A 56,305-nucleotide genomic window follows, 5' to 3' on the forward strand; every position below is an offset into this window, starting at 1 on the left:
CTCACGATCGTACATTCAACCCTCCCTTTGTTTCTTGTAGAGACGTGTTCGCGTTACCTGCCCTTCCGACTCTTGTTCTTGGAGTTGCCAGATGTCTTCTCCGGCTTGTCAGTCGCCAATGCCTGAGCGGTCGCCTCGTCGATGATGAGGCCATTCAGGAAGCCGCTGCGCAGCACAGCGCGCAGGGCCGTGATCTTCGCCTCGCCGCCGCCGATGGCGACGATGCGGTGTTTCTTCAGATCGGCAGCGGCCATCGAGGTGGCCCGCGCCGAAAGATCGAGATCGAGCAGCTCGCCCTGGGCGTTGAAGAAATGCCCGAGCAGGTCGGCGCAGGCGCCGGCGCGCTTCAGCTCGACGACCTCGTCCGGCTTGATCATGCCGCTCGACACCAGGAAGCCGTCGGCATGGATCTGGCCGATGCCGACGAACAGCAGCGAAGCCTTCTGCGCGAGAGCAAACACGTCGGCAATGCCGAACTGCTGCATCAGCACGCGGCGGTCGGCGACGGAGTTGGCGAACACGGGCACCGGCAGCAGATAGGCTTCGGCGCCGGTGCGCTCGGCCAGGCGATGGATCACGTCGAACGGATTGGCGGCGAATTTGCGCGTCAGGCCACCGAGCAGCGACACGAACTGCACGTCGCGCGCCGGCGTCTGCGGCAGTTGCGCCACCACGGCCGCGAGCGTGCGGCCGTGGCCGACACCGATGATCTTGTCGTCGCCGCGCTCCAGCACCTGGCGCAGGAAGCTCGCGCCCTCCAGCGCCAGCGCCTTCAGCGGCAGGTCGCCCTCGCCGAGATCCGGCGCGACACGGCAGAAGTCGAGCCCGTAGCGTTCGGCCAGCGCGTTCTCAAGTGCGACGCATTCGGCGACGGGACCCTCGACGAAGACACGGATCATGCCCTCGCGGCTGGCGCGCGCGATCAGGCGATGCGCCTTCGTGCTCTGGATGTTGAGCCGATCGGCGACCTCCGACTGCGTCAGCCCGGCCGCGAAATACAGCCATGCGGCGCGCGTCGCCAGCGAAGCCTCGCCGTCCACCATCGACGCCCTGTCGGAAGCTGTCGTCACGCTTGAATGCCTGCTTGCAAATTTCTTCACACCTTGCAAAAAATTGCAGACGGCGATCCGGCCGTCAATCCCCCAAACGTGCTGCAGCGCGTCAGGGATGACGCGCCGGGCAAGCACAGGCATGCTCGCCGGCGCACAACGGGATGAGGTCGCATGACGGAGTTGTTTGTCGGCATCGACGTGGGCACGAGCGGTGTGCGCGCCTGCGCCGCCGACGCGAGCGGCGAGATCAAGGGCGCAGCCGCAGTTCCGCTCGCCGCGCCGCGCCAGGACGGCAACGCCGTCGACCAGGATCCCGAGCTGTGGTGGCAGGCGACGGTCGCAGCGCTCGACAAGCTCGGCAGGATCGTCGATCTCGGCGCCATCGCGCGCATCGCGGTCGACGGCACCTCGGGCACCTTGCTGCTGATCGACGCCGACGGACGGCCCCGCTCGCACGGACTGATGTACAACGATGCGCGCGCGGTCGACGAAGCCAGGCGGATCGCCGCGGTGGCGCCGCCCGAGAGCGGCGCGCATGGCACGAGCAGCCCGCTCGCCAAGCTGCTGCATCTGCTCGCCTCCACCAGCGGCGCGCGGCACGCCGTGCATCAGGCCGACTGGATCGCCGGACGCCTCGCCGGCCGCCACGGCGTCAGCGACGAGAACAACGCGCTGAAGCTCGGCTATGATCCCGTCAGGCGCGAATGGCCGCGCTGGATCGATCAGCTCGGCGTTCCCCGCGACGTGCTGCCGAGCATTCTGGTGCCGGGCACGCCATTCGCCGACATCGATCCGTCGACCGCGCGCGCGCTCGGTCTGTCGCCGTCGGCGCGCATCGTCGCCGGCACCACCGACGGCGTCGCCGCCTTCATCGCCACCGGCGCCGACACGCCAGGCGATGCGGTGACCTCGCTCGGCACCACGCTGGTGGTGAAGCTGGTCGCGACGCAGCCGATCTTCGCCGCCGATCAGGGTGTCTACTCGCACCGCCTCGGTGACAAATGGCTCGCCGGGGGTGCATCGAATTCCGGTGGCGCCGCGCTGCTCGCGCATTTCACCGCCGCCGACATGGACCGCATGACCCCGCTGCTGCGCCCGGACGAGCCCACCGGGCTCGACTACTATCCGCTGCCCAAACCCGGCGAGCGCTTCCCCATCGCCGACCCCGCCCTCGCACCAAAGATCACGCCGCGCCCGGCCGAGGATCACCGCTTCTTCCAGGCGCTGCTCGAAGGCATCGCAAGCGTCGAGGCGATGGCCTATCAGCGTCTCCAGGCGCTCGGCGCGCCGGCGCTGCGGCGCGTGATCAGCATCGGCGGTGGCGCCCGGAACGACGCCTGGACCGATATCCGCCGGCGCATCATTGGCGTGCCCGTCAGCGTCGCCGCGCAGACCGAAGCGAGCTACGGCACGGCGCTGCTGGCGCTGCAGGGACCGCCGCAATGACGGCGGCAGCGTGCGAGATCAGCGGCCTGTCCGCCATCGCCGAGCGGTTCGATCACGTCCTGCTCGATCAATGGGGCACGTTGCATGACGGCAGGACCGTGCTTCCGGCGGCTCACGACTGCGTCCTGCGGCTGCGCGAGGCCGGCAAGCAGATCCTGGTGCTGTCGAACTCCGGCAAGCGCGCGAGCGCCAATGCCGAGCGCCTCGCCCGGCTCGGCCTGCCGCGCTCGGCCTATGACGGCATTCTCACCTCGGGCGAGGTGACCTGGAGCGGACTACGCGACCGGACGCGCGCGCCGTTCACCGATTGCGGCAGCGCCTGCTTCCTGATCACCAGGGGCGGCGACTGCTCGCTGATCGACGGGCTCGATCTCGTCCTCGTGACGGATATGCGGGACGCCGACTTCATCCTGCTCGGCGGCCTCGATGACGACCTCGCCGAGCCGGACCTCTGGCGCGACCGATTCACCGGAGCAGCGGCACGGGGCGTGCCGATGATCTGTGCCAATCCCGACCTGATGATGTTCGGTGCAGCCGGCCTCGTGCCGGCACCCGGCACGCTGGCCCGCGCCTATGAGTGGCTCGGCGGCCCGGTGAGCTTCGTCGGCAAGCCGTATCAGCCGATCTTCGCGGCTGCGCTGGAGCAGCTCGGCGATCCGGATCCGCACCGCGTGCTGATGATCGGCGACTCGCTCGACCATGACGTCGCCGGCGCCCGCGCCGCAGGCCTGCAGAGCCTGCTGCTCGGCGATGGCGTGCATCGCACGACCTTGGCCGGCGCGCCCGACCTGGCTGCGGCAACGCGCAAGCTCGCAGCTTCGCCCGGCCGCATGCCGAACTGGACGATGCAGCACCTTTCTTGGTGAGAAGGAGATGCGAAATGCGCGAGCCAGCCGAGCTTCAGGAGTTGCGCCGGATGTCGGCGCGGGTCGGCCGCAACATCGAGCTGGTGCAAGGCGCCGGCGGCAACTCCTCGCTCAAGCAGGATGATGTGCTGTGGGTGAAGGCGTCCGGCACCTGGCTTGCCGATGCCGACGCGAAGGACATCTTCGTGCCTGTGCTCCTGCCGGCGGCGCGCGACGCGCTCGCCGCTGACGACGAGCGCATTCCGCTGGCCGCTCCCGGTCCCCTGCGCGCCTCGATCGAGACCGCGCTGCATGCGCTGCTGCCGCACCGGATCGTGCTGCACGTGCACGCCGTCAACACCATCGCCTGGGCGGCGCGGCGCGATGCGCGCGATGACTTTGCGGCGCGGCTGGACGGGCTCGCCTGGCGCCATCTCGATTACTTTCATCCCGGGCTGCCGCTGGCGCGCGCAGTGAGCGCCATCGTCGCGCGCGACCGCATCGACGTGCTGACCCTCGGCAATCACGGCCTCGTCGTCGGTGCCGAGAGCTGCGATCAGGCCGAGGCGCTGGTCCATGACGTCGAGCACCGGCTGGCGCTGCCGGTACGCCCGGCGCCTGCTGCCGACGCAGCGGCCTTGCGCCGTCTGTGCGCCGGCACCGCCTATCGCCTGCCGCAGGATGCTGGTAGCCACGGCATCGCCACCGATCCGTTCAACCGCGCCATCGCGACCGGCGGCTCATTGTATCCGGACCACGTCGTGTTTCTCGGCCCGGGCCTGCCGACGATCGAGAGCGCCAGCGACCTCGCCACGCTGCTCGCGCGCGCCGAAGCGAGCCGCCTGCCCGCGCCCGTCGCAGCGCTCGCGCCGGGTCTCGGTGCCATCATCCGCAGCGACGCTAGCCCGGGCGCCGAGGCCATGCTGAGCTGCCTCGCGCTCGTGACCAGCCGCCTGCCGCTATCGGCCGATATCGGCTATCTCTCCTCGCAGCACGAGCAGTTGCTGCTCAACTGGGACGCCGAACGTTACCGCCAGCAACTGACGGCAAGCCGCCAGTCGTCGAATTGAAGCGGCGAAGGATCACGCGATCATCGCTCGAGACCGGCGGGGACGACGCCCTCGCCACGATCCGTTCACGAAGCGCATCTCCGACCTGATCGATGACCTCGCGCCAATCGCGCCTTTCGCGCTGACGGAACAGGCGCATGCGCGGGTACCAGACGCTGTCGTCACGATCGAGCAGCCAGCGATAGTCCGGCGTGTACGACAGGAGCGTCCAGGTCGGACAGCCAAGCGCGCCGGCGAGATGAGCGACACTGGTATCGACCGTGATCACGAGATCCAGACATGAGATCAGCGCGGCGGTATCGGCGAAATCGGCAAGTAGACCCGACAGGTCCACGATCCCGCTCGCCTCCTGGAGCACGGCCTTGTCTTCGGCCTTCGGCTCCTTCTGCAGGCTGATGAACGCCGCATCCTCGCGGAGCAGGCTGGAAAACATGCGCAAGGGGATGGAACGATTGTGGTCGTCGAGGTGGTTGGGATTGCCTGACCAGACCAGGCTGATCCGCAATTTCTCCGGGATGCCAAGGCGCTCCTGCCAGAGTTGGATCCGATCGGGATCAGGCGCCGGCAAATAGGACACCGGCGCTGGAATCGTGGCCAGTGTCGTCCGAAAGGCAAGCGGCAGGCTCATGATCGGACACTGGACATCCACTCCCGCAAGTTCGCTGGCCTCCGCGACCGGAACACACTGCGAAATGCCTGGCATCTTCGACAACAGCGGAAGCAACGACTCTTGAACGGCGAGGATCACGCGCGCGCCCAGCGCTGCGACCATCGGGACGTAGCGGACGAACTGGATCATATCGCCCAGTCCTTCATCGGCGGCGATGATGATGGTTTGTCCCGCGAAGGCCGGATGGCCGTCCGGTCGTTCATGATTGGACGCCTCCGGCCGCCTATCTTGCCCGATTGAACTGGTAGGAGCCCTGGAGGAAGACGCCGTAGCGCTCCGTCGTATATCTCAGGACCTGATTGAACGAATCGACGGCATTGGTGCTGAGATGCCACCAGCGTCCACCGATGCCGATGCGGAAATTGTCGGTCAGCTGGTAGTTCAGCACGGTCTCGGCCTGGAAGCCGCTTCCTTGCCCTGAGGCGGGATCGCGCCCGAACGTGAAATAGTGCGTGTCGATCGCATTCTGCGTGGTCCAGACATAGGCGGCCTCCGCCTGCCAGCTCAGCCGGTCTGACAGCCGCGTGTCGAGGGAGACACCGGCCCGTCCGCTATGCCAGCGATCCTGCTCGGTCACCACCTTCACGCCCGGCCCCAGCGCAGGAGCGCAGATCGTCGGATTGCCGCCCACCTGGGTGCAGCCCCGCGCGTCCACCGTCTCCGTCCAATATTGATAGCCGACGAAGGCGCCGAGCCGGAAGCGTTCGGTCTCCAGCAGGTTGAAACCGACATCGAGATTTGCATATTGCAGCCCCCCGCCCACGCTGCTGACGGTCTTGGACGACGGATTGACGAACGGAGCGAAGTCCTCGTCGACGAGCGTGCCCGAGCTGATCTTGCCCGCCCCTATATAGCCCTTCAGAAACATGTTGGTGAACGGACCGTCGAGCGCATCGATCCTGAAGAACATCTCGCCGCTGTGCCCGGTCATGCCGCCATAGGCGAGCCGGGAGACCTGAAGCGTCGCAGCCTGATCGGCGAAATAGCGGTAGCGATTCTGCCCGGAGCTGAACCAGTAGCGCACACCGGTCTCCAGCATGTAGGACGGCAGGATCGACGCGCGCGATTGCAGCGGCATGTCGCCCGAGCCTGCCCCCTGCCCGCCCTGCAACGCTGCAGGCCTGGCCCAGGCGCAACTGACGATCGAGGCGTTGCACTTCGTGACACCGTCGGCGTTGAAATCGCGCCGCAACGTGACCGTCGCGAACAGGTCCTTGGTCGTCGTCTTGACGTTGGCGAGCGTGCTGTCGACGAACCGATAGCCGATCTCCGTTTCCAGGCTGATCTCCTTCGACCAGAGATAGCTGACCAGCAGCGACGGCAGAACCGTGTACTCCTTCAGGTCGGTCCGGGTCCCGGACCTGTACCCAGCCCGCAGCCGCGGGCTGATGGCGAGATCGGGCGTGATCGGATAGCGCGTGGCAAGATCGAGAACGTAGAACTTGGAGTCCGCCAGGCTCGCGTAGCGCAGCGCACCCATGAACAGATCGCCCGGCTTGATGATGCCGTTCCCGGTCAGCTGGGCCGACAGATAATATTCGAGGCCGCTCGCCGGCGTGCCGTCGACGCCGCCGGACGGCAGCGTGCCGGTGAGATTGGTCACCGTGGCATCGGCAGCAACCTGCCAAGTCTCATTCAATGGCCGCGAGTAGCTCACCATCGCCGACTGGAACGTCGGCGTACGGTCGATCGCGAGCTGCCTGATCTCGCCCGCGGTATTGAACTTCATCATGTCGTAGAGGGTGAGGAAGGGCTGCCCCTGCAGCGCATTCCAGGTCGAGAGAAATGGCACTCTTCGATAGTCGAAAGAGGCGTTGATGACCGACTTGTCCTCGAACGTATACGTTCCCGAGAACACGGCGGCGTTGAGCGCGCGGAAATGCGTGTCGTAGTCGATCAGGCCGAGCAGCGACTTGTTGGCGTCGAAATAGCGGAATTCGGCGCCGATGGCCTGGCGGTCGACGATGTTGCGGTCGTATTGCGTGATCAGGTAGACCGTGGTCTCGAGGCCACCCAGGATCTTGCCGAAGTCGATGCTTGCGCCATAGAGCGTCTTGCCATCCTTGAACGGTGCGTCGAAGCGGCTCCAGTTCGGCGAGCCCGCGAGCACGTTCAAGCGCAGCCCCGGGCTCTTCTGCCAGCTCAGCACCGCGCCGTCGAAGCGGCCGATCACGCCGCCGGTGTTGCGGGATTGCCGTCCGACGCGCAGCGTCACGTCGGCCTCCTTCAGCGTGTAATCGACCTGCGCGGTCGAGACGCCGTATTTGTCGTTCCCGGTATCGAACTGGCGCTCATGGGTGAACGCCAGCCTGAACTTGGTCCTGATGCGATCGTTATCGGCGGTGCCGAGAAAGTCGAAATTGGTCAGCAGCGTGTTCTGATGCACGCGGTGCGCGTCGGGATCCGCATTCGGATTCGGCGCAATCGCCCTGTCCTTGACGGCGCTGGTCGTGTCGTTGGTAATGAAGGTGGTCGAGAGGCTGCCCGACATCGACCAGCGGGTGTCGCCGTTCGGCCCTGCCGCCTTGGTCGGCATGCCTGCCCCCATGTCTCCGCCGTCGGGCGTGACGGAAGGCATGTCGCGCGGCCGCGCCGGCGCGCTGCTGGTTGCGGTGAGAAGCGCGGCGAGTCGCTGCCTCACCCGCTCGGCGCCCTCGCCAGTCGGATAGCGGCGCAGATAGTCTTCATACTCCGCCTGCGCGGCAGCGGTCTGGCCAGCCTTCTGCCGCGCCACGCCGAGCAGCTCCTGCGCCTCGGCGCTCGAGCCGTTCTCGGGGAGTTTCAGCACCTTCCTCAGGAGCTCGATCGCGGCGCTGAAATTGCCTTTCTTGATCGACGCGCGAGCCTCGTCCATCGACGCCTCCGCAAACCGGATGTCCGCGGCGGAGGCCTGCTGCATCGTGCGATTGTCGTTGCGGACCGACGCCGCCGCACCGGGGACCGCAACCGGTTTCGGCGCATCCGGGGCGGCTACGCTCGGCACCAGGGCCTTCACCTTGCACGCCGACACCGGACCCTTTCGGGCCACCACGATCGCCACCTGCTCGAAGCTGCCGGATTGGACGATCTGATAGGTGAACTCGCTGGCAAACTGGACGACGAGGATCGGTCCCCTGTTCTGATCGAGCGTCAGATAGACGTCCTGGAGGCCGGAGCCCTGGGCATTGTCGACACGCACGCCTTCGCGCCTGACCAGGCGCCGCGCCATGATGGTGTCCCGGTCGACCAATTGCAGCGAGACGCTGAGCTGGCTGCCTTGGTCGAGCGGGAAATGCCCGGTGTAGCGGACACGAACGTGAAAATTGACCCGCAGAAGGCTGCAGTTTCCGATCGTCGTGGCATTTGCATTGGCGACGAACTGATCGATGACCGGCTGGGCCGGTGCAACGCCAAAGACCCCGTCGAGCAGGATTGCGAGCAAGCCGGCCAGCAGACCGATCAGCCATCCCGCCGACCTCGCTGCCGCGGCTTGTCTGAAGCAGCCGCGCATCACCAGCCACCTCCATTGACCCGGTGCTGCCGCTGGCGGCGGGTGACGATGGTGGTCTGCGACTTGTCAGCATAGATATGGCATGCGCCTGTGCAGTCCTTGAGCTCGGCGACGGTGTAGTCCATCGGCGCCGGCTTCACGAGCTTGGCGTGCTGCTGCGGGCGGAAATCACTGGCGTGGCAGGCAGCGCAGTCGGGCTTGTAGGCCGCGAACTTGAACAGAACGGCCTGCGAGTTGCCGCTGTGGCAGGCGGTGCAGCCGATGGCCGCGCTATGGTTCGGATAGCTCGCCGACATATGCCGGTAATTGACCGAGCTCCAGCTCACCGTCCGGTGGCAGCTCTCGCAGGGGACGTTGGTCACGAAGTGCTTCGGCGACTTTCCGGTGGCGTTGGAGCCGTTGTGACAGCTGGCACATGGCGCCGTCAGGCTGGTGTGATCCATCCGCGCGCCCGAGAACGACACGGTGTTCTTGTGGCAGCTTTCGCATGGCGCGCTGGTGACCACGTGCTTCTGGGGCTTGCCGCCCGCGGCCATGCCGTTGTGGCAGCTCGCACAGGCCGCCATCGTGCCGGTGTGGCTGAAGCGGGCGCCGCTGAACGTCGCCGTGCTCTTGTGGCAGGTCTCGCACGGCGCATTCGTCGTGACGTGCTTCTGCGGCTTGCCCGTCGCGGCCATGCCGTTGTGGCAGCTCGCGCAGGCCGCCATCGTGCCGGTGTGGCTGAAGCGGGCGCCGCTGAACGTCGCCGTGCTCTTGTGGCAGGTCTCGCACGGCGCATTCGTCGTGACGTGCTTCTGCGGCTTGCCCGTCGCGGCCATGCCGTTGTGGCAGCTCGCGCAGGCCGCCATCGTGCCGGTGTGGCTGAAGCGGGCACCGCTGAACGTCGTCGTGCTCTTGTGGCACGTCTCACACGGCGCAGTGGTCGCGACATGCTTCGGCGGCTTGCCGGTCGCGGCCATGCCGTTGTGACAGCTCGCGCAGGCCGCCGTCGTTCCAGTATGGCTGAACCGGGCGCCGCTGAACGTCGTCGTGCTCTTGTGACAGGTCTCACACGGCGCAGCGGTTGCGACGTGCTTCGGCGGCTTGCCAGGCGCGGTCATTCCGTTATGGCAGGATGCGCATGGCCCTTGCGCCGTCATGTGATTGAATCTGGAACCGGCCTCCGTAGTGCTCGATCCGGCAAGCCCTGCCCTCGGATTGAACGTCGGCAGCAGCGACGGAAGCCGACCGGCATTCTTCGCTTCCGGCGAGTCGCTGCCCGTATCGGTTGGAGGCAAGAGCCTACCGCGGGGATCATTCGGCGAGAGCGGTGATGTCGCGGATGTCATTCGGGGCGGCGTCCCCGACGGCTGCGGCACGGACGCCGCCGCGCCGCCAGCTTTGGCCGAACTGTCGGGATTGGAGGAACCGGACGAACTGGCGGAGGCCCCTGCTTCGGATCCCGCTGTCGGGGCCGTCGACGTCGCAGCCGTGTTCGCCAGCGGCTTGCTGCTGAACAGGAGCGTCGAACTGGATGGCGCCGCAGGCTTGGCGGCAGCGCCGGCCTGAGATGCAGCCGGTGCAGCGTTCGTACCGGGTGCTGCATCGGGATTCGTTGCTGCCGTCATCGTCCGGTTGGCGGTCGAGGCCGGCGTCACCGCCTTGACGGCCGGGGCCTGAGCAGGAACCACCGACCGCGCCGTCGTGGAGCAGCCCGCTGCCGGCTTCTGCGGGTCGTCGTCCCAGGTGGAAAAGTTGGCGGCGGCGCGCACGTGGCAGCAGCCGCAATCCTGCGACTTCGCGCTATGATCCGGCCCCTGCGCACCCCTGCGGCCCTGGCTGCGATACGAGCCGTTGTGACAGCTGTCGCAGCGCGTGGCATGCACGGCAGCATGGCTCATGGTGTAGGTGGCGAAGCTCGCCGCGGTGTTGCTGTGGCAGTTCGAGCACTGCACGCCCGTCACCGGAATATGCGGCGGGGTGGTCAGGCCTTTCGCGCTCGAACCATTGTGGCAGGCTGAGCAATTGGTGTTGGCCGCGGAGTGGGTGAACGCCGCGCCGCCCCAGCTCACATATCCGCCGCTGGCGGCCTTGCTGTGACAACTCACGCAATCGGCTCCGCCGGTCGCGACGTGGTTCGGGAACGACGCGGTGCCGAGCGCACCCTTGGTGCCCTGGCCGGTGAAGCTGCCGTTGTGACAGCTGTCGCAGCGTGCCGTCGCCACCGCCGCGTGGTTCATGGTGTAGGTGGCGAAGCTCGCCGCGGTGTTGCTGTGGCAGTTCGAGCACTGCAGCGTCCCGGTCGGGATGTGCGGCGGCGTGGTCATCCCCTGCGCCGTCCTGCCGTTGTGACAGGTCGCGCAGTTGGTGTCGGTCGCGGCATGCTTGAAGGCCGCGCCGCCCCAGCTGGTGAAGCCGCCCGAGGCCGCCTTGGCGTGGCAACTGACGCAGTCGGCACCGCCGGTGGCGACGTGGTTCGGATACGATGCCGTGCCAAGCGCCCCCTTGGTGCCCTGGCCGGTGTAGTTGCCGTTGTGACAGCTATCGCAGCGTGCCGTCGCCACCGCCGCGTGGTTCATGGTGTAGGTGGCAAAGCTCGCCGCGGTGTTGGTGTGACAGTTGGAGCATTGCAGCGTCCCGGTCGGGATGTGCGGCGGCGTGGTCATGCCCTGCGCCGTCTTGCCGTTGTGACAGGTCGCGCAGTTGGTGTCGGTCGCGGCATGCTTGAAGGCCGCGCCGCCCCAGCTGGTGAAGCCGCCCGAGGCCGCCTTGGCGTGGCAGCTGACGCAGTCGGCGCCGCCGGTGGCGACGTGGTTCGGGTACGACGCCGTACCCATGGCTCCCTTGGTGCCCTGGCCGGTGTAGTTGCCGTTGTGACAGCTATCGCAGCGCGCGGTCGCCACCGCGGCGTGGTTCATGGTGTAGGTCGTGAAGCTCGCGGCGGTGTTGCTGTGGCAGTTGGAGCATTGCAGCGTGCCGGTCGGGATGTGCGGCGGCGTGGTCATGCCCTGCGCGGTCTTGCCGTTGTGGCAGGTCGCGCAGCTGGTGTCAGTCGCGGCATGCTTGAACGCCGCACCGCCCCAGCTGGTGAAGCCGCCGCTCGCCGCCTTGGCATGACAACTGACGCAGTCGGCTCCGCCGGTAGCGACGTGGTTCGGGTACGAAGCGGTGCCAAGCGCCCCCTTGATGCCTTGGCCGGTGTAGGAGCCGTTGTGGCAGCTATCGCAGCGCGCGGTCGCCACCGCGGCGTGGTTCATGGTGTAGGTGGCAAAGCTCGCCGCGGTGTTGCTGTGGCAGTTCGAGCACTGCAGCGTCCCGGTCGGGATATGTGGCGGCGTGGTCATGCCCAACGCCGTCTTGCCGTTGTGGCAGGTGGAGCAATTGGTGTCGGTGGCCTTGTGAGCAAACGCCGCGCCGCCCCAACTGGTGAAGCCGCCCGAGGCCGCCTTGGCATGGCAACTGACGCAGTCCGCCCCGCCGGTGGCGACGTGGTTCGGATATGACGCCGTGCCCAGCGCCCCCTTGGTGCCCTGGCCGGTGTAGTTGCCGTTGTGACAGCTGTCGCAGCGCGCCGTCGCCACCGCGGCGTGGTTCATGGTGTAGGTGGCAAAGCTCGCCGCGGTGTTGCTGTGGCAGTTCGAGCACTGCAGCGTCCCGGTCGGGATGTGTGGCGGCGTGGTCATGCCCAACGCCGTCTTGCCGTTGTGGCAGGTGGAGCAATTGGTGTCGGTGGCCTTGTGAGCAAACGCCGCGCCGCCCCAACTGGTGAAGCCGCCCGAGGCCGCCTTGGCATGGCAACTGACGCAGTCGGCGCCGCCGGTGGCGACATGGTTCGGATACGACGCGGTGCCGAGCGCCCCCTTGGTGCCCTGGCCGGTGTAGTTGCCGTTGTGGCAGCTGTCGCAGCGCGCGGTCGCCACCGCGGCGTGGTTCATGGTGTAGGTCGTGAAGCTCGCGGCGGTGTTGCTGTGGCAGTTCGAGCATTGCAGCGTCCCGGTCGGGATGTGCGGCGGCGTCGTCATGCCCTGCGCCGTCTTGCCGTTGTGGCAGGTGGAGCAATTGGTGTCGGTGGCCTTGTGAGCAAACGCCGCGCCGCCCCAACTGGTGAAGCCGCCCGAGGCCGCCTTGGCATGGCAACTGACGCAGTCCGCCCCGCCGGTGGCGACGTGGTTCGGATACGACGCGGTGCCGAGCGCCCCCTTGGTGCCCTGGCCGGTGTAGTTGCCGTTGTGACAGCTGTCGCAGCGCGCCGTCGCCACCGCCGCGTGGTTCATGGTGTAGGTGGCAAAGCTCGCCGCGGTGTTGCTGTGGCAGTTCGAGCACTGCAGCGTGCCGGTCGGAATGTGCGGCGGCGTGGTCATGCCCTGCGCCGTCTTGCCGTTGTGGCAGGTCGCGCAGTTGGTGTCGGTCGCGGCATGCTTGAACGCGGCGCCGCCCCAGCTGGTGAAGCCGCCCGAGGCCGCCTTGGCATGACAGCTGACGCAGTCGGCGCCGCCGGTGGCAACGTGGTTCGGATACGACGCCGTGCCCAGCGCCCCCTTGGTGCCCTGGCCGGTGTAGCTGCCATTGTGACAGCTGTCGCAGCGCGCGGTCGCCACCGCGGCGTGGTTCATGGTGTAGGTGGCAAAGCTCGCCGCGGTGTTGCTGTGGCAGTTCGAGCACTGCAGCGTGCCGGTCGGAATGTGCGGCGGCGTGGTCATCCCCATCGCCGTCTTGCCGTTGTGGCAGGTCGCGCAGTTGGTGTCGGTGGCGGCATGCTTGAAGGCCGCACCGCCCCAGCTGGTGAAGCCGCCCGAGGCCGCCTTGGCGTGACAGCTGACGCAGTCGGCGCCGCCGGTGGCGACGTGGTTCGGGTACGACGCGGTGCCGAGCGCCCCCTTGGTACCCTGGCCGGTGTAGCTGCCGTTGTGGCAGCTGTCACAGCGCGCCGTCGCCACCGCGGCGTGGTTCATGGTGTAGGTGGCAAAGCTCGCCGCGGTGTTGCTGTGGCAGTTCGAGCATTGCAGCGTCCCGGTCGGGATGTGCGGCGGCGTGGTCATGCCCTGCGCCGTCTTGCCGTTGTGACAGGTCGCGCAGTTGGTGTCGGTCGCGGCATGCTTGAAGGCCGCGCCGCCCCAGCTGGTGAAGCCGCCCGAGGCCGCCTTGGCGTGACAGCTGACGCAGTCGGCGCCGCCGGTGGCGACGTGGTTCGGATACGACGCGGTGCCGAGCGCCCCCTTGGTGCCCTGGCCGGTGAAGTTGCCGTTGTGACAGCTGTCGCAGCGCGCGGTCGCCACCGCGGCGTGGTTCATCGTGTAGGTGGCAAAGCTCGCCGCGGTGTTGCTGTGGCAGTTCGAGCACTGCAGCGTGCCGGTCGGAGTGTGCGGCGGCGTGGTCATGCCCTGCGCCGTCTTGCCGTTGTGGCAGGTCGCGCAGTTGGTGTCGGTCGCGGCATGCTTGAACGCGGCGCCGCCCCAGCTGGTGAAGCCGCCCGAGGCGGCCTTGGCATGACAACTGACGCAGTCCGCCCCGCCAGTGGCGACGTGGTTCGGGTACGACGCGGTGCCCAGCGCTCCCTTGGTGCCCTGCCCGGTGAAGCTGCCGTTGTGACAGCTGTCGCAGCGTGCCGTCGCCACCGCGGTGTGGTTCATGGTGTAGGTCGTGAAGCTCGCGGCGGTGTTGCTGTGGCAGTTGGAGCATTGCAGCGTGCCGGTCGGAATGTGCGGCGGCGTGGTCATGCCCTGCGCCGTCTTGCCGTTGTGGCAGGTCGCGCAGTTGGTGTCGGTGGCCTTGTGAGCAAACGCCGCGCCGCCCCAGCTGGTGAAGCCGCCGCTCGCCGCCTTGGCATGACAACTGACGCAGTCGGCTCCGCCGGTAGCGACGTGGTTCGGGTACGAAGCGGTGCCAAGCGCCCCCTTGATGCCTTGGCCGGTGTAGGAGCCGTTGTGGCAGCTATCGCAGCGCGCCGTCGCCACCGCGGCGTGGTTCATGGTGTAGGTGGCAAAGCTCGCCGCGGTGTTGCTGTGGCAGTTCGAGCATTGCAGCGTCCCGGTCGGGATGTGCGGCGGCGTCGTCATGCCCTGCGCCGTCCTGCCGTTGTGGCAGGTGGAGCAATTGGTGTCGGTGGCCTTGTGAGCAAACGCCGCGCCGCCCCAGCTGGTGAAGCCGCCCGAGGCCGCCTTGGCGTGACAGCTGACGCAGTCGGCGCCGCCGGTGGCGACGTGGTTCGGGTATGACGCGGTGCTCATGGCACCTTTGGTGCCCTGGCCGGTGAAGTTGCCGTTGTGGCAGCTGTCGCAGCGCGCGGTCGCCACCGCGGCGTGGTTCATGGTGTAGGTCGTGAAGCTCGCCGCCGAGTTGGTGTGACAGTTCGAGCATTGCAACGTCCCGGTCGGGATGTGTGGTGGTGTCGTCATCCCCAGCGCCGTCCTGCCGTTGTGACAGGTCGCGCAGCTGGTGTCAGTCGCGGCATGCTTGAACGCCGCACCGCCCCAGCTGGTGAAGCCGCCGCTCGCCGCCTTGGCGTGGCAGCTGACGCAGTCGGCGCCGCCGGTGGCGACGTGGTTCGGGTACGACGCCGTGCCCAGCGCTCCCTTGGTGCCCTGGCCGGTGTAGGAGCCGTTGTGGCAGCTGTCGCAGCGCGCGGTCGCCACGGCGGCGTGGTTCATGGTGTAGGTGGCAAAGCTCGCCGCGGTGTTGGTGTGGCAGTTCGAGCACTGCAGCGTGCCGGTCGGAATGTGCGGCGGCGTGGTCATGCCCTGCGCCGTCTTGCCGTTGTGGCAGGTCGCGCAGTTGGTATCGGTCGCGGCATGCTTGAAGGCCGCGCCGCCGAAGCTGGCCGTGCTGGTGTGACAGGACTCGCACGGCAGATTGGTCTGGAGATGATTGCTGGACTTGCCGCGCGCGGTCGTCCCGTTGTGACAGTTGGCACAACCGGCGACGATGCCGGCGTGGTCCATCTTCATTCTGATGCGAAAACTCGCCGTCGACCTGTGGCACACATCGCATGGCGCTGCGGTCGTGATATGATTCTTCGACTTGCCCCGTGCCATCACACCGTTGTGGCAGGTCGTACATGACGCCTTCGCCTGGGTATGATCGATCGCCCGGACGTCCTTCCATGTCGAAGTCTGATGGCAGCTCTCACAGCGCCGCGTGGTCATCGGGTGATTGACGGACATGCCCGCCGTCTGCGCGCCGTTGTGGCAACTGGCGCACTGCGTCTGCGTGCCCTTGAACCGCCCGCCGACGTGACAGGACGAGCACTCCACGCCGACATGGCTTCCGGTCAGCGGAAACCCGGTCGAGACGTGATCGAATGAGCTCTGCGCGGCAGCGTGCCCTGCCAACACCAGAGTGAGCAGCACACAGGCGAGCAGCCACTGCACCATGCGGTGCGAGGCTCGCGCCAACAGCCCCAGTCTGCTGTAGCAGCTGCTCAACTCCAACTCCGCTCTTCACTCTCGACTCGATCGCCAGCCGGACATCCGACGGCGACCGGCCGACCCCAATCCAGCCGAGACCGTTGAGCGTCCGCCGCTCGGCGGTCGCCCTGACAAACCCAAGACACTCTTGCGGATTCCCCCTACGGCCCGGCGGCACGTCTTCCCCAGCCACCGAATACTCGAAACGCTCCGTGCTCCCTTGATCGAGCGCTGCATCGATTAGGCGATGACGGAGTCACCGGCCAGATCACGCAGCCTTCGCTACGCCTACGACAGAGCTTCCAGAGACGCGCAAAGCTGGCCCAAAACTGGGCCAAGCTGAACTCAAGCTGAATGGAGGTTTAGGTTTCTGACCTCACCCGCGCGCGATGGTCCGGCAAGCCCATCACGCAAGCCATTGATCTGCATTCGAACTGATCAGTATTGCGAGCTCTTATCAGCTCGATACGATGTCAGACGTCTTGCAGCAGCCACCGCGGCCGTTCGAATCAGTTCCTGATCTGAACGTTGCGCCATCCCGTTGCGACATGGCAGCGCTCGCACGTCTGACCGAAGGTACCATTGTGCACGTCCGAGCTGCGATGACAGCTGAAGCAATCCATCGGCAACTTCAGATCCGGCGGCGACTTGGCCTTGTGACAGGCCTCGCAGGTGATCTTCTGGTGAACACCGACCAGCGGGAATCGTGTCTGCCGCGCGTGATCGAAACGCCATAGCCGCCATCCGTTCGGATTGTGGCAACTGGCGCATCGCCCGCCGAGTTTCCCCTGGTGGAAATCCTTGTGGCAGCTCTCGCAGGCCATCGGAGTGTTCTTGTAGGTCGGCGTCCGGTGGCACTCCTCGCAGGGCACCGACTTGTGCAGGCCGATCAAGGGGAAGCGCGTGATTTCATGATCGAAGGAGAGCTTCTTCCGCCAGCCCATATCGCTATGGCACGTCTCGCAACGCTCGCCGAGCTTGCCCTGATGCGGATCCTGCTTGCGGTGACAGGACACGCATGAGGTCGCGAGCTTGTCCCGATAGAGATCACCCGTATGGCAGCCCTCACACTTCACCTTGGCATGGGCATTTCGCAGGGGGAAGCGGGTCTTGTCGTGATTGAAGCGGACCGTCTTCCACTTGTCCTGATCGTGGCAGGTCTCGCACTTGTCGCCGAAGCGGCCGCCATGGACGTCCTGAAGACGGTGACATGAGCCACAGGAGGTCGGCAGATCCTTGTATTGCTGACCGGAATGACACGTCGCACAAGCGACCGACTTGTGGGCGCCCACGAGGGGAAACCGGGTCTTGGTATGGTCGAACTCCTTGGTCGCGCGCCATTTCACCGCCGTGTGGCAGTTCTCGCAGCGTTCACCGAGTCGACCGCGATGCGGATCAATCGCCTTGTGACACTCGAAACAGGTCGAGGGCGCGTTGCGGAACTTCACCTTCGCGACGTGACATCCCGCACAAGGCACGGTCTTGTGCGCGTCGACAAGCCGGTAGTTCGTCATGTCGTGGTTGAAGGTCTCCTTGTCGAGCTGGACGATGTCGGTTCCACGCCCCTTGTGGTCGGTGTGACACTGCCTGCACTCCTGGCTCAGCGCCGCCTGGTCGCGTCCGTGCAGGCGCTCACGCTGCCTGCGATCGACGGCAATCTCCTTGTGGCAATCGAGACAGAGGCCCGACTGTGCTTTCCGCGTATAGGCTTCGTGGCACTTTCCGCATTCGCTCTCGAGCTTGGCATGCTTCTCGACCAACGGGCCCGGCATGACGAGCTTCTCCAGCAACGTCTGCGCCCGCCCCCCGGCCGAGAGCATCGCAACGCCGGCCAGGACGGCGACGACGACCGCAACACGCCACCGCATCACGCAACTCCGTCAATAGTGATGGACGGCCCAGACATGAACGACGCCCGCCAGCAGCATGAGAAAAAACAGCGGCAGATGAAGCACATGCCACAGCGAAAACAATCGTTCGAAGAACGTCAGCTCAGCGGCCTTGCGTACCGCAGCGGCGTAGCGCCGCACCACCTCCTCGATTCGCTTCTCGCGACGCCGCCGCTCGGACCACGACCATCGCGCGCGCTTGGCTTCGGCGCGAATGAGCCGGCGCGCTTCCGCAACCACATTGGCGCGCAGCCGCCGCGTGCGCGCTGCGATGACCGCGCCGGTCCGCAGGCTGCCCAGCGCGGTTCGGGGTACCCTGTTGTCGAGCCCTTTGCTGAAGGCGGCCAACTCCCGCGACACGAACGAGACGGCCTGCATTTCCTGACCGAGCTCCGTCCGCATTGCCTCGGCCTCGGCGAGCAGCTCCTTGACCCGCGCTCTCCCACCATGGAGGCCCATATGGATCTTGCCATAGATGTAACGGCCGATCACGCCGCTGATCGCCACGATCAGCATGGTGAAGAACGCCACATTGCTGTTGAGCGCCCCCAGCTGGAAATTCGCATGGAACAGGATGAGCACGGGACCGATGACGCCGAGCAGCATGTGCGTCCTGAACCAGAACGGCACCGAGCCGATCCCGCGCAGCGACTTGAAGCGCTTGCGCATCGAATAGGCCAGCAGCGACAGCATCGCGACGCTGCCGTAGATCCCGAGCCAGTATCCGGTGCCGGAGCCCGGCGTAATATACTCCTCCTCCTTCTGCAGCCACCCCACGGTAATCGCTCCGAGAACGACGACCGTGATGACAACCGGAATGGTTCCTCGAAGAGGATTGCCCCGCGCGCGAGCGACCGCTGCTCTGCTCATGACCTCGACGTTTCCTGTGAAACCCGAATGCCGGATTGGCGGAAGCCAGACTCGTTCGCGGATCTCCGGATCTCAGTCGAGAGACCACTTAGTGATAACCACTTGCAACATCCCCATCCGTCTTCCGACACCGACGTCATTAGTCCGAAATCAGTGCGAGCCATATTTCCGCCGACGGCATCTGTTCAACGAATGATCCAATCCTTGTCTCCAAGACGTCAGATCATTCTGGAATTTCTATGTCGGCATCTCTTGAGAGGAATTTGCATCTAGCACCGCATCGAACCTCTTCACGCGGAGTTCGCGGCCAGCGGCTCTCTTCTGCTGTTAGTTCATAAGACAAGGGAGCGAGACGACATGGCGCTCGATCTCCTGATCGTCTACGCCGCGCCGATGCTTGGCGTCTGGGCCACCTATATGGCGGTGCGCAAGAGAAGAGAAATAAAGAGCGTCGCGAAGCTCTCGGCCGCCAAGGAAGCCGGTCTGCTTGAGCCGGCATCCTTGCATCCCATCATCGATCCTGCCTTGTGCATCGGCTGCGGGTCATGCGTCAGGGCGTGCCCGGAGGGCGACATTCTCGGCCTGATCGGCGGCAAGGCGTCGCTGGTCGAACCTTCGCATTGTATCGGACACGGCGCCTGCAAGGCGGTATGCCCCGTGAACGCCATCACGCTGGTGTTCGGCACCGAAACGCGCGGCATCGACATTCCAAACGTGGACGAGGCGTTCCAGACCAACGTGCCCGGCATCTTCATCGCCGGAGAGCTCGGCGGGATGGGGCTGGTCCGCAACGCCATCGAACAGGGGCGCCAGGCGATCGACTCCGTCCGCAAGGTCAAGAACATCGGCAAGTCCGACATGCTCGACGTCGTGATTGTCGGCTGCGGTCCGGCCGGACTTTCCGCCAGTCTCGCCTGCCTGCAGCATCGGCTGCGCTTCGTGACGCTGGAGCAGGACTCGCTTGGCGGCACCGTCGCGCACTTTCCCCGCGGCAAGCTGGTGATGACGGCACCTTTCACGCTGCCGCTCGCGGGCAAGTTCAACTTCAGAGAGCTCAGCAAGGAGCAGTTGATCACCTTCTTCATGGGGATCGTGCGCAAGGCCCGCCTCAAGGTGAACGTCGGCGAGCGCGTCGAGGCCGTCACGCGAATGGAAGAAAGCTTCGACGTCAGGACGAACCGCGGCAGCTACAGAACGCATGCCGTGCTCCTGGCGATCGGGCGCCGCGGAACGCCACGCAAGCTGGAAGCTCCTGGCGAAGAGCAGAACAAGGTCGTCTATCGACTGATCGACCCCGAACAGTATCGCGGCCAGCACGTGCTCGTCGTCGGTGGCGGCGACGCCGCACTGGAAGCCGCGTGCTCCATCGCCGACGAGCCCGGAACGACGGTGACCCTGTCGCATCGCAGCGAGTCGTTCGGCCGCGCCAAGCTGAAGAACCGTCAACGGACTGAAACAGCTGCTCGATCGGGGCGGCTCCGGGTCATCTACAACTCCACGGTCAAACGGATCGGCAGCGACGACGTCGACATCGATGCCGGCGGCAACACGAGCACGATCCGAAACGATGCCGTCATCGTCTGCGTCGGCGGCATTCTGCCCACCGCATTCCTGAAGAGCATGGGTATCGAGGTGGAGACGAAATATGGCACGGCTTAAGTCCTCTCACATCATCATCCCCCTGATCTGTCTCGTCGGCTCGACCGTGCCGTCGGTCGCCCCGGCCGGCGACGCGCCGGCCGGCGTGAGCTCCGAAGCATTCGCGAGCCAGGCGGCCGATGCCGCGATCCGCGCCGGACATCCTGAGGACGCACTGAAGCTGCTCGAGCGCGCCGCCAACGCCGGGGATCCGGAGGCGCAGTACCGGCTTGCGTCGCTCTACCGCGCCGGTCTCGGCACCAGAGCAGACGATACGCTGGCGTTCAAATGGATGGAGGCAAGCGCAAGGAAGGGACACGTCAAGGCGCAGTACAATGTCGCAGCGATGTGGCTCGCGGGCCGCGGAACACCGGCCGATCCCGACCGGGCGCGGGAGTGGCTGCGCAAGTCGGCGGCGGCTGGCTATCAGCCCGCCGAGCAGTTGATGGCCGACATGGCCAGCCGAGACGCGCCACCCCGCGCCAGGGAGCCGGCGCGCGAAGCTGCGCGCAGGCCGCCACCGACGCTCGATGCGCAGGCCGCCATGCGAAACGGCCATCCGGCCATCATCGACGCCGCCCTGCGCGGCCAGTTCGATCCGATGCGCCAGCTCATCGCTGCGAAGGCTGACGTCAACGCGGTCAACGAGGACGGCGATACGCCTCTGGCGATCGCCGCGGCCGCCGGGCATCTTCGGCTGGTGGAGCTCCTGCTCGCCTCGGGAGCCAACCCGAACACCGGCAACCGGCGCGGCGACACGCCTTTGATGCTGGCAGCGGACAAGGATCATGGAGACATCATCAAACTGCTGCTGACGAAGGCGGCCGACCCATCTGCAGCGCGTGCAGATGGCACGACCGCACTATTGATGGCGCTCAGCCGCTGCAACGGCGCCGCGATCGCTGCGCTCCTCGACGGCGCCTCCGGCAGTCTGCCCGCGTCGGCGGACGGCCGGACCCCCCTCATGATCGCGGTCGCGTCGTGCCCCAATGGCCCGCTCGATCGGCAACTCGTTCAGAGATCCGACCTCAACGCCGCCGATGGGCAGGGCCGCACCGCACTCTGGCACGCGGCCGGCAATGGCAATACGCACGCGATCGGACAACTGATCCGCGCAGGTGCGGACGTCGACCGCGCTGACACCGACGACAAGACGCCGTTGCTGAATGCCATCGAAGGCCGCAGCGACGCGGCCTCGCTGCTTCTGTTGGAGCATGGGGCCGACCCGAAACACGCGACAAGAGGCGGAAATACCGCGCTCATCCTCGCTGCGCGCGCCGGACTTGCGGATGTCGTCAGTGAGCTTCTCAGGCGCAAGGCCGACCCGAACGTGCGCAACGGCCAGGGCATGAGCGCGCTGATGATGGCAGCCCATGAGGGGAACATCGGCATTGCGCACAGCCTTCTCGCCGCCGGTGCCGAAAAGCAGTTGAGGAACAAGCGCCGCGAACGTGCCACGGACATCGCCGCGGCCAGCGGTCACGGCGATATCGCCAAGCTTCTGGAATAGCGGACGATTTCGTTTCGCCTTTCTGCCTATCATGCGGTCGACGTCGCGTTCGCTGCTCGCTGCTCGCTGGCGCCGCAGACGATTCGCGCGTTATTTATCAATGAACATAACGCTCCATACCAAGACGCCTCGATGATACCGCTCTCCGGCCGTGAGTGCGAATGAGTTGCAGTTACACTACGATGCACGTCGATGGATCATCATCATTCCGTACGAATGATGCCTCATTCGGCGCATTGATTGTCGGCGCATCACAGACACTTGATAGTTAGCTGCAGGAATATCCGCTGCAGTCGGAGATACCAAATGACAGCGGAGGTCGGATCGTTTGCGCTCATTCTCGCGCTCCTCGTGTCGCTGGTGCAGTCGATCGTTCCGTTCGCAGCGCTGCGCCGCCAATCCGAGATGATCGCCGGCTTCGTTCGGCACGCTGCCTTGACTCAGTTTTTGTTCGTCTCGATCGCATTCGCATGCCTGACGTCGCTGTTTGTCCACTCCGACTTTTCAGTCCAGGTCGTCGCAGCCAATTCGCACACGCTCAAGCCGCTGCTCTACAAGGTCTCCGGAGTCTGGGGAAACCATGAGGGATCCATGTTGTTGTGGGTCCTGATCCTCTCATTGTTCGGTGCTGCCGTTGCATTGTTCGGAACGAACCTTCCGGAGCGACTGCAGAGCAACGTCCTCGGCGTGCACGGCATGATCGGCCTCGGCTTTCTGGCGTTCATCGTCTCGACATCGAATCCGTTCGCGCGGCTGGTCGATGCTCCCCTCGAAGGCAACGGACTGAATCCGATCTTGCAGGATCCCGGCCTCGCCTTTCATCCACCGTTTCTGTATCTGGGCTACGTCGGCTTCTCGATGGCGTTCTCGTTCTCGGTCGCCGCGCTGATCGAGGGAAAGGTCGATGCCAGCTGGGCCCGCTGGGTCCGACCGTGGGTGCTCGCGGCCTGGTGCTTTCTCACGATTGGAATCACGCTGGGCAGCGCATGGGCGTACTACACGCTCGGCTGGGGCGGCTGGTGGTTCTGGGACCCCGTCGAGAACGCGTCCTTCATGCCGTGGCTTGCGGGGACTGCGCTGCTGCATTCCGCCCTGGTGGTCGAACGTCGGAGCGCCCTCCAGAGCTGGACGATCCTGCTGGGGATCGTGACCTTCTCATTGAGCCTGATCGGGACCTTCCTGGTGCGATCCGGCGTGCTCACCAGTGTTCATGCCTTCGCACAGGACCCCTCGCGTGGCGCATTCATCCTGGCGCTCATCCTGGTGGCGACCGGCGGGGCGTTGACGCTGTATGCGATCCGAGCCCCAAGCCTGAAGCACGGTGCGCTGTTCGCGGCCGTCAGCCGCGAGAGCGGCCTCGTCCTCAACAATGTGCTGCTCACGGCAGCCGTGGCCACCGTGTTTCTCGGCACGTTCTACCCGCTCCTCGTCGACATGCTCGGAAACGACAAGATCTCGGTCGGTCCGCCCTACTACAACCTGACGTTCGTTCCGATCATGGTTCCGCTGCTGCTTGCCATGGTGATCGGCCCGGTTCTGAAATGGAAGCGCGATCTCCTCGTTGCGGCCCTGCAACGACTCCGCCTGGCCGGAGGACTTGCGGCATTCATTGCCGTCGCGATCCTCATCGCGACGTTCGGACAGCGTTTCCTGGTCGCGTTCTTCTTCGGCATCGCCGTCTGGCTCGTGATCGGCTCGCTGATGGTGCTGGCTCATCGCGTCCGCCTCGGCATGACGACTCCGCTGGCGACCTCGCTCAACCTCGCGCGCACCACCCCGCTCGCGGTCTACGGCCTGGTGCTGGCCCATGCGGGAATGGGCGTCACCGTCGCAGGCATTACCGGGATGACCGCGTGGGCCAGCGAGAAGGTGCAGATGCTGCGGCCGGGCCAGAGCCTGCAGCTCGCGGGCTACGACATCAAGTTGCGCTCGATCGGAAAATTTCCAGGCCCCAACTACGAAGCCGAGCGTGGCACGTTCGACATCACGCGGAACGGCAAACCGTTCACGCAGCTTTCCAGCGAGCGCCGCTTCTATCCCGTCAGACAGCAGCAGACGACCGCCGCCGGCATTCGAACCAACCTGCTCTGGAACGTCTACGTGACGCTCGGCGATCCCGACGACAAAGGCGCGTGGGCGGTGCGTTGCTACTATCACCCTCTGGTGCCGCTGGTCTGGATCGGCGCGCTGATGATGGCGTGCGGCGGCTTCGTCTCGCTGGCCGACCGGAGATTTCGTGTCGGTGCTCCGCGACGGTCGATGCGGGCCGTACCGACTGCCGTTCCTGCTGAATAGGACGAGATATGCCGCGCCTACCCTATCTCATACCGCTCGCGGCTTTCGTCGCACTGGCCGCTGGACTGGCTTTCAGCCTGACCAACGATCCGAAGCGGATGCCCTCGACCCTGATCGACAAGCCGACCCCGCGTTTCCAGCTCGCGTCGCTCGACGGCAAGGCCGGCGGTCTTGCCAGTACCGACCTGCAGGGCGACGTGGTCCTGCTCAACGTGTTCGCATCCTGGTGCCCCGGATGTCGCGTCGAGCATCCCATGCTGCTCAAGCTCGCGGAGAGCTCCGCGATCCCGATCTATGGGCTGAACTGGAAGGACGATCGGAACGACGGCAAACGGTGGCTTGCCAAGCATGGCAGTCCCTATGCCCGTGTCGGCTCCGATGAGTCCGGCCGGACCGGCATCGATCTTGGCGTGACCGGCGTTCCCGAAACCTTCGTGATCGATCGGGCCGGCCGCATCCGCTTCCGCTATCCCGGCCCGCTGACCGAAGATGTATGGCGGGACGATTTCGAACCTCTGCTGAAGGCACTCAGGAGCGAGTCATGAACTGCCGGCGGATCAAGCGCGCGGCCGAAGCGCTGCTCGTCAGCTCGCTCGTGCTGACGGCGACCTGGTCGCCATCTCGTGCGGTGCTTCCCGACGAAATGTTGCGTGACGAGGGGCTGGAGGCCCGCGCGCGCGCGCTGGGCCAGGAGCTGCGCTGCGTCGTTTGTCAAAATCAGAGCATTGACGACTCCAACGCTCCATTGGCGCATGATCTGAGGGTGCTGCTGCGCGATCGCCTGCAGGCCGGCGACAGCGACCGGCAGGCGGTGGACTTCCTGGTCGCACGCTACGGCAACTTCGTCCTGCTCAAGCCTCCCTTACAGTGGAATACCATCGCGCTGTGGATCGGTCCCCTGCTCGCTTTGCTCACGGCCGCCGTCGGCTTCGGCCGCTACGTGCGCCGGGCGGCAGCCAATGCGAGTGCGCCCGAGGCGGAGCACGTCGCTCCGCTCAGCGCCGACGAACTCGAAGCCATCGAGGCGATCCTCGATCGAAGGAGCCTTTCATGATGCTGTGGCTGATCCTGACGGCGATGATTTCCGTGGCCGCCGTGCTCATATCGACGCCATTCATCCGCAGCTACGAGCGGAGACGGTTGGCTTCGGCTCAGGGACTTGCCGTCCACCACGACCAGCTCCGCGAGATCGAGAGCGAAACCGCACGCGGCCTGATCGACAAGTCGGATGGCGAGAACGCGGCCAGCGAGATCAAGCGGCGCATTCTCGCCGCAGCCGCCGCCGAACAGCCGCCGGCGCCCTCCCTCACCAGCTCCGAACGAAAATTTGCGCTCGCCGTCGTCACGATGACCGTGGTGTTCGGCTCGGTCGTCCTGTACGCGGTCATCGGAAACCCGGATGTCCCCGCGGCCGCGCCGGTCCAGACCGCCGGCGGCACGACGCTGAAGTCGGTTGGCGAAGCGCGAACGGACGCCGGCACCCAGGCCATTGCGTCGTTGGAGCAGATGGCCGGCCAGGACGGTCGCGACCGCCCGCAGCAGGGCAGCGGACTGCCGCCGGTCGAAGAGATGATCCAGCGTGTGCAGACCCGACTGGAGCGAAATCCCAGGGATCCGGACGGATGGCGGCTGCTGGGCTGGTCCTTGTTCAACATCGAGCGCTTTGCGGAGGCGGCGCAGGCCTATGCGCGCGCAATGGAGCTGCGGCCAAGCTCGGCAGAGTACCGCAGCGCGCGGGGCGAAGCGCTGGTGCGGGCCGCGGACGGCACCGTCAACTCCGAAGCCCGCGCGGATTTCGACGAAGCACTCAAACTGGATCCCAAGGACGCGCGCGCCCGTTTCTTCATCGGCGTCGTGAAAGAACAGGATGGAGACAAACGGGGTGCGATGGCCGACTGGACGGCGATCGTATCGGAGGCCGATCCGAACGAGCCGTGGCTGCCTGATCTCAAGCAGCGGCTCGGCGCGCTTCGTCGCGAGCTCGGGGAGGATGACGGCTCGCCATCGCCTGCCCGGTCGAACCTGTCCGCCGAGCGCATGCAGGAACTCCTGCGCTCCGGCAAGACCGCGGCGACCGAGCCGGTGGAGCCGCGCGGCCCCCGCGCCGAGGACATCCGCAAGGCCGAAGGCATGTCCACACAGGATCGCAACCTCATGATCCGGGGCATGGTGGATGGCCTTGCGAGCCGACTCGAACAATCACCGCGCGATGCAGAAGGCTGGATCAAGTTGATCCGCTCGCGGGTGGTGCTGGGTGACGTCGAGGCGGCGAAACAGTCGCTGCAACGCGCACTGTCGGTCTTTGCGGAGGACGTTCCGGAGCGCACGCGCATAGCTGACGCAGCCAAAGAGCTCGGGATCAATCCATAGCGTTCGAGGGCCCGATCCGCGTATCCGCATCGTCGGAACCCGTTCGGCAACCGGAGGAATGGCAATGCGGATTCTGCTCATAGAGGACGAGCCCGTCTACGCGGAGCGCATCAGGGAAAGCCTGGCCGACGCCGGTTTCGAGGCGGATCTCGCCACCGATGGCAGGCAGGGCTGGATGCTGGGCAACAGCCAGCCCTATGATGCCGCGGTCCTCGACCTCGGCCTGCCGTGCATTTCGGGCCTCGACGTGCTGCAACGCTGGCGTCATACCGGCCACACGCTGCCGGTGCTGATCCTGTCCGCCCGCAGCGGCTGGGTCGAGCGTGTCAACGGCCTGAACGCAGGCGCGGACGACTATCTCGAAAAGCCCTTCAAGGCCCAGGAGCTCGTCGCGCGGGTCAAATCGCTGCTCCGTCGGGTTTCCAGCAGACCGGAGGCCGTGCTCCGCCTCCGGCAGATCGAATTCAACGCGGCGGCTGGCCTGGTCAAGAAGGACGGGGAGATCGTCGACCTGACTGCACTCGAGTTGCGCGTGCTCGAGTTCCTCATGCGCCGCGCCGATCATATCGTGTCGCAGACCGAGCTGCTGGAGCACATCTATCCGAGCAGCGACCATCGCGACTCCAATACGGTCGAAGTCTACATTGCCCGGCTCAGGAGAAAGCTGGGGCGGGACTGCATTCGCACCGTCAGAGGCATGGGATATCGCTTCGGATAGAGCCATGTTCAGCCGCAACTTCCGAGCCCGGATGATCGCGGTCGCCGCGATCTGGATTTCAATCGTCTTGTTCGCCAGCGGGCTCGGGCTCTCGATCGTCATTCGCCGTGTCGTCGAGGCCCACTTCGATCACGACCTGCTGGATCACGCCCGCGAGCTCGCCGATCTCGTGGAACTCGACGCAGCGCAGCGGCTGTTCATCGCCCGCAATCTGAGCGATCCGCGTTTCTCTCCGGCCAGATCCGGAATGTATTGGCAGGTCATCCTGCAGAACGGCGAGACCGTGCGTTCGCCCTCGCTACAGGATGACCTCTCTCTTTCAGTCACGCCCGACCAGGCCCGCGAGGGCTCACTGCCTCCCTCCACGGCGCTGGCGAATGTGGAAGGACCGACCGGGCCGATGCGGATGGTCCGAAACATCAGCGAGCCGTCTCGTCTCGGGCAACCCGTCGAAATCCGAATCGGCGCCGACGAGCGACTGATTAGTGACGAGATGGAGCACCTCAATCTGACACTGATGGCGACGCTGGGTCTGCTGGCCCTCGCCATGGTTGGCACCGCCTACGCTCAGGTCGCCTACGGCCTGCGGCCGCTGCAGCGGATGAGCCGCGCCATCGTGGACGTGCGCAGCGGCAAGACCACACGCCTGCCCGAGGACCTGCCGGAGGAAATCATGCCGCTCGTCACCGAACTGAACGGGATGATCACGGCAAACCTCAGCATGGTCGATCGCGCTCGCGTGCTCGCAGGCAGTTTTGCACACGCGCTGAAGACGCCTCTGGCAATCCTCGACGAGGAGGCCGCACGGCTGAAAGCATCCGGTCAGGAGAGCCACGCGCAGATCCTGTCGGAGCAGTGCTCGCGCATGGCGCTGCTCATCGACTACCAGACGGCGCGTGCAAAGGCCTCCACGATCGCGAATGCCGGTGCGTTTGCGGTCGTCGCCGACGTCTTGAGAAGCATCATCAATACCTACTCGCAATTCAGCCCGGGGCACGACCGGCGGTTCGAAGTCGAAGGAGCAACCGACATCGTCGTTGCCTGCGATACCAACGATCTGACCGAGCTCATCGGCAACCTGCTCGACAACGCGGCAAAATGGGCACGTGACCGCGTCGTGGTTTCGATCGAGGATCTCGACAGCACCGTCTTGATCACGGTGGAGGACGACGGGCCCGGCATTCCAGTCGAACATCGAATGCGCGTGTTCGACGTGGGCACGAGACTTGACGACGCGAAGCCGGGCACTGGCCTCGGTCTGGCGATCGCCCGCGACCTGACCAGCCTCTATGATGGCCGACTGTGGATCGAGGATTCGCGAATTGGGGGCGTCGCCCTGAAGCTCGCACTTCGAAAGAAGGGTGATCCAAGCTCATCGTGACATGACTGGTGCCCGCAAAGCGACCGCAGCGGCATACGGCACGAAGCCAGTGGAGCAGGAAATCACCATGGCAAGATGCCCTGGGCCGGCGCGCCAACGACGCCAGCCGTAGTCGGTGAGAGGCTCCTTTCGAACATCGCGGGTCAGCAGCGTCGGCAAAATCGCAAGCTTCCCCGGCCGCGCTATCTCAGTGTCGAGAGATAGGCGACGACGTCGGCCCGCTCCTTCGCGTCCGCCAATCCTTTGAAATACATCTTGACCCCGTGAACGTCCCCGCGAGGATCGGCGATATAGGCATCCAGTGCCGTTGCGGTCCAAGGCGCGTTGTTCTTTTTCATGCTGTCCGAATAGGCGTAGTCCGGCACAGCCGCCGGCTGGCGCCCAACGATGTTCCAGAGGCTCGGGCCGACCTTGTTGACGCCGATCTCGGCAGAGTGGCAGTTATGGCAGATGCGCTGGAAGATGCTTTTCCCGGCGACCGGATTGCCGTCGAGCGCGCGGGCGCTCGGTGCCAGGCTGACGAGAACGGCGACAAGAACGATGCGGCGGAGCATGCGAGATCTTTCCCTTTTCGATGACGCCTTGAACAAACCGCACCGAAGAGCGGCATCTTTTAGTTCAGGCGCGGCCGCCGCTGGAATACGCGGGGCTCGGTGCCAGACAGGGAAACCCGAGCGCAAAGCTTGCCTTGGCCTGGTGACGTCTAGCTCTCCACGGGGTCGCTCGAGCTGAGGCGTTCGATCGCCTCCAGGTCGTGAATCGTGACCGACGCGTACTTTGCCGTCGCAATCCCATCCTGCTCGAGACTCTTGAGCAGACGATTGATCGTCTGCCGGCCGACCCCAATCATCACCGCAAGGTCCTCCTGCGACAATCGCAAATCGATGACCAACCCTTTCTTGGTCTGTCGCCCGTGACTCTCTGCGAGCCTCTGCAATTCCTGCGCAAGCCGGTGAAGTGGACGCCGATTGCGGAGAATGATCAGGTTCTGCATCGACACGCGCAGGTGATCGCAGACCATTCGAACAAACGCAGAATAATACTCGTTGCTCTCGTTGATGAGCGCCTCGAACCGCTCCTGGCTAACGTGAAACAGCACCGCCTTGCCGATGGCGAATGCGTCATAACCATATGGGCGCCCGTCGAGGGCAGAGGTGACGCCGATCCACGACCCAGGCGAAGAGATCAGCAGGAAGGAGGGATTGCCGGACAGCGAAAAGCTGGTCAAGCGCACCTGCCCCGACACCAGGGCAATCACTCCGTCCCGGGAGTCGCTCGCGGAATAGATCAGGGAGTTGTCCGCGTTTCGAACGCGACCCAGACGAAGAATGTTGTCCGCCAATGACGGAGAAAGGCCAGCAAACCACTTGTTCCTGCGCAGAACAGCCTTGAGGACCGCTTTGTTCATTCGTCGCCACACATGAAGACGGGATGGTCGCTGTCGCGACATCTGTCATCCCATATCAGTATAGCGGAGATCAATCGAGGTGGCCGGGCTCCCGGCGGTGTAGGCCCACCCCAGCGCGAGTCGCCGGATGGGGTAAAATGAGGCGCGTCACACCGGCGGCCCGCCAGCGCTAGAACGATTTTTCCTCGGCCTCATAGATGGTCATGACGGGCGGTCTCGCGCACAGCTTGGCGACCTCCTGCACGAACGCCCGTGACTCGGGTCGGGCGAAATGCGCCTCGAGCGCGATGGCGTCACGCCAGCGCTCGAAGAAGCGCAGACGGAGCGAGTTTTCACAATCGACCTGCACGGTGTGCTCCACGCAGCCGTCTTCCATACGCGAACGATGCACATGCTCCAGGCTGATCTTCATCAGACGATCAAAGCTTTCGCCAAGCCCGTCCACAGACCCCACAACGATGATCATCGGCTCACATCCTCACTCTTGTGTTCCTCAGAAGGCGCCGGATCGCTGTCCTCGGCGAATGGCATGAGCGGGATCGTGCGGACGTCGAGACCTCGGCGCCTGGGATGGACGCCAGAACATTGGTTGCCTCGGTTGTCATGCTGACCGTCGTTTCCCCGCGAAGTTGATTTTCTTGCACGCGGCGACCTGCGTCCCGGCGCCCTCGCCCGCTCAAGCTAAGGTGATTTTGTGCATCGATTGTCGCGATTGCGACAGTCTCGGCCATGATCTGTGCTTGTCTCTTGGCGGCGTCACGACGCGGCACGGCCGGAGGCGCAACGGGCAACCATGTCGAAACGAGGAGACCCGATGTTGCTGACGGCCGAACGCCTCTTCGCAGTCGAGGGCTTGGTCACCATCGTGACCGGCGCGGCGAGCGGACTTGGCCTGGCCATTTCCCGGACCATGGCAGCCAACGGTGCCGATTTGATCCTGGTTGACAGGAACGAGACCGAACTGAGGCGGATCGGCGAGGAGATCATCCCGGGGGCAGAGATCGCGACGGTCGATGTCGCAGATCCAGCCGCCATCCGGCGGACGGTCGATGACGTCATCGCGCGCAAGGGCCGGCTCGACGTCATGTTCGCGAACGCCGGCATCAGCGGGGGAGCCGGAATTCGATTGCCGCAGGGCCACATCGAGAACGTCGATTTCGCAGCCTGGAATGACGTTATTGCCATCAACCAGACCGGCGCGTTCGCGACCATCCAGGCTGCGGCCCGTCACATGAAGGCGCAGCGCGGCGGTCGGATCGTGGTCACGGCGTCGGTCGGAGGATTAAGAGGCTCGGCAGCGACCGCCTATGCGTATGCGGCCGCCAAGGCCGCGGTGGTGAACCTGGTCAGGCAGGCCGCGCTCGAGCTCGCCACGTTCGACGTCCAGGTCAATGCCATCGCGCCCGGCTTCTTCCGGACGGGGCTCGGCGGAGGCCGCCTGCTGGACGAGGCCGCGACAGCGCCGCTCCACGCCATGGTGCCGATGAACCGGCTTGGGATCCCCGACGAGATTGCCGGCGTCAGCCTGCTGCTGGCATCGCCGGCCGCGAGCTATATCACCGGATCGGTGTTCACCGTGGACGGCGGAATCAGCGCGGCATGAAGCACCTCGAAGGCAAGGTCGCGGTGATCACGGGAGCTGCCAGCGGCATCGGGCGCGAGCTGGCCGCTGCCTGCGCTGCGCAAGGAATGAAGCTCGTTCTCGCCGACGTCGATCGCGACGGACTATCAGCCACGAAAGACCCGATGCCGGGCGGGATTGCCGTGCACACGGCGCAGTGCGACGTGTCCAGCGTCGAAGCGGTTCAACGCCTCGCCGACCTTGCCTTTGAAGAGTTCGGCAACGTTCACCTGCTCTTCAACAACGCCGGTGTCGCGGCGCTTGGCCCGGTCTGGTCCGCAACTCCCGAGGACTGGACGTGGGTGCTCGGAGTCAACCTCCTGGGCGTCGTCAACGGCATTCGCAGCTTCGTGCCGCGCATGATGGCTGCAGGCGACGAGGGCCACATCGTCAACACGGCGTCAGCCGCGGGGTTGACCGCCGTTGCGGGCTCCGGCGCCTACTGCGCCAGCAAGCACGCGGTCGTAGCCTTGTCCGAGTGCCTCTTGAAGGACCTTCAGCTCGCCGGCTCTCCTCTCAAGGTCAACGTGCTGTGCCCCTCGCTGGTCAAGACCGCCATCGCCGACTCAGGCCGACATCGGCCCGCACATCTGGCTTCGACAAACCCCGACACTGCAGCATATGATCAGCGCGTCAGAGCGGGAATGGAGGAATCCGAGGTCAGCGCCGCCGATGTGGCCAGCATGACGATCCAGGCCATCCACGACGACGAATTCTACATCCTTCCGCATCCCGCGGTGCGGCTCCGGGTCGAGGAGCGGCTTCGCAACATCATCGGTGATCAACATCACCACCAGCCAGACGGCCTCCTTGGGTCGACGGATGAACCATGAGCAATTCAAACGAGACCGCCGACCTCAGAGCCAGGATCGAGGCGCTCGAGAAACGCGTTGCCGAGCATGATGATCGCGAGGCGATCCGGACACTGCGCTGCACGTACCACGAATACGTCAACCAGGAGCGCGTCGCCGAACTGGCCGATCTCTTTGCGGAGAACGCCACCGTCTCCTATGGCGGTCGGCCGTCGGTGACCGGCCGCGAGGCCATCCGCGACTTCTTCCTCAACTTCCCGATCAAATGGGCGCGTCAATTCATCCACGCGCACGTCGTCGAAATCGATGGCGACCGCGGCAGAGGCTACAGCCATCTCGACGGGCGCCCCGTTCTCAACGGCAAGAGCCTCATGGTCGGCGGCCGGTTCGATGATGAATATGTCAGGGAAAACGGCCGTTGGCTGTTTTCGAAAGTCGTGTTGACGACCTGGTACATGGTCCCGGTCGAGCCCGGCTGGGAAGCCGCGGCAGCGACCAGGCCGGCCCAGACCTGAGCTGCACGAACTGAGGCCTGCTGATTTGACGGCCGAGCTCCGTCAGACGTGGATAGCGGCGCCGACAAGGACGGCGTCATGCACGATCTTTCACGGGCCGTGCCCCGGCCCGCCCCGACTGGCGCCAACGCTGGGCACGCGTCGCTGCGGGGTCACTTACCCTAGCAACGTCACTGCGGCGGAGTCGGGGCGCCCGGCGCGACGGGTTCCATCAGACGGAATCAAGCTGATTTGGCCCTGTCCACAACTTCTGAATAAATTAATTCTGTTGCTTTTTTTCAGAAACCATGTTTATGTATCGCCATCCTGGACCCGCCGAGAGGGGCGCTTCGCGATCGTCACGAGACGTGGGGTCTGGGGATGCGGTGGCCGCAGGCGTGCTGCAGCGGGCTTACGGGCTCGCCGACGAACGGCAGGCTTGCGGACGTGAAGACGCGTGGTCCTGGCGCCCCGATGCTGGCGCCAAGTCGTCGGGCGATGATCCCGAGGGCGACGGTGGCTAAGAAGCCGGACACCGGGGAGATCGCGACATAAGCGTGAAAACCATCGCGCGGGGAATGCCGGGATGTCTCGGCTGAACCTGTGGTTCCTGCCGCCTGCTTTTTTTCGCAGGCGGGCCATGGGTGCGGCCAGCGCCCGGCATTCCCCGCGCCCTCTCATTCTCGAGGGCGGAACGACCGGCAGAACTCGGACGCCATCGCGCCGCGGGACCGCAGCCCCTCGCCCGAACGAAAGGCGCGAGGCTGGAACAAACCGCAAACAGATTTGAATTTGAGGAGAGAGAGATGGTGCGCTCGGAGGGCGGAGACGTCGGTTGCGATTCCAATGCCTTATCTCGCAAGCGGACCGAAACGGTGCTTATCGAACGGAGATGGGCACTTTCTGGCGCCAGTATTCTTCAGCATGACCGCCGTTTTCAGACCGCCAATTTCCACATCCGCACCTTGGTTTCGAGCTAATCGCCCGGCATTTTCACGCAGGAGATTAGGTGGTCAGACCTGCCCCTGGTGCGTCGTCCCCCTGATGATCCCTGTATCTTCTGCCCCCATGGGTTTGAAGTCGATGTACATGTCGGCGCCAGGGATGGCGGCCGCGCCAGCGCGGGCGACGGCGAGATCCTGCGCACCAGACCCGGAGCCCGCCGCCACCGCGCCGAGGATGAAGCCGTCGACGCAAATCGGCAGCCCGCCGATCAGGTTGGTCCAGCGGCTCTCATGCGCCAGGGTGACCTGGATTTCCACATCCGCGTGAGCCCCGCCGGTCGGCGTCCCCGACAGCGCCGAGGTCCGCGCCTTGTTGATCGACGAGGTCACGCTCAGTCCCTTCGCGCCGTCCATGCGCCCAAACGCCAGCAGGTTGCCGCCACTATCGACAACAGCAATGCACATGGGCTGTCCGATCCGCGTCGCCTCCGCGATGGCAGCGTTCAGCACCTTGAGCCCACCTGGAAGCGTCAGCGTCCTCGTGTCCTTGACGTCGGTCATGGTTGCTCGTCGAACAGGCCTATGGAGAAGTCCCGGGCCAGCGTGCGCGCTGCAGCGATCAGCGGCGCATCGCCGCCGCGCCAGCCGATCAAAGACAGCCCAACCGGAATCGGGCCGGATGTCGCCACAGGCAGGCTCACCTGCGGAAGCCCCGTCAGTCCGGCGATGCACGTGAGATCGACGATCCGGTGCACGGCAGCGCGGATCTCCGACAGACGCGCATTGCGCGCGATCGGCAGAATGGGCGAGGTCGGCAGACACAGCATGCGCCGCCCGTCCAGGAGATCGTCGAGACGCTTCGCGGCTGCCGCGCGGAACGCCTTGGCGGCAGCGAGTTCGTCCATCGTGATGCGGCCGTCGTCAGCGAAGGCGCCGGCCACCTCCGAGGAGAAGCGCGGGTTCACCCGATCGATCCAGTCGCGAAACGTCGCGTGGAATTCGCTCTTCTGCAGGACGCGCTGATGGCGTGCCCAGTCGAGCAGCTGACCGTCAGCCAGAGGCGACGAATGGGTTGTCGTGGCATTGCCGAGCCGGCCGAGAACCGGTTGCAACGCGTCCCAGGCCGGCGCATCGGCGAGCGCGAAACAGTCAGATGCAATGACGATCTCCGGGAGCAAGGCGTCCGCGATCGGCTCGCTGAGAAGCACGGCGCCGACCCGGCTGAACGTCTGCGCGTCCCTGGTAAAATAGCCCACCGTGTCGAACGACGGCGCCTGAGTCATCAGGCCGGCGACCGAGATACGGCCGTGCGTCGGGCGCAGGCCGTAGATCCCGCAGAAGCTCGCGGGCGTGCGCACAGAGCCGCCGGAGTCGGTTCCCAGGGCGACATCGACCAGGCCACCGGCAACGGCCGAGGCCGAGCCGCTCGACGAGCCGCCGGGGACGCGATTCGGCGCGCGCGGGTTGAGCGGCGTTCCGTCAAACCTGTTAATGCCGAGCAGCCCGAGCGAGATCTCATCGGTGATGGTCTTGCCGGTCAGTGCGGCGCCGGCGCCCAGCAGCGCGTCGACAGCCCAAGCGTCCGCCTCCGCGGCGTCATGCGTGGCGGCCCAGTCGGGATTGCCGCAACCGGTCACCTCGCCGGCAACATCGAACAGATCCTTGACCGCAAAGGTCAGGCCCGACAACGGGCCCGACCGGTGCGGTGCCCGCCGAATGATGGCGCCAGGAATGAAGGCCCCGAGAGTGTCCTGCACGAGATGTCCCCGATGAAAAGTAGGCGCGCCCGACGCGAGCGCACCTGCCGTCCTCTTATCCCGCATCACTCCTTGTAGAGCTTGCGGAAGTCCGGATGCGTGTGGAACCAGTACTCGAAGCCCTTGACGTTCTTCTGCATCGCATAGTCGGCAAAGCGTGTGTAGAGCGGGATGCGCGGCAGATCGGTCATCACGATGTCGACCATCTTGTTCAGGCTCGTCTTGTAGATCTCGGGATCCCTGGTGAAGCGGGCCTCGTCGATCACCTTGTCGAGACTGGGATTGACGTAGTTGGCTGTGTTGAACACCGAGTTGTTGCCGCCATGGAAGGTCCAGAAGAAGAAGTAGTCGGGGTAGTCGAGCCAACCGTAGAACTCGGCGATGACCATCGGCATCGTCTTGCTGGCCATCTGGGCGAACCAGTTCGAGCCCGGTACCTTTTCGATCGTGAGTTCGACGCCGATCGACTTCAACGCTTCCTGGATCAGGATCGCGGTCGGCTCACGCACGGTGGACTCGCTGAGATCGATTGACAGCGTGGTCTTGAAGCCATTCGGGAAACCGGCCTCGGTGAGCAGCTGCTTGGCTTTCGCGAGATCCTGGCCATGCTTGATCGGGACCGGCCAGGTCGCATCAGGATAGGGCTTGGCCGGGTCGCCGTCGAACATCGGCTTGGCGCGGTTGTAGAGGGCGGAGCTGACGATCTCCTTATAGGGGATAGCGTAGGAGATCGCTTCACGCACCTTGGGATTGTCGAACGGGGCGATCTTCACGTTCATGTCGACGAAGACGAGGTCGTTCTGCACGGGCACGCCGATGATCGTGACCTTGCCCTGCTCCGCCAATTCGGCATAGTCCTTCGGCGGCAGGCCGACCGACATGTCGACGTCGCCCTTCTCCAGCAGCGCGCGGCGCGTGCCGGCCGATGCGATCTGCCGATAGACTACGCGCTTGAGCTTTGGCAGCGGTCCGGACTTCCAGGCGTCGAAACGGGTGAACACGGTCTGCTGTCCCGGCGTCCAGGACTCCACCTTGTAGGCGCCTCCGCCGCAATCATTGCGTGACACCCAGTCGAACGCCCAGGGGTCCTGCGCGGTGGCGTGCTTCTTGGCCAACTCGGAGTTGATGATGACTGGCACGGGCACGACGAGATCCGGCATGGTCAGCTTGTTGAACTGATCGAAGGTGGCCTTGAAGGTGTGATCGTCGACGACCGAGAACTGTTCGGGCTTGACCAGCGAGCCGGCCGCCATCTGCACCGCCGGGAAGCCGCCGGCGGCGATGGCACGGTCGAACGACCATTTGACGTCCTTGGCGGTGACCGGCGTGCCGTCGTGGAACGTCGCGTCCTTGTGCAGATGGAAGATGTAGGTCTTGCCATCCTCACTAGCTTCCCAGCTCTCGGCGAGCTCCGGCGTCATGATCTTCGCGTCATAGGACACCGTGCCGTCCGCGAGCGTCTTCTCACCATGGCTGACGAGCCGGTCATAGGCCTGCCAGACCACCATGCGGCTGTGATCATTGGCGGTCGGCACCATCGTGTCGAGACCGTTGGGGCCCATCTCCGACACGATCACCAGGGTGTCCTTGGCGATCTCGGCCGCGCGCGCAAGGGCGCCTGGCAGCACAGCGGACGCTGTGAGCAACGCCGCTGCAACGAGACTGCGATAGAGCTTCATATCGTGCGTCCTTTCTGGATGTTTCAGGTGGGTGGTGGAGGCAGTGTCAGAGGCCGAGCTCGGTCAACAGCTTCGGCCATTTGTGCGCCCACGGACGCGCCTGTTCGAAGGCGCCGGAGGCGGCGAGCACGGTCCGATCCGCCAGATGGCGGCCGATGATCTGCATGCCGACAGGAAGACCCGTGTTGGTGAAGCCCGCGGGGATGGTCGCGGCGGGCTGGCCGGTCAGGTTGCAGATGAAGGTAAAGCAGAGCCAGTCGCCGGTCGTGACCATCTTGTCTTCGATGATCTCGGGCCCCTGCATGTAGAGCGGAAAGGCCGGCACCGCGAGCGTCGGCGTAATCAGGAGATCGTAGTTGGCCATGAACCGCCACATGCGGTTGCAGACCATCTGGCGGATCATCTTGGCGTCGGTGAATTCCTCGGCCGTCCACTGCCGCTGCAACAGCGCGACGAGATGCGGCGACATCTCCTTCTCGCGCCCCTTCATCATTCGGCGCAGGCCGGTGAGGTCGGTGTCGCCGGCGACGATGGTCCAGAAATGCGGAAACGGATCGTCCCAGCCGGGATTGGCGCGCTCGACCGTGCAGCCGAGATCGGTCTCGAACACGCGGACCGCCTCGGAGACGACGCGACGGACTTCCGGGTCGACGGGCGCATAGCCCCAGTCCTCGCTGTAGGCAATGCGGAGACCCTTGATGCTCTCCTTCGTGGCCTCGACGTAGTCGAAATCGGCTGATGGAATCGAGTACCGATCGCGCGGATCGGGTCCGGTGATCACCTTGAGCATCAATGCGGAGTCGGCCACGGTGCGGCTCATGGGACCGACATGTTCGAGCGACTCCCAACTCGATACGCCGGGATAACGCTCGTCCCGGCAGCCTGGATACAGCGGCACGCGGCCCATGGAAGCCTTGATGCCGTAGAGGCCGCACAGCGCCGAGGGAATGCGGATCGAGCCACCGCCATCGGAGCCGATCGCGAACGGCGCAACGCCTGACGCGACCGAGGCGCCGGAGCCGGCGCTCGATCCGCCCGACGTCATGTCGAGATTCCAGGGATTGCGCGTCGCCGGAAATACAGGATTGTGGCCGACGCCGCTGTAGCCGAACTCCGGCACGTTGGTCTTGCCGATGATGACGGCGCCGGCTGACTTGAGGCGTTCGACGACGATGTCGTCCTCATCCGGCACGAAGTCGCGGTAGAGCGGCGACCCCATCACGGTGAGGATGTCCTTGGTCGCGACCAGATCCTTGATGCCGATCGGCACGCCGGCGAGCAGGCCGGGATCCTCGCCAGCCGCGATCTTCGCGTCGACGGCGGCGGCCGCAGCACGCGCAACGTCGGGGGTCGGCGTGCAAAAGGCATGAATGTGCGGCTCGAGCTTGTCCATGCGGCGCAGGACCGCCTCGGTGACTTCAGTGGCCGAGAGAGTCTTGTCCTTGACCTTCGCCGCAACGGTGACGGCGTCCATGCGGCAGATCTCGTTGTCAGCGCTCATCGTTTCCTCCAGCGGGTGAAACAGCGAAGTGGCAGGCGGCGAAATGATCCGGCCCGGTCGCGCGGAGCGGCGGCATGGCCTTCGCGCAGATGTCAGCTGCTTTCGGACAGCGTCCGTAGAAGCGGCAGACATTGGGATCGGGATTGATCGGGCTGGCCGGGCTGCCGTCGAGGCGCGGCCGGGCTTCACCGCGCCGCGCGGGATCCGGGATCGCGGCGACCAACGCCTGGGTGTAGGGATGGCTTGGTGCGGTGAACAGCGCCTCGGCCGGCGCGATCTCGACGATCTTGCCGAGATACATCACGACCACGCGCGAGCACAGCAGCCTGACAACGTTGAGATCGTGCGACACGAACAGATAGCTCATCGACAGCCGCGCGCGCAGGTCGGCCAGCAGCCGCAGGATCACGGCCTGCACGGAGACGTCGAGCGCCGAGGTCGGCTCGTCCAGGATCAGCAGCGAGGGCTCGACGGCGACCGCGCGCGCGATGCCGACGCGCGCGCGCTGGCCGCCCGACAGCTGATGCGGATAGCGCTGCAGCAGCTCGTCCGGCAGCCCGACAAGCGCAGCGGTCGTTTGAACACGGCGCGCGATCTCGGCGCTGTCGGTGATGCCGAGCAGCCGCTTCAGCGGATCGGCAATTGCCTGGAACACGCGGAAGGATGGATTGAGGCTCTCGGTCGCGTCCTGGAACACGACCTGGATGCGCCGCCGGTTCGGCGACGCCGCGAATTTCGTCTGCGTGATCGCGGTGAGATCCGCGCCGTCCATCAGGACATGGCCTGCGGTGGGGTCGATCAGACGGCCGAGCAGGCGCACCATCGTCGACTTGCCGCAGCCGGATTCACCGACGAGGCCGACGCTTTCGCCGGCTGAGATCGTCAGGCTGACATCGTCGACCGCGTGGAGCATCGCCCCCTTCCCTGCCTGCTTGATCGGGTACAGCTTGGACAGCGAGGTGACCTCGAGCAGCGGGGTCATGACAGCGGAAACCGGCAACGCACGAGATGCTGGGGCGACAACTTGGTCCACGGCAGCTCCGCTTCATCGCAGATCGGCTGCCTAAGCTCGCAGCGCCCGCTGAAGCGGCATGGCGGCAATGCACCGCGCAGATCGGGCAGATGGCCGGGAATGGCATTGAGGTCCTCGAGGCGCGATTCCGGCACCGGCGTCGCCGCCAGCAGCCGGCGCGTATAGGGATGTGCCGCACGCGCGAGCAGCTCTTCGGTCGGAGCGATCTCGACGATGTGGCCGGCATGCATGACGGCGATGCGGTCGCAATATTCGCCGGCGAGACCGAGATCATGGGTGATCAGCAGTGTCGACATCTGCGACGCGCGGCTCATCTCGCGGATCAGGTCCATGATCACGGCCTGGGTCGTCACATCGAGTCCCGTCGTCGGCTCGTCCGCGATCAGCACGGAGGGCGTGCAGGCCAACGCCATCGCGATCATCACGCGCTGGCACATGCCGCCGGAGAGCTCGAACGGATAAGCCTCCGCGCGGCGTTCGGGATCGGGAATGCGTACCCGCGCGAGCGCGGCGATCGCCGCCGTCTTCAGCTCGCGCCGTGGCAGCGCGGCATGCTCCTGCAGGACGTCCTCGATCTGCTTGCCGACCTTGCGGATCGGATTGAGCGCGGTGCGTGGGCTCTGGAAGATCATTGCCATCTCGCGGCCGCGCAGCTCGCGCATCGCCTCGGGGCGCGCTGCGAGAAGATCGATGCCGCCCATCGTGATCGCGCCCTTGGTGATGCGCGCAGCCGCATCGTTGAGGCCCATCACAGTGTAGGCGGTGACGGATTTGCCGGAGCCGCTCTCGCCGACCACGCCGACGATCTCGCCGCGCGAGACCGACAGGCTGACGGCATCCAGCGCCCTCACTACGCCATGACGCGTGCGGAACTCCACCGAGAGATTGTCGATCTCGAGCTGGGCCATCACACGCGCTTTCTCGGATCGAGCAGATCGCGCAGCCCGTCACCCAGCATGTTGAAGGAGAATACCGCGAGCACAAGCGCCGCGCCCGGGAACATGAAGGCCCACCATTCACCGGAGATGATGTAGCTCGCGCCTTCCGAGACCATGATGCCCCACTCCGGCGTCGGCGGCCGGACCCCGAGTCCGATGAAGGACAGGCCGGCGGCATTGAGGATCGCCCAGCCCATGTTGAGCGAAGCCTGCACCATCATCGGCGGCAGGATGTTCGGAACGATATGGTTAATCAGGACGCGCAGCGGCCCGTTGCCGCCCATGCGCGCCGCCTCGACATAGCCGAGCTCGCGCCGCACGTTCACCTCCGCACGCGCGAAGCGGCAGTAGAACGGGAGATTGATGATCATGGTGGCGATGATGATGTTGGCCACGCTGTTGCCGAGCGCCACCACGATGCCCATTGCAAGCACGAACAGCGGGAACGCCATGATGGTGTCCATCGCCCGGCCGATGATGCGATCGGTCCAGCCGCCGAAATAGCCGGCGACCGCTCCGAGCGCGAGGCCGACCACGAAGGACAGCACCACCGCCGACACCGCCATGCCGAGATCGAGACGCGTCGCGACGATGACCCGGCTCAGGATGTCGCGGCCGAGCGCATCGGTCCCGAACGGATGCAGAAGGCTTGGACGCGCGAGCTTCGTGGTGGCCGACGTGAGCAGCGGATCGTACGGTGCGATCGACGGACCGAAAATCGCGCATAGCGTCAGCAGCGCCAGGATGATCGCGGCGACCAGCGTCAGGCGGTTTTCGCCGAACGCGTAACTGGTGTTGCGGGCGAGCGTGACGAGACTCATCGCTCAGCCCTCGAACCTGACGCGGGGATCGACCAACGTCGCGAACACGTCGACCGCGAGATTGAGCAGCACGTAGAGCACGGCCATCATCAGCACGAAGCCCTGCACCGCCGCGTAGTCGGAAGCGATCATGGCGGCCACTGCATAGGCGCCGACGCCTTGCCAGCCGAACACCTGCTCGATCAGCACGTTGGAGCCGATCAGGAACGAGAACACCATGCCGAGCACGCTCGAGACCGGCAGCAGCACGTTGCGGAAGGCGTAGGCCATCAGGATCTTGCGCACCGGCAGGCCGCTGGCGCGAGCCGTGCGGATGAAATCGCTGCTCAGGGCCTCCAGCATCGCGGCCCGCGTGATCCGCGCGATCGGCGCCAGCGCGAACAGGCCGAGCGAGATCGCCGGCAGGATCAGTTGCGCCAGGGCCGCGCGCAACACCGGCCAGTCGCCGGCGATGACGGCGTCGATCGTGTAGGCCCCGGTGACGCGGGGGGGCGGCGAGAAGGCGATCTCGTCGAGCCGGCCGAGCGGCTGCGGCGCCCAGCCGAGCAGGAAGTAGAAGATGTAGACGAACAGCAGGCCGACGAAGAAGGTCGGAAACGCGGCGCTGACCGTGACCAGCGCACGGCAGGCATGATCGACGCCGCCGTCGAGACGCGTCGCCGCCCAGACTCCCATCGGGACGGCGATGCCGATCGCGAACAGCAGCGCGAAGGACGACAGTTCCAGCGATGCAGGCAACCGTTCGAGCAGATCGGTCAGCACCGGCTGCCCGGTCGTGAGCGAGCGGCCGAGATTGCCATGCGCGAGGTCGGCGATGTAGCTCACGAACTGCACCGGCAGCGGACGATCGAGGCCCAGCGTGGCACGGATGCTGGCGATCGACGCGGCATTCGCCGCAGGCCCGGCGAAGAACGCGGCAGGATCTCCCGGCAGCGCGCGCGAAATGAAGAATGTGAGAACGACGACGCCCACCAGGCTCGGGATGGTGCCAAGCAGTCGCTTCCAAACGAAAGCCATCAGCGGTTCGCCTGCCATCATTCGCTGCGGCGACGGCTTGCGCCGCACGCCTCAGCGGGTGAGGCCCCATCGACAGTCGGACGCAGCCGGGGGCAGTCGGCATGCATCACAGTCATGTCGCTGATTAAGCAAGCGCTATGCCATGATCGCCGCACAGCCTCTGAAATGCAGGGATATGCGGAACTGCTGTGATTTAACTTCCGCGCAGCTCTGCCGTGAGGTTGCGAACGCAGAGGTTCCAAAGCCCTCTGCATCCGTTCTCGTCACATGCATGAAATTCATGCAACGATCCGATCATACGGGCCGCCTTGCGCCAAAGGAACCGGTTCTAGTGAACCTGCGGGGTGTTGACCCAGACGATCCGCGCTTCGTCCGGTCCAACGTTACGATAGCTGTTGGTCAGATACGCCTTGAAGAAGAAGGAGTCGCCGGCGGTCATCAGATAGGTCGTGTCGTCGATGGTAAGCTCGATCGTGCCCGACACGAGGTATCCGACGGCTTCGCCCTGGTGGGTGATGAGATCGACCTTCTCGCCGCCGGGTGCCACGACGTGAACGTTGGCTTCGAGCAGATTCCCAGCAGCGACCGGCACCAGACGCTCATAGACGACGCCTTTGCCGCCGCGCAGCGCATCGACATGCACTTTGAGCCGATCCTCAGGCTTCTGCACCAGCTTGTAGTCGTCGACCCTCAAGCCGAAGAACGAGGCCATGTCGCGGTCGAGCGCGCGGACCATTTTGTCGAGCATTGGCAGCGACGGCATGACCTTGCCGGCCTCGATCTTGGAGATCATGCTCTCGTCGCAACCGACAGTTTGTGCCAGGTCGCGCATGCGCATGCCCTTAGCCAACCGGGCGCGCCGCAGGCGCAGACCAATGTTCAATGTGCCGTTGTCCGAGCTCACGGGACCGTTTCCAGCGATTTCAACGGGAACGTATATGCATAACAATCAAGTGATTTGCCAGCATGTTATGTCACGCCCGCGGGTAAAATGCGGACGCCAGACCCTGCGCCGCGCAAGGCAAGCCGAGCCGACGGGCCATCGGCGCCTGGCTTTGACATGCGGCAGCTTGGCGACATGGCGTCCCTGTCGGCCACCTTGCGGCGGTCCCGGCAGAACGCGCCGACCAGAGGGAGTGCTTCTGGACGTCGACCGGACATCCCGGTTCTGGCGCCATCGGCAACGATGAGGCAAGACCGCACTCAGCGTCGCCCTGAGCAACGCCGGCGCGCGGCATCGTCACAGGAAGCTTTCTCCACGTTCGAACAGCAGGCATGGCTCGGCCATCTCGCGGCGGCCTGCGCCCGAGCGCTGCTTTCGTTCGACCTCTCCTCCCGAAGAAGAGGCGCAGAGAAGACCGGGTATCGACTGATACCCGCGGTCCGCGTACAGCAAAGCGGTGAGCGCGCTGCTGACGCGTCAAGCGTCGGACAAGGTCAAGACCTGGGACCGGCGGTCGCCAAGCGCTCTGACACCGCACGGTGGTGGTCGCGGTGGCGCGCAAACTCACCGTGATCATGCACGCGATGTGGTGCGACGGCACGGTGCATTGCGTCGATCAGGCCGTCAGCGCCGCCGACGTTGCCGCGCATGCCAAACGCAAGAACCGCAGGCTGCTGGGAGCCCTGGCATGAACCGAAGCAGCAATCCAGCAGCAACGAATAGGCGTCGAGAACGACGCGCGAAGTGATGGAGCTCCGCTGTCAGCGGATGAGAACCGGTGCAGATCGAAGACGACGGAACGCGCGCTATCTTGCCTGCGACGCGGTGCCCGAAGCGGCAGCGCGATCGCGCCAAATTGCCTGTGACGTGGCTCTGTCAGACCGATGGAACAGTGCGCCGCAACGGCTATGCTGTGGCCGACGTGCACCGGCGCGATGCCGTCGCTGAGCGCGGAAAGCTGCACGGGGCATTGGGACTCCTCGCTGTCAAAGAGCTGCAGATCAGGCTGCGTTGCAGACGTGTTCTTGACGATGAGGATGGAAAGCACGATAGCGAAAGCGACAAAGACGATCGTGGCCAAAAAGATCGTGGCCAAAACCCAGCACATCCGACCGATTAAAACGGCAAGATAAAAACGCCTCTCCGCGTCGTAGGTTGGACGGTCGTAAGCGCTTGTTTTGACTACCGGCGCTTTGGCACTCACAAAGATCGTTGTTGCTGCTCAAATCAAATTGGTGAGGTGCATCAATCCTCCGAACGGCACTATTCGCACCCTAGCGTATGTCTGCGCGGGATCGGCGGAATGGAATACTCGACGGATCAATGTGCTTTCGTTGGTGATCCGAGACTGCACAGATGGGCCTGGTGGATCAACACACGGGATCGCCGGGGTCACGAGCGATGGTTGCTCTAGAGGAGCGCATTTTTCCATCCGGGACATGACCGGCACTTATTCGAAACATGAGCAACTTTGTCGAAGCGGATCGCAGGATCGGCATGATGATCGCTCGCGTCTGCCATGGCATGTTCAATCATGCGCCACCGCAATCCTCTCTCCCAACAACCACGTCCTGCTACGGAAGCTAGTCCAACTGCAGCCGTCGAGAGCGCGTCCCCATGCATCCTCGATCGGCCTGCGATCAAACTTACCTGCCCGGGATCGGGCTCAGGATCAATGGAGACCGGCGCACGGGGGTCTCCCCGTGGGCTTCCACTGCAGCCGCCCCTCATCAACGACCTTCAGCAACCTCTTCCATACGGCCGCCCTGCTCTCCGACCGCTGCGGCTGAGAGAGGCCGTGAACGCTCCCAAGCTCGCAACGCTCATGAGCGGCGCTGTTGGTGTTCCCGCATCTCGGTCCCGGTCGATTGCGCGGACAAGGGCCGACGAATTGGGGCCGCAGGCTTGACCATCGTTCGCCGCGAGCACAGGGCGCATTTCACGATCGTGCCGAATGCCGTGTTCACCGACGAACGGCTTTCGGTCGAGGCCAAGGGCGTGCTCGGCTTCCTGCTGTCACGCCCACACAAGTGGCGCGTCCGTCTCGACCATATCGGGCGGACGCTTCTGGTCGGCCGGAAGAAACTGCAACGCATTTTCCGTGAATTGATCTCCGCTGGTTACGTCACCCGGGAGCAGCAGCGACTCGCCGACGGCCAGCGGTTCGGTGAGATCGATTATGTCGTCCGCGACGTGCCGGTACCTGCCAATGTCGCTGGTCCGCCGCGGGGCCGAAACGGACCTGCGGCTCCGCGGGTCCAAAAGGGACCTGCGTATAAAGAAGCACCGCGGGGCCCTAAGGGACCTGCTTATAAAGAAACAGATAAAAACAGACTGCGATCCTCAGCGAACAATCTGCCTCGGGCTTCCCGCAAACATCTGGAGGCCAAGCCGATCGAGGCAGCCCACGACGACGATGATGCCGCGCGGCTCGATCTACGGATCGTCGAGCTGTTTCCGGACAGGGGCGAAGGCTGGGGATTCCTGATCGCCCTGTCGGCGGAGGATCGTGCTGTTCTGCGCGACCGTCAGCGACGAGGTGAGCTCGACCGAATTGCGGTGGACGAATTGCGCAAGAGGTACCGTGCCCTGCGGGACGACGGCCCCGTCAAACCGACGACAAAAGGCCAATAGCGCCGGTTCGGGCGCCGTCGGAAGTGGATCTGCCGCAACGGCGCCTCATGCCGTCAATCGTCAGACTCGGCACCGACTGGCCGTTTCATGCGCAATCCCCGCCAAACGTTCTCCACCGAGAGACCCAGCACTGTTTCAATGGCGCATTTCGGCGTTTCTTGCTGGCGATCGCCCTAGGCGTTTCGTAGAGCCGAACAAGCGCAGTCCGACGGCGATCATAGATCGGATGGAGATCCTCGATGCCCCGCCGCCCAGCCAGGGTCACACAGGCCGATATTGCGCGCGCGATCCGCGCCGCAAAGGAAGCTGGCGCCACTGAGGTCGTGGTCGATACGGACGGCGTGATCAGGATCGCTCTGACCTCGAGCGCGCGATCCCCCCCTCAGCCAAAGAACAATTTCGACGAATTCTGGACGCCGTCCGAAGCTCTTGCGCGCCGCCTCAATGGCACCGAAACCGGGTGAAACACACCTTTCACCGTTGATGCCGAATCCGAGGATTCGTAGACTCCAGGCATTGGTTCAGGGAGCCGACCAATGCCTGAGACGGAACGTCCCGCCCCCCGCGCGCCCGGGGATCGTCGCATGTACCTCTATTTCAACTATTCCGAATCCGGATCGTTGCGCTGGTACGTCAAGGTCAGCCGGAAGGGACGCCGGATCGGGATCGCCGAAGACTACGGTACGAGAGCGTTCGATGCCGCCTATGAGGCGGCGGTCGCCGCACTCGGAGGAGTGTTGCGGATGCGGCGCGTCAAAGGAACCAACAAGCCCGGTCAGCCGGAGCGCCGCTACCTCTACGTCGATGTCAGCCAGCGCGGTCAATTGCGCTACTACGTGCAGCTCCGCAACAAACTGCCAAAGATCCGGATCAAGGCCGCCTACGGTTCTTCAGAATTTGATGCTGAGGTCGATGTCGCCATCGCCTCCCAAATCGCGCTCTACGGACAGGAGAGCGACTACGTCAACGCCCAGAAGCAGCGCAACGCGCCCTGCCCTGCGCGCCCCGCTTCGCCGCCTAAGCCCGGGACACTGCGCTGGTACTGGTACGGATACCGGCAAAGCGATCATTGGCTCGGCGATCTCAGTGTCGGCCATGCCGGTCTTGCCGAGACAACTCGCCTCCAGCGGGCAGGGTTGATTGAAAGCCTGCTGATCGAGAATGGCGAGAAGCCGTTTTCAGTCCTCACGCGCAACGTCATCAAGGCCGAGATGAAGGCGCGGACCCCCTCTCAGGCCGGCAATCTGTTGTCGGCCCTGCGCGGCATGATGCGCTGGATGATCGAGGAAGGCCACCTGGACGAGGACGACGATCCAACGATCGGTCTGCGCTCTGGGAAGGCGCGTGCGTCGCGAGAGAGCGGTGGCTTTCTGCCCTGGACCGAGGATGACATGGCCAAATACCGGGCCACATGGCCGCTCGGTACCGAGGCGCGGCTGATGTTCGATATCCTGCACTACACGTTCCTGCGGCTTGGGGATGCGCATCGCTTCGGGCCGCCGCACCTGCGCCAAATCGTGCGCAAGATGGCCGTGCAGATCACTACCGAAAAAAGCCGTGGCAATACGATGGTGACCGTTCCGGTGCACCCGGAGTTCGCGGAGAGCCTGCGGGCCGCAAGAGCCGCCGGAATCATCGGCGCCGACGTGTTCACCGGAAAGCGCCTGAAGGGGCGCGTGCTGCCGATGAACAAAAAGGCGTGGGCGATGAAGTTCAAGAAGTACGCCGTTCTCGCCGGCGTCAACGAGGCGAAGAAGAGCTGCCATGGGGTGCGCAAGGCGCGCGCCGAAGTGGCTGCCTAAGCCGAATGCACCGAGAGCCAGATGATGGCGATGTTCGGCTGGACCGACCCGAAGATGCCGGCGCACTACATCGCCCAGGCCAACCGCGAGAAGCTCGGCATCAGCGGAATGGACAAGGTGGTCGCGTTCGACCAGGGCCAGTCGCTGGATGATTTTCTGCGGCCTGTCGCGGAAAACAGGACGGGAACGGCCGGCGGGAACGAAGTGGTAACATTCCCGGGTAACATCCGGAAAAAACCGTAACGATTTCAAGGGAAAACGTGGGTTTGTGGTGCGCTCGGAGGGACTCGAACCCCCACGGTGTTACCCACTGCCACCTCAAGGCAGCGCGTCTACCAATTCCGCCACGAGCGCGAAGAAGAAGCCGGAGCCAGAGGAAGGGCGGCACCGGATCAGTGGCGCCCGTGTATCAAATCGATGTCAGGGGGACAAGGCCCGCCCTGCCCTAAAATACCGGATTGTGGACGGTTTTGGCGTGGGCCGTGGCGCGCTATCGCGACGTCGGCGTCGGCGAGCGCGGCAGCATCTGCTTGACCTCGACCGCGATGCGGTTGCGGTCGACCAGCACCACCCCATTTGCGATCGGCAGATTGTTGGCGAGCACCTTGACGTCGTCGGCCTCGGTGGCATCCAGCTCGATGATGGCGCCGCGGGACAGGCGCAGAACCTGGTGGATGGGCATGGAGCAGGTGCCGAGAACGACCATCAGGTCGACTGTCACTTTATCGAGGGTTGACACTGCAGGACCACCGAAGTCACGACTGGATTTTGATTGCCCAGACATCACCATGTTGTGGTTAGCCAATGGTTAACAGCCGCGAAACACTCGACCTGACCACCTTTGCGGGCCCTCCCGGCAACGCCGTGGATTGGCGCATCTCCGATTCGCCGGTCGACTACGCCCGGGCGACCGAATTCATGGAGGCGCGGGCGGCCGCGATCGCCGCCCATGAGGCCGCGGAGATGGTCTGGCTGCTGGAGCATCCGCCGGTCTACACCGCCGGCACGTCGGGCAAGGCCGAAGACCTGCGCGATCCGCGCTTTCCGCTGGTGCCTACCGGCCGCGGCGGCCAGGTCACCTATCATGGCCCCGGCCAGCGCGTGGCCTATGTCATGCTCGACCTCAAGCGGCGGCGCCCCGACGTGCGCGCCTATGTCGCCGCGCTCGAGGAGACCATCATCCGCACCCTCGACGCCTTCAACGTGCGCGGCGAGCGGCGCGAGGATCGCGTCGGCGTCTGGGTCAAGCGGCCCGACAAGGGCGAGGGCCACGAGGACAAGATCGCCGCCATCGGCGTGCGGCTGAAGCGCTGGGTGACCTTCCACGGCATCGCCATAAATGTCGAGCCGGACCTGTCGCACTTCCAGGCCATCGTGCCCTGCGGCGTGACCGATCCGCGCTACGGCGTCACCAGCCTGGTCGATCTCGGCCTGCCGGTGACGCTCGCCGATGTCGACGTCGCGTTCCGACAGGCGTTCGAGAGCGTGTTCGGCGCCGTCAGCGTCGCGCAGCCGGAGACGGCATGAGCTCACGCGGCGCCCTGCTGCGGCGGGACGTCGAGCTTCGCCGCAACATAGCGGCGCTCCTGGCTCAGGCCGCCGAAGCCGTAGGCATCCGCCTTGACCTCGTCGACATGCAGATAGGTCTCGTGATGCAGGGGGCCGATCAGCTCGGACATGCGCGCGAACACCGCGGCGAGATAGGCGGCCTTCTCGTCCTTGGTGTTGGTGCCCTCGCTGACGTGAACGTCGATCCAGTAGCTGGCAAGCCCCTGCTCCGCCAGCGAGGCGCCGCCGGCGAACCAGTCCGCGGCATCCGCTTCCGAGACGATGACGGCGGTGACCTTGGGATCCTTGCGCAGGATGTGCGCGGTCAATTCGGTGATGGCGTCCGCGATGGCCTTCTTCAGCGACGGCGAGCGGCGCTGGCTGGCATAGACGATGTTGATCAACGGCATGGTCGGCTCCCGGTATCCAGCGCGTGACTGCGCTTCGGGAGCAAAGCTAGCCGCGCGCCGCTCATTTTGGTATCTTATCGATATGGATATCAATGATAACGAGTTCATATGACCGCCACGCTCGACATCGCGACCGTCCGCGCCTTTCTGCTGGTGAGCGACCTGCACAGCTTCACCCGGGCGGCCGAGACGCTCGGCACCACCCAGGCCGCGGTCAGTCTCAAGCTGCAGCGGCTCGAAGCGCTGCTCGGAAAGCGGCTGGTCGAGCGTTCGCCGCGCGCGGTCCGGCTCACCGCCGACGGCGCGGCCTTCGCCGAGAACGCCCGCGCGCTGGTTGCCGCGCATGACCTCGCGCTCACCGGGGCCCCCCGCATCCGGCCGCTGCTGTCGCTGGGCATCAGCGATCACGTCGCCGGCCCCGAGCTGGTGCCGATGCTCGAGCAGTTGCATGCTGCCATGGCGGACCTCGTCCTGTCGGTCAGCATCGGCTTCTCGCGCGACCTGCTCGACCGCTACGATGCCGGCAAGCTCGACGCCGTGATCGTCCGCCAGGAGGCGAGCCGCCGCGGTGGCGAGGCGTTGATCACGGACGAGTTCGGCTGGTTCGCAGCGCCCAGATTTCGTCTGCCGGCCGGCGGCACGCTGCCGCTCGCCACGCTCGCACCGCCCTGTGGCGTGCGCAGCATCGCGGTCCGCGCGCTCGAGCGCGCGCGAATCAGCTTCAGCGAGACGTTCGTCGGCGGCGGGGTGACGGCCGTTGCGGCCGCCGCGCGCGCCGGTCTTGCGATTGCGCCGCTGGCCCGCCGGATCGCACCCAGCGGACTGATCGATATCGGAACGGATCTCGGCCTGCCCAAGCTCGGCCGCTCCAAGGTGATGCTGCATGCAAAGGCGGGAGATGCGGCCAAGCGCGCGGCCTTGCGCACGCTGGCCGCGGCATTCCGAAGCGCCGCGATGTCGAAGTAATTGACGCCGACAGGACCTGATGTAGCATGGGTTAATAATCGGAGTTCAGGAGCAGCGGCTTGAACCGTCTCTTGACCGCAGCTGACATCGTCAGCGCCCCAGCAAAGCCGAGCCCGGCCTCGACCGGCGCGACCGGCCTCGAACCATTGCATCGCCACGCGCTGATCCGGACCTCGAACGCCGACGTGCTGCGCGACCTCGCGGGGCGCCGGCTCGGCGCCGAGCGCGTCGACTTCAGGAACGCCGAGCGCTTCGAGGCGATCGTCAACCTGATCGAACTCGAGACCATCGGTCTCGCCTTCGGCACCACGACCTGCGACATGGTCTGCGACCATCGCGCCGCCGACTTCATCAGAGTGCAGATCGCCCTGAAGGGACGCGCGGTCAGTTGCACTCCCGGCGAGGCGATCGACGTCAATGAGCATCAGTTCGCGGTCGCGCCGGCCGGCGTGCCATGGCAGATGGCGTGCCAAGGCGGCCATCGGCGACTGACCCTGCGGCTCGATCCGCAGGCGCTGCGACGGCGCCTCACGGCGCTGGTCGGCGTGCAGCCGCGCACCGACTTCGTGATCGACCCTGCCATTCCGGCCGCCGATCCGCAGGCCCGCAGCCTGATGCGGCTGCTGGACTTCCTGACGACCCAGCTCAACGAGCAGGATACGGCGTTCCCCGCCGCAGTCTATCGCGAGCTGGAGGATGCGGTACATGTCGCCTTCCTCTGCGCCAGCCGTCATCGTTTCCGCGACACGCTCCTGGATCCCTCTCCGATGCCGGATTTCGGCCTGGTCAAGCGGCTCGAGGACTATATCGAGGCCAACTGGCGCGAGCCGATCACGATCGAGCGGCTGGCGCGCGAGGCCGGCGTCAGCGTCCGGTCGATCTTCCGCCTGTTCGAGCGTGTGCGCGGCTATTCGCCGATGGCCTTTGCCAAATCGGTGCGCCTACGGCGCGCCCACGAGATGCTGCGCTCGGGCGATCCCGCCGTCACGGTGGCGGCGGCAGCCGCCGCCTGCAACTTTGCCAATGCCGGACACTTCGCCCGCTACTACCGCGCCACGTTCGGCGAGCTGCCATCGGCAACGATGGCCCGGGGCGAGCGGTCATGACGCGCTCGGCCGCTCACAGGATGGATTCGAGCGCGCTGCGCAGGCTCTGATGCCGGAACACGAAGCCGCTCGACAGCGCCTTGTTCGGCACCACGCGCTGGCCGCCGAGCAAGAGCTCCTCGGCGAAGTCGCCGCCGATCCGGCGCAAGAGGCCGGCGGGAACACGCAGCAGCGCCGGACGCCGCAGGCAGCGCGCGAGCTCGGCGGTGAAGGCGAGATTCCGCACCGGCAGCGGCGCCGTCGCATTGACCGGCCCGGTGATGGCATCGGTCGCGATCACATGGGCGATCAGCCGAACGAGATCGTCGCGCTCGATCCAGGACATCCATTGCAGGCCGGAGCCGAACGGCCCGCCCAGGCCGAACTCGAACGGCGTCAGCATCCGCGCCAGGAAGCCGCCGTCGCGGCCGACGACGAGCCCGATCCGCAGCAGTGCGACGCGGACACCGTGCGCTTCGGCACCGCGCGCCGCCTGTTCCCAGGCGTCGCAGAGGTCATGGCTGAAGCAGGCATGCGACTTGGCCGATTCGGTCAGCGGCTGGTCCTGCCACAGGCCGTACCAGCCGATCGCCGAACCGTTGACCAACACCTTCGGCTTGCGGTCGAGCCGCGCGATCAGGGATACGACCGCTTCCGTCGTAGCAAGCCGGGACTGCAGGATCGTCGCGCGCCTGGCCGCGGTCCACGGCGCGTTGCCGATCGGCTCGCCGGCCAGGTTGACGATCGCGTCGATACGGGTGCCGGAGGCGAGCTGATCGAGACGTGTGATCAAGGTCAGCGGCGCCGGCAGCATGGCGGCCTTGGCCGGGTCGCGGACCAGGGCGACGACGTGATGGCCGGCCGCGGCGAGACCGGCCGCCAGCCGCGCGCCGATGAAACCGGTCGCACCCGTGATCAGGATGGTCTGCGCTGGCGGCAGCGCCGCGACCAGCCCGGCCGCATCCGGCTGCGACATCCGCGCAAGGCGCCGGGCCGCGGCGAAGTCGCGCAGGCCGCACAGCGCGGCGCCAACCGCGGCAGCAGCAGCAATCCAGCTCAGCACGCCGGCATAGGCCGGCACGATCACCGAAGGCCGCATCGCCCAGCCGATCAGCAGCGGCACCAGCAGCATGAGGATCGCGCCGTAGTTGATGGCGAGCAGTGTGTGATTGACGCGTTCGCTCGGCGGCAGCTTGCGCGTCAGATCCTCCTCGACGAAATCGGTGAGGGTGATAGCGATCTCGGCCAGAAGCACCGCGAGCACGAGGATCGCGAACAATCCATGCACCTCGCACCAGCCGAGGACGGCGAACAGCAGCGCATAGAGCCCATTGCGGACGCCGTGCAGCTTGAGCTCGCCCCGCTGTGACGGGCGCCAGGCCAGGCGCTCGGTGAACTCATGGTGATAGAAGGTGTCGAACACGCCCATCACGATCTGAAGCGCGATCAGGGACCAGAGCAGCGGCGTCATGGTGCGGACTCCCGGAACACGGCGCTCTGGCGGATGATGCGCCCGAAGCGCGGATGGACGATCTCGAGCGAGAAGCGAAAGACGCCGCTGCCGAGATCGGAATGGGTGACGGTGAGGTCGCCGGGCGTGAGCCATGCCGGCAGCACCCAGCGCCGGCCGGCGAAGTCGAACGTGTAGCCGGCGCTATGGAAATGAAGCGCGCCATCGGCGACGCCGACGCGCAGGCTCATGCTGAGGCCCCAGCCGAGATATTCCTCGAGCCCCGTCGGACCGGCGAAGCGCTTGGCGGAATGGATCACCTGCGGGAAGCCATGCGGGCGCCCGCAGATGCGCGTCCAGATCTGGCCGCCACTCGCCGCGTCCTCGGTCACCGCGACGATCATCGGCACGCCGATGTTCGCGCGCGTCGGCAGCGGCCCGCCGATCAGCCGCGCCAGATGCGCGAACCAGAAGCCGGCACGGCTGATCTCGGCCTGATCGACCTCGCCGACATAGACGACGGTGGCGCCATCGGCGAGGCGCTTGGAGAAGCGGCGCCAGATCGACACCGGCAGCCGTCCCCAATCCTCGGCCGACAGCAGCGCACGAAACCTGTGATCATCATGAAGCCTGGCGCTGGCGGGCGTTGAAAGTCCGGGATGTCGCATGGTCACCATGACGCCCTCCACTCTCTTCAAACGCTGCCGGACCTGGACCTTCCCGACGGCAGCAGGTTGACGATCTTCTCGCCGAGCTTGATCAGCGTGACGAGGCGCGGCCGCGGCACCTTCAGCATCTGCACGTACCAACGGTCGACCAGCTCGGTGAACGCCAGCATGTCCTTCAGCCGCTTGGCTGCGACCGCGCTGATCGCGGGATCGCCGGTCGCCTCCGCGACGCAGGCGCGCAGCGCCGCGATGGCGGGATCGATCTCGCGTTCCTTGCGGCCGGCCGCGATCCGCTGCGCCACCTCCCAGATGTCGGTCTCGGCCTCGAAATGATCGCGGCGGTCGCCGAGGATCGGCACGCGCCGGATCAAGCCCCAGGCGAGCAGCTCCTTCAGCGAGTTCGAGACGTTGGAGCGGGCCATGCCGAGCGTGTCGGCGATGTCCTCCGCCGTCATCGGCTTCTCGGCGAGGTACAGCAGCCCGTGGATCTGGCTCACCGAGCGGTTCACGCCCCACTGGTCGCCCATGTCGCCCCAGTTGAGGATGAAGCGCTCGACGGCGGGAGGAAGTTTTCGATGACCTGCAATTTCTGTCATGACAGAAATATCTGACTGAAGAGAGTGAATGTCAAGAGGCGCGGCTTTGAACCGGACTGGCGGCCGGCCAGACGGATGTTACGGCGCACATTTTGCGCCTGCCGACCGCCCGGTTCTCCGCCTGCCCCCCTCTGCAACAGGAGCAAGCCATGACGGCATCCGACAAGGCGTTCACTGGATCGATCCCGCAGATCTACGATCAACTGATGGTTCCCTTGATCTTCGCGCCCTACGCGCTGGACCTCGCGCGGCGCATCGCGGCGTACCTGCCGCGCGACGTACTGGAGACGGCGGCAGGCACCGGCGTGGTGACGCGGGCCCTGCACGCTCAACTGCCGCCGGAGGTCCGGATCACCGCCACCGATCTCAACGAGCCGATGCTCGCGCAGGCGAGGACCCATCTCGCCGCTGCGGACCGCATCGCATTTCATCAAGCCGATGCGCTGGCCCTGCCCTTTGCCGATGCGAGCTTCGATGCCGTCGCCTGTCAGTTCGGCGCGATGTTCTTCCCCGATCGCGTCAAGGGCTATGCGGAGGCCCGCCGCGTGCTCCGGCCCGGCGGACGTTTCGTCTTCAACGTCTGGGACCGGATCGAGGAGAATGAAATTCCTCACGTCGTTCACGAGACGTTGCAACAGGTCTTCCCCGAAAGCCCGCCGCAGTTCTTCACCCGGACTCCGCACGGCTATTTCGATGCCGGGCGGATCGAGGCCGATCTGACCGCAGCGGGCTTCACGGACATCGCGATCGAGACGGTGACGCATCGCAGCCGCGCGGCTTCGCCTCAGGACCCGGCCATGGCATTTTGCCAGGGCACGCCGATGCGCGGCGAGATCGAAGCGCGCGGCAGGCCCGGCCTCGCCGCCGTGACGCAGGCGACCGCGGAAGCGCTGGCGCGCCGCTTTGGCGAGGGTGCCATCGAAGGCCGGATACAGGCGCTGGTGATCTCAGCGGAGTGAGCGACGGGCTCGCGCGCCGTGTCGTTAGAGCGTCGGCAACACGGAGAACGCCTCGCCCGGCCGGCGCGGTTTGAGCTGATCGGCCGTCGCCGGGTTTTCCATCACGGCATCGACACGCGCTGCTGGCGGTCCCTCGCGGCAGGCTGCCAACACGGCGGCGACGTCGTCCGAGGGACCCGCGAACAACGCCTCGACACTGCCATCGCTGCGATTGCGCACCCAGCCTTCGAGGCCGTTGAGGATGGCCTGATCCTCGACCCAGGCGCGGTAGCCGACGCCCTGGACGCGGCCGCGGACCATGACGTGGACAATGGCGCGATCGGTCATGATCCGAGCCCCAGAAAATCGCGCAGGCGCTTCTTCACATCGGCGTCGCGCATCATGCGTGCCGTCAGCTCGGCCGACGGCAGCCCCTTGAGCTGCTTCGGCGAGACCCCGTCACGCAGCGCCTTCAGCGTCTCATACACCGCCTGCGTCGCGGCGGCGATCGGCGCATGGCCCTGCAGCGCGACGCGGACACGGCGCGAGGCGAGATAGCCGAGATCGGACATCTCCTCCGGCGCACCGCCGAGCACGATCGGCAGCGTGGTGGC

Annotated in this window: 49 protein-coding genes, 1 tRNA gene and 1 pseudogene (2 of these 51 cut by a window edge); 24 read left to right on the forward strand and 27 right to left on the reverse strand. The window is 65.5% G+C overall.

From position 1 onward, the window contains the following. Together ACQR1F_RS08335 and ACQR1F_RS08340 are read right to left on the reverse strand one after the other, a co-directional pair. Positions 1–15 carry the 5' end (the start) of an extracellular solute-binding protein gene (locus ACQR1F_RS08335; RefSeq protein ID WP_315804166.1) on the reverse strand. 1,425 nt of this gene lie to the left of the window's left edge, so only the first 15 of its 1,440 coding nucleotides appear in the window; the start codon lies at positions 13–15; its stop codon lies beyond the left edge, outside the window. A 38-nt stretch (positions 16–53) separates the two neighbouring features. Beyond that, positions 54–1,043, reverse strand: coding sequence for a sugar-binding transcriptional regulator (locus ACQR1F_RS08340; protein WP_315804181.1), 990 nt, complete (start codon positions 1,041–1,043; stop codon positions 54–56). Between the two features lie 180 nt (positions 1,044–1,223). On the opposite strand from ACQR1F_RS08340, the gene ACQR1F_RS08345 reads away from it, so the two are divergent. Genes ACQR1F_RS08345 through ACQR1F_RS08355 form a run of 3 tightly spaced genes read left to right on the forward strand, consistent with a single transcriptional unit; the run spans position 1,224 to position 4,413 of the window. Next, positions 1,224–2,498 carry an FGGY-family carbohydrate kinase gene (locus ACQR1F_RS08345; RefSeq protein ID WP_434912800.1) on the forward strand — a complete coding sequence of 425 codons (1,275 nt, stop codon included), beginning with the start codon at positions 1,224–1,226 and terminating at the stop codon, positions 2,496–2,498. Next, a complete protein-coding gene (locus tag ACQR1F_RS08350) occupies positions 2,495–3,364 on the forward strand; it encodes a TIGR01459 family HAD-type hydrolase (protein ID WP_316237500.1) in 870 nt (289 codons plus the stop codon). The genes ACQR1F_RS08345 and ACQR1F_RS08350 overlap by 4 nt, the downstream gene beginning before the upstream one ends. A gap of 14 nt (positions 3,365–3,378) precedes the next feature. Further along, complete coding sequence (locus tag ACQR1F_RS08355; protein ID WP_434899384.1) at positions 3,379–4,413, forward strand: class II aldolase/adducin family protein; 1,035 nt, start codon at positions 3,379–3,381, stop codon at positions 4,411–4,413. Here ACQR1F_RS08355 and ACQR1F_RS08360 read toward each other — a convergent pair. From ACQR1F_RS08360 to ACQR1F_RS08380, 5 genes are all read right to left on the reverse strand, one after another. After that, positions 4,352–5,212 carry a glycosyltransferase family 9 protein gene (locus tag ACQR1F_RS08360; protein WP_434912801.1) on the reverse strand — a complete coding sequence of 287 codons (861 nt, stop codon included), beginning with the start codon at positions 5,210–5,212 and terminating at the stop codon, positions 4,352–4,354. The genes ACQR1F_RS08355 and ACQR1F_RS08360 overlap by 62 nt on opposite strands. Before the next feature lie 94 nt (positions 5,213–5,306). Further along, a complete protein-coding gene (locus ACQR1F_RS08365; protein WP_434912802.1) occupies positions 5,307–8,573 on the reverse strand; it encodes a hypothetical protein in 3,267 nt (1,088 codons plus the stop codon). Continuing rightward, positions 8,573–15,973 (reverse strand): hypothetical protein, encoded by a 7,401-nt coding sequence (locus ACQR1F_RS08370; RefSeq protein ID WP_434912803.1) that lies wholly within the window; start codon positions 15,971–15,973, stop codon positions 8,573–8,575. Before ACQR1F_RS08370 ends, ACQR1F_RS08365 begins: the two co-directional genes overlap by 1 nt. A 491-nt stretch (positions 15,974–16,464) precedes the next feature. Further along, positions 16,465–17,823 carry a cytochrome c3 family protein gene (locus tag ACQR1F_RS08375; RefSeq protein WP_434893539.1) on the reverse strand — a complete coding sequence of 453 codons (1,359 nt, stop codon included), beginning with the start codon at positions 17,821–17,823 and terminating at the stop codon, positions 16,465–16,467. 12 nt (positions 17,824–17,835) lie between these two features. Next, the gene (locus ACQR1F_RS08380; protein ID WP_434912804.1) at positions 17,836–18,621 is read right to left on the reverse strand and encodes a pyridine nucleotide-disulfide oxidoreductase; all 786 of its coding nucleotides are present in this window, start codon (positions 18,619–18,621) and stop codon (positions 17,836–17,838) included. Positions 18,622–19,071: 450 nt separating this feature from the next. Between ACQR1F_RS08380 and ACQR1F_RS08385 the strand changes: the two genes are divergently transcribed. The 8 genes from ACQR1F_RS08385 to ACQR1F_RS08420 all read left to right on the forward strand — a co-directional run bounded on the left by ACQR1F_RS08385 (position 19,072) and on the right by ACQR1F_RS08420 (position 28,626). Further along, the gene (locus ACQR1F_RS08385; protein WP_434912805.1) at positions 19,072–20,373 is read left to right on the forward strand and encodes an NAD(P)-binding domain-containing protein; all 1,302 of its coding nucleotides are present in this window, start codon (positions 19,072–19,074) and stop codon (positions 20,371–20,373) included. After that, entirely contained in the window at positions 20,360–21,862 is a 1,503-nt protein-coding gene (locus tag ACQR1F_RS08390) for an ankyrin repeat domain-containing protein (protein WP_434912806.1), read from the forward strand. The genes ACQR1F_RS08385 and ACQR1F_RS08390 overlap by 14 nt, the downstream gene beginning before the upstream one ends. A 306-nt stretch (positions 21,863–22,168) precedes the next feature. After that, positions 22,169–24,157: a heme lyase CcmF/NrfE family subunit gene (locus tag ACQR1F_RS08395; RefSeq protein WP_315804968.1), complete on the forward strand. Its 1,989-nt coding sequence runs from the start codon at positions 22,169–22,171 to the stop codon at positions 24,155–24,157. Positions 24,158–24,165: 8 nt separating this feature from the next. After that, positions 24,166–24,702 carry a DsbE family thiol:disulfide interchange protein gene (locus ACQR1F_RS08400; protein WP_434912807.1) on the forward strand — a complete coding sequence of 179 codons (537 nt, stop codon included), beginning with the start codon at positions 24,166–24,168 and terminating at the stop codon, positions 24,700–24,702. Continuing rightward, entirely contained in the window at positions 24,699–25,211 is a 513-nt protein-coding gene (locus tag ACQR1F_RS08405) for a cytochrome c-type biogenesis protein (RefSeq protein ID WP_315769962.1), read from the forward strand. Before ACQR1F_RS08400 ends, ACQR1F_RS08405 begins: the two co-directional genes overlap by 4 nt. After that, on the forward strand, positions 25,208–26,527 hold the full coding sequence (gene ccmI / locus ACQR1F_RS08410; RefSeq protein WP_434912808.1) for a c-type cytochrome biogenesis protein CcmI: 1,320 nt from the start codon (positions 25,208–25,210) through the stop codon (positions 26,525–26,527). Before ACQR1F_RS08405 ends, ccmI begins: the two co-directional genes overlap by 4 nt. 64 nt (positions 26,528–26,591) lie before the next feature. Beyond that, positions 26,592–27,245: a response regulator transcription factor gene (locus ACQR1F_RS08415; protein ID WP_315804948.1), complete on the forward strand. Its 654-nt coding sequence runs from the start codon at positions 26,592–26,594 to the stop codon at positions 27,243–27,245. A gap of 4 nt (positions 27,246–27,249) precedes the next feature. Continuing rightward, on the forward strand, positions 27,250–28,626 hold the full coding sequence (locus ACQR1F_RS08420) for an ATP-binding protein (protein ID WP_434912809.1): 1,377 nt from the start codon (positions 27,250–27,252) through the stop codon (positions 28,624–28,626). A gap of 182 nt (positions 28,627–28,808) precedes the next feature. On the opposite strand, the gene ACQR1F_RS08425 is transcribed toward ACQR1F_RS08420, so the two are convergent. From ACQR1F_RS08425 to ACQR1F_RS08435, 3 genes are all read right to left on the reverse strand, one after another. Then, positions 28,809–29,180: a c-type cytochrome gene (locus tag ACQR1F_RS08425; RefSeq protein WP_434912810.1), complete on the reverse strand. Its 372-nt coding sequence runs from the start codon at positions 29,178–29,180 to the stop codon at positions 28,809–28,811. Between the two features lie 149 nt (positions 29,181–29,329). Beyond that, positions 29,330–30,034: a Crp/Fnr family transcriptional regulator gene (locus tag ACQR1F_RS08430; protein WP_434912811.1), complete on the reverse strand. Its 705-nt coding sequence runs from the start codon at positions 30,032–30,034 to the stop codon at positions 29,330–29,332. 169 nt (positions 30,035–30,203) lie between these two features. Beyond that, positions 30,204–30,500 (reverse strand): putative quinol monooxygenase, encoded by a 297-nt coding sequence (locus ACQR1F_RS08435; protein ID WP_315804939.1) that lies wholly within the window; start codon positions 30,498–30,500, stop codon positions 30,204–30,206. A 348-nt stretch (positions 30,501–30,848) separates the two neighbouring features. Here ACQR1F_RS08435 and ACQR1F_RS08440 point away from each other — a divergent pair, with 348 nt between their 5' ends. Genes ACQR1F_RS08440 through ACQR1F_RS08450 form a run of 3 tightly spaced genes read left to right on the forward strand, consistent with a single transcriptional unit; the run spans position 30,849 to position 32,982 of the window. Beyond that, positions 30,849–31,637, forward strand: a complete 789-nt coding sequence (locus ACQR1F_RS08440) for an SDR family NAD(P)-dependent oxidoreductase (RefSeq protein ID WP_316216097.1) — start codon at positions 30,849–30,851, stop codon at positions 31,635–31,637. Further along, on the forward strand, positions 31,634–32,488 hold the full coding sequence (locus ACQR1F_RS08445; protein WP_316182166.1) for an SDR family NAD(P)-dependent oxidoreductase: 855 nt from the start codon (positions 31,634–31,636) through the stop codon (positions 32,486–32,488). Before ACQR1F_RS08440 ends, ACQR1F_RS08445 begins: the two co-directional genes overlap by 4 nt. Then, entirely contained in the window at positions 32,485–32,982 is a 498-nt protein-coding gene (locus ACQR1F_RS08450; RefSeq protein ID WP_434912812.1) for a nuclear transport factor 2 family protein, read from the forward strand. Before ACQR1F_RS08445 ends, ACQR1F_RS08450 begins: the two co-directional genes overlap by 4 nt. 992 nt (positions 32,983–33,974) lie before the next feature. On the opposite strand, the gene ACQR1F_RS08455 is transcribed toward ACQR1F_RS08450, so the two are convergent. The 9 genes from ACQR1F_RS08455 to ACQR1F_RS08495 all read right to left on the reverse strand — a co-directional run bounded on the left by ACQR1F_RS08455 (position 33,975) and on the right by ACQR1F_RS08495 (position 43,555). Continuing rightward, positions 33,975–34,466, reverse strand: a complete 492-nt coding sequence (locus ACQR1F_RS08455) for a GlcG/HbpS family heme-binding protein (RefSeq protein WP_434912813.1) — start codon at positions 34,464–34,466, stop codon at positions 33,975–33,977. After that, positions 34,463–35,728, reverse strand: a complete 1,266-nt coding sequence (locus tag ACQR1F_RS08460) for an amidase (RefSeq protein ID WP_434912814.1) — start codon at positions 35,726–35,728, stop codon at positions 34,463–34,465. Before ACQR1F_RS08460 ends, ACQR1F_RS08455 begins: the two co-directional genes overlap by 4 nt. Beyond that, complete coding sequence (locus ACQR1F_RS08465) at positions 35,728–37,341, reverse strand: ABC transporter substrate-binding protein (protein ID WP_434912815.1); 1,614 nt, start codon at positions 37,339–37,341, stop codon at positions 35,728–35,730. Before ACQR1F_RS08465 ends, ACQR1F_RS08460 begins: the two co-directional genes overlap by 1 nt. A 46-nt stretch (positions 37,342–37,387) precedes the next feature. Further along, positions 37,388–38,842, reverse strand: a complete 1,455-nt coding sequence (locus ACQR1F_RS08470; protein ID WP_434912816.1) for an amidase — start codon at positions 38,840–38,842, stop codon at positions 37,388–37,390. After that, positions 38,832–39,824, reverse strand: a complete 993-nt coding sequence (locus tag ACQR1F_RS08475; protein WP_434912817.1) for an ABC transporter ATP-binding protein — start codon at positions 39,822–39,824, stop codon at positions 38,832–38,834. Before ACQR1F_RS08475 ends, ACQR1F_RS08470 begins: the two co-directional genes overlap by 11 nt. After that, positions 39,821–40,783, reverse strand: coding sequence for an ABC transporter ATP-binding protein (locus tag ACQR1F_RS08480; RefSeq protein ID WP_434912818.1), 963 nt, complete (start codon positions 40,781–40,783; stop codon positions 39,821–39,823). Before ACQR1F_RS08480 ends, ACQR1F_RS08475 begins: the two co-directional genes overlap by 4 nt. After that, entirely contained in the window at positions 40,783–41,634 is an 852-nt protein-coding gene (locus tag ACQR1F_RS08485) for an ABC transporter permease (RefSeq protein WP_434912819.1), read from the reverse strand. Before ACQR1F_RS08485 ends, ACQR1F_RS08480 begins: the two co-directional genes overlap by 1 nt. A gap of 3 nt (positions 41,635–41,637) precedes the next feature. Further along, positions 41,638–42,654: an ABC transporter permease gene (locus tag ACQR1F_RS08490; RefSeq protein WP_434912885.1), complete on the reverse strand. Its 1,017-nt coding sequence runs from the start codon at positions 42,652–42,654 to the stop codon at positions 41,638–41,640. Between the two features lie 325 nt (positions 42,655–42,979). After that, complete coding sequence (locus ACQR1F_RS08495) at positions 42,980–43,555, reverse strand: cupin domain-containing protein (protein WP_434912820.1); 576 nt, start codon at positions 43,553–43,555, stop codon at positions 42,980–42,982. Positions 43,556–44,030: 475 nt separating this feature from the next. Here ACQR1F_RS08495 and ACQR1F_RS08500 point away from each other — a divergent pair. The 6 genes and pseudogenes from ACQR1F_RS08500 to ACQR1F_RS08525 form a co-directional block, all read left to right on the forward strand. Then, positions 44,031–44,286: pseudogene (locus tag ACQR1F_RS08500) on the forward strand (IS110 family transposase); the annotation flags it as partial. A gap of 86 nt (positions 44,287–44,372) precedes the next feature. Then, positions 44,373–44,714, forward strand: a complete 342-nt coding sequence (locus ACQR1F_RS08505; RefSeq protein WP_434912821.1) for a hypothetical protein — start codon at positions 44,373–44,375, stop codon at positions 44,712–44,714. A gap of 785 nt (positions 44,715–45,499) precedes the next feature. Further along, positions 45,500–46,228, forward strand: coding sequence for a hypothetical protein (locus ACQR1F_RS08510; protein ID WP_434912822.1), 729 nt, complete (start codon positions 45,500–45,502; stop codon positions 46,226–46,228). Positions 46,229–46,467: 239 nt separating this feature from the next. After that, complete coding sequence (locus ACQR1F_RS08515) at positions 46,468–46,692, forward strand: hypothetical protein (protein WP_434912823.1); 225 nt, start codon at positions 46,468–46,470, stop codon at positions 46,690–46,692. A 120-nt stretch (positions 46,693–46,812) separates the two neighbouring features. Beyond that, positions 46,813–48,030 carry a hypothetical protein gene (locus ACQR1F_RS08520; RefSeq protein WP_434912824.1) on the forward strand — a complete coding sequence of 406 codons (1,218 nt, stop codon included), beginning with the start codon at positions 46,813–46,815 and terminating at the stop codon, positions 48,028–48,030. A 21-nt stretch (positions 48,031–48,051) separates the two neighbouring features. Beyond that, positions 48,052–48,273 (forward strand): hypothetical protein, encoded by a 222-nt coding sequence (locus ACQR1F_RS08525; RefSeq protein ID WP_434912825.1) that lies wholly within the window; start codon positions 48,052–48,054, stop codon positions 48,271–48,273. A gap of 26 nt (positions 48,274–48,299) precedes the next feature. Here ACQR1F_RS08525 and ACQR1F_RS08530 read toward each other — a convergent pair. Both ACQR1F_RS08530 and ACQR1F_RS08535 read right to left on the reverse strand, forming a co-directional pair. Further along, positions 48,300–48,384: transfer RNA gene (locus ACQR1F_RS08530), tRNA-Leu, on the reverse strand. Positions 48,385–48,520: 136 nt separating this feature from the next. Then, positions 48,521–48,769 (reverse strand): FliM/FliN family flagellar motor switch protein, encoded by a 249-nt coding sequence (locus ACQR1F_RS08535; protein WP_315717718.1) that lies wholly within the window; start codon positions 48,767–48,769, stop codon positions 48,521–48,523. A 65-nt stretch (positions 48,770–48,834) separates the two neighbouring features. Between ACQR1F_RS08535 and lipB the strand changes: the two genes are divergently transcribed. After that, positions 48,835–49,557: a lipoyl(octanoyl) transferase LipB gene (gene lipB, locus ACQR1F_RS08540; protein WP_434838307.1), complete on the forward strand. Its 723-nt coding sequence runs from the start codon at positions 48,835–48,837 to the stop codon at positions 49,555–49,557. Positions 49,558–49,559: 2 nt separating this feature from the next. Here the strand turns inward: lipB and ACQR1F_RS08545 are convergent, their stop codons facing one another. Continuing rightward, a complete protein-coding gene (locus ACQR1F_RS08545) occupies positions 49,560–49,988 on the reverse strand; it encodes a tautomerase family protein (RefSeq protein ID WP_434912826.1) in 429 nt (142 codons plus the stop codon). Positions 49,989–50,096: 108 nt separating this feature from the next. On the opposite strand from ACQR1F_RS08545, the gene ACQR1F_RS08550 reads away from it, so the two are divergent. Together ACQR1F_RS08550 and ACQR1F_RS08555 are read left to right on the forward strand one after the other, a co-directional pair. Next, positions 50,097–50,954 (forward strand): LysR family transcriptional regulator, encoded by an 858-nt coding sequence (locus ACQR1F_RS08550; protein ID WP_434838308.1) that lies wholly within the window; start codon positions 50,097–50,099, stop codon positions 50,952–50,954. Positions 50,955–51,013: 59 nt separating this feature from the next. After that, entirely contained in the window at positions 51,014–52,060 is a 1,047-nt protein-coding gene (locus ACQR1F_RS08555) for a helix-turn-helix domain-containing protein (protein ID WP_434912827.1), read from the forward strand. A 13-nt stretch (positions 52,061–52,073) separates the two neighbouring features. Here the strand turns inward: ACQR1F_RS08555 and ACQR1F_RS08560 are convergent, their stop codons facing one another. From ACQR1F_RS08560 to ACQR1F_RS08570, 3 genes are read right to left on the reverse strand one after another with little or no spacing between them, the layout of a single operon-like run. After that, positions 52,074–53,510 (reverse strand): TIGR01777 family oxidoreductase, encoded by a 1,437-nt coding sequence (locus ACQR1F_RS08560; protein ID WP_315804922.1) that lies wholly within the window; start codon positions 53,508–53,510, stop codon positions 52,074–52,076. Beyond that, a complete protein-coding gene (locus tag ACQR1F_RS08565) occupies positions 53,507–54,166 on the reverse strand; it encodes a DUF4166 domain-containing protein (protein WP_315804921.1) in 660 nt (219 codons plus the stop codon). Before ACQR1F_RS08565 ends, ACQR1F_RS08560 begins: the two co-directional genes overlap by 4 nt. A 17-nt stretch (positions 54,167–54,183) precedes the next feature. Beyond that, positions 54,184–54,753, reverse strand: coding sequence for a GbsR/MarR family transcriptional regulator (locus ACQR1F_RS08570; protein WP_315804920.1), 570 nt, complete (start codon positions 54,751–54,753; stop codon positions 54,184–54,186). Positions 54,754–54,902: 149 nt separating this feature from the next. Here ACQR1F_RS08570 and ACQR1F_RS08575 point away from each other — a divergent pair, with 149 nt between their 5' ends. After that, positions 54,903–55,712 (forward strand): class I SAM-dependent methyltransferase, encoded by an 810-nt coding sequence (locus ACQR1F_RS08575; RefSeq protein WP_434874563.1) that lies wholly within the window; start codon positions 54,903–54,905, stop codon positions 55,710–55,712. A 24-nt stretch (positions 55,713–55,736) separates the two neighbouring features. Here ACQR1F_RS08575 and ACQR1F_RS08580 read toward each other — a convergent pair whose 3' ends face one another. After that, entirely contained in the window at positions 55,737–56,039 is a 303-nt protein-coding gene (locus ACQR1F_RS08580) for an acylphosphatase (RefSeq protein WP_315804918.1), read from the reverse strand. Next, a protein-coding gene (locus ACQR1F_RS08585) for an isocitrate lyase/PEP mutase family protein (protein WP_434912828.1) crosses the window boundary here: on the reverse strand, positions 56,036–56,305 show its 3' portion. The gene runs 597 nt beyond the window's last position; the window shows 270 of its 867 coding nt (coding positions 598–867); its start codon lies off the right edge, out of view; it ends in the stop codon at positions 56,036–56,038. The genes ACQR1F_RS08580 and ACQR1F_RS08585 overlap by 4 nt, the downstream gene beginning before the upstream one ends.

It is taken from the genome of Bradyrhizobium sp. HKCCYLS3013 (genome assembly GCF_051167615.1).
Taxonomy (GTDB): domain Bacteria; phylum Pseudomonadota; class Alphaproteobacteria; order Rhizobiales; family Xanthobacteraceae; genus Bradyrhizobium.

What these genes read in the sequence shown, in the direction of transcription:
- ACQR1F_RS08340 (WP_315804181.1), bottom strand. Translation starts at nt 1,043, where the DNA reads ATGGTGGACGGCGAGGCTTCGCTGGCGACGCGCGCCGCATGGCTGTAT.
- ACQR1F_RS08345 (WP_434912800.1), top strand. Translation starts at nt 1,224, where the DNA reads ATGACGGAGTTGTTTGTCGGCATCGACGTGGGCACGAGCGGTGTGCGC.
- ACQR1F_RS08350 (WP_316237500.1), top strand. Translation starts at nt 2,495, where the DNA reads ATGACGGCGGCAGCGTGCGAGATCAGCGGCCTGTCCGCCATCGCCGAG.
- ACQR1F_RS08355 (WP_434899384.1), top strand. Translation starts at nt 3,379, where the DNA reads ATGCGCGAGCCAGCCGAGCTTCAGGAGTTGCGCCGGATGTCGGCGCGG.
- ACQR1F_RS08360 (WP_434912801.1), bottom strand. Translation starts at nt 5,212, where the DNA reads ATGATCCAGTTCGTCCGCTACGTCCCGATGGTCGCAGCGCTGGGCGCG.
- ACQR1F_RS08365 (WP_434912802.1), bottom strand. Translation starts at nt 8,573, where the DNA reads ATGCGCGGCTGCTTCAGACAAGCCGCGGCAGCGAGGTCGGCGGGATGG.
- ACQR1F_RS08375 (WP_434893539.1), bottom strand. Translation starts at nt 17,823, where the DNA reads ATGCGGTGGCGTGTTGCGGTCGTCGTCGCCGTCCTGGCCGGCGTTGCG.
- ACQR1F_RS08385 (WP_434912805.1), top strand. Translation starts at nt 19,072, where the DNA reads ATGGCGCTCGATCTCCTGATCGTCTACGCCGCGCCGATGCTTGGCGTC.
- ACQR1F_RS08390 (WP_434912806.1), top strand. Translation starts at nt 20,360, where the DNA reads ATGGCACGGCTTAAGTCCTCTCACATCATCATCCCCCTGATCTGTCTC.
- ACQR1F_RS08395 (WP_315804968.1), top strand. Translation starts at nt 22,169, where the DNA reads ATGACAGCGGAGGTCGGATCGTTTGCGCTCATTCTCGCGCTCCTCGTG.
- ACQR1F_RS08400 (WP_434912807.1), top strand. Translation starts at nt 24,166, where the DNA reads ATGCCGCGCCTACCCTATCTCATACCGCTCGCGGCTTTCGTCGCACTG.
- ACQR1F_RS08405 (WP_315769962.1), top strand. Translation starts at nt 24,699, where the DNA reads ATGAACTGCCGGCGGATCAAGCGCGCGGCCGAAGCGCTGCTCGTCAGC.
- ccmI (WP_434912808.1), top strand. Translation starts at nt 25,208, where the DNA reads ATGATGCTGTGGCTGATCCTGACGGCGATGATTTCCGTGGCCGCCGTG.
- ACQR1F_RS08415 (WP_315804948.1), top strand. Translation starts at nt 26,592, where the DNA reads ATGCGGATTCTGCTCATAGAGGACGAGCCCGTCTACGCGGAGCGCATC.
- ACQR1F_RS08420 (WP_434912809.1), top strand. Translation starts at nt 27,250, where the DNA reads ATGTTCAGCCGCAACTTCCGAGCCCGGATGATCGCGGTCGCCGCGATC.
- ACQR1F_RS08425 (WP_434912810.1), bottom strand. Translation starts at nt 29,180, where the DNA reads ATGCTCCGCCGCATCGTTCTTGTCGCCGTTCTCGTCAGCCTGGCACCG.
- ACQR1F_RS08430 (WP_434912811.1), bottom strand. Translation starts at nt 30,034, where the DNA reads ATGAACAAAGCGGTCCTCAAGGCTGTTCTGCGCAGGAACAAGTGGTTT.
- ACQR1F_RS08435 (WP_315804939.1), bottom strand. Translation starts at nt 30,500, where the DNA reads ATGATCATCGTTGTGGGGTCTGTGGACGGGCTTGGCGAAAGCTTTGAT.
- ACQR1F_RS08440 (WP_316216097.1), top strand. Translation starts at nt 30,849, where the DNA reads ATGTTGCTGACGGCCGAACGCCTCTTCGCAGTCGAGGGCTTGGTCACC.
- ACQR1F_RS08445 (WP_316182166.1), top strand. Translation starts at nt 31,634, where the DNA reads ATGAAGCACCTCGAAGGCAAGGTCGCGGTGATCACGGGAGCTGCCAGC.
- ACQR1F_RS08450 (WP_434912812.1), top strand. Translation starts at nt 32,485, where the DNA reads ATGAGCAATTCAAACGAGACCGCCGACCTCAGAGCCAGGATCGAGGCG.
- ACQR1F_RS08455 (WP_434912813.1), bottom strand. Translation starts at nt 34,466, where the DNA reads ATGACCGACGTCAAGGACACGAGGACGCTGACGCTTCCAGGTGGGCTC.
- ACQR1F_RS08460 (WP_434912814.1), bottom strand. Translation starts at nt 35,728, where the DNA reads ATGCGGGATAAGAGGACGGCAGGTGCGCTCGCGTCGGGCGCGCCTACT.
- ACQR1F_RS08465 (WP_434912815.1), bottom strand. Translation starts at nt 37,341, where the DNA reads ATGAAGCTCTATCGCAGTCTCGTTGCAGCGGCGTTGCTCACAGCGTCC.
- ACQR1F_RS08470 (WP_434912816.1), bottom strand. Translation starts at nt 38,842, where the DNA reads ATGAGCGCTGACAACGAGATCTGCCGCATGGACGCCGTCACCGTTGCG.
- ACQR1F_RS08475 (WP_434912817.1), bottom strand. Translation starts at nt 39,824, where the DNA reads ATGACCCCGCTGCTCGAGGTCACCTCGCTGTCCAAGCTGTACCCGATC.
- ACQR1F_RS08480 (WP_434912818.1), bottom strand. Translation starts at nt 40,783, where the DNA reads ATGGCCCAGCTCGAGATCGACAATCTCTCGGTGGAGTTCCGCACGCGT.
- ACQR1F_RS08485 (WP_434912819.1), bottom strand. Translation starts at nt 41,634, where the DNA reads ATGAGTCTCGTCACGCTCGCCCGCAACACCAGTTACGCGTTCGGCGAA.
- ACQR1F_RS08515 (WP_434912823.1), top strand. Translation starts at nt 46,468, where the DNA reads ATGCCCCGCCGCCCAGCCAGGGTCACACAGGCCGATATTGCGCGCGCG.
- ACQR1F_RS08520 (WP_434912824.1), top strand. Translation starts at nt 46,813, where the DNA reads ATGTACCTCTATTTCAACTATTCCGAATCCGGATCGTTGCGCTGGTAC.
- ACQR1F_RS08525 (WP_434912825.1), top strand. Translation starts at nt 48,052, where the DNA reads ATGATGGCGATGTTCGGCTGGACCGACCCGAAGATGCCGGCGCACTAC.
- lipB (WP_434838307.1), top strand. Translation starts at nt 48,835, where the DNA reads ATGGTTAACAGCCGCGAAACACTCGACCTGACCACCTTTGCGGGCCCT.
- ACQR1F_RS08545 (WP_434912826.1), bottom strand. Translation starts at nt 49,988, where the DNA reads ATGCCGTTGATCAACATCGTCTATGCCAGCCAGCGCCGCTCGCCGTCG.
- ACQR1F_RS08550 (WP_434838308.1), top strand. Translation starts at nt 50,097, where the DNA reads ATGACCGCCACGCTCGACATCGCGACCGTCCGCGCCTTTCTGCTGGTG.
- ACQR1F_RS08560 (WP_315804922.1), bottom strand. Translation starts at nt 53,510, where the DNA reads ATGACGCCGCTGCTCTGGTCCCTGATCGCGCTTCAGATCGTGATGGGC.
- ACQR1F_RS08565 (WP_315804921.1), bottom strand. Translation starts at nt 54,166, where the DNA reads ATGGTGACCATGCGACATCCCGGACTTTCAACGCCCGCCAGCGCCAGG.
- ACQR1F_RS08570 (WP_315804920.1), bottom strand. Translation starts at nt 54,753, where the DNA reads ATGACAGAAATTGCAGGTCATCGAAAACTTCCTCCCGCCGTCGAGCGC.
- ACQR1F_RS08575 (WP_434874563.1), top strand. Translation starts at nt 54,903, where the DNA reads ATGACGGCATCCGACAAGGCGTTCACTGGATCGATCCCGCAGATCTAC.
- ACQR1F_RS08580 (WP_315804918.1), bottom strand. Translation starts at nt 56,039, where the DNA reads ATGACCGATCGCGCCATTGTCCACGTCATGGTCCGCGGCCGCGTCCAG.